This window comes from Allobosea sp. 67-29 (assembly GCF_001898115.1).
GTDB lineage: Bacteria > Pseudomonadota > Alphaproteobacteria > Rhizobiales > Beijerinckiaceae > Allobosea.
The window spans coordinates 1-55,939 of the sequence record NZ_MKSQ01000007.1; the positions used below are offsets into that span (position 1 = coordinate 1).

Below are 55,939 nucleotides of genomic sequence, written 5' to 3' on the forward strand. Positions count from 1 at the left end.
AGCCGCCGCCGGCGAGCTTCTTGAACTTCACCAGCGCGAAATCGGGCTCGATGCCGGTGGTGTCGCAATCCATGACGAGGCCGATCGTGCCTGTCGGCGCGATCACGGTCGCCTGGGCGTTGCGGTAGCCGTAGCGCTTGCCCTGCTCCAGCGCCTCGTCCCAGACGATGCGCGAGCGCTCCGCCATGGTGACGGCCGAGCCGCCGAGACGGGCGAGGGTGGCGTGGTCGAGCGGGACCGGGGTGACGCTCAGGCCCTCATAGCCGTCGGCAAGGCCATGGGCCGCCGTGCGGTGGTTGCGGATGACGCGCAGCATGTGGCTGGCGTTCTTCTTGTAGCCGGGGAAGGGGCCGAGTTCGCCCGCCATCTCGGCCGAGGTCGCATAGGCGACGCCGGTCATGATCGCGGTGAGGGCGCCGGCCAGCGCACGGCCCTCGTCGGAGTCGTAGCCGAGGCCCATGGTCATCAGCAGGCCGCCGATATTGGCGTAGCCGAGGCCGAGCGTGCGGTACTCGTAGGAGAGCTCGGCGATCTCGCGGCTCGGGAACTGCGCCATCGTCACCGAGATCTCGAGCACGACGGTCCAGAGCCGGCAGAGATGCTCATAGGCCGCAACGTCGAAGCTCTTGGTCTGCGTATCGTAGAACTGCAGCAGATTGGCCGAGGCCAGGTTGCAGGCGGTGTCGTCGAGGAACATGTACTCGGAGCACGGATTGGACGCCCGGATCCGGCCGGAAGCCGGGCAGGTGTGCCAGTCGTTCATCGTCGAGTTGAAGTGCAGGCCGGGATCGGCCGAGGCCCAGGCGGCGTAGCCGATCTTCTCCCAGAGGTCGCGGGCCTTCAGCGTCTTGTGGACCTTGCCGGTGGTGCGGGCGGTCAGGTTCCAGTCGGCATCCGTTTCCACCGCGCGCAGGAAATCGTCGGTCAGCGAGACCGAGTTGTTCGAATTCTGGCCGGAGACGGTGAGATAGGCGTCGGAATCCCAGTCGGTGTCATAGGTGTCGAAGGAGATGTCCTTGTAGCCCTGCTTGGCGAACTGGATGACGCGCTTGATGTAGTTGTCCGGCACCAGCGCCTTGCGGGCGAGCTTGATCTCGCGCTTCAGGGCCGGGTTCTTCTCGGGGTCGAAGCAGGAATCGGCGTCGCCCTCGCAGTTCACGCAGGCCTTGAGTACGGCCTTCATGTGCTTCTTGACGGTCTTGGAGCCGGTGACGAGGGCGGCGACCTTCTGCTCTTCCTTCACCTTCCAGTCGATATAGGCCTCGATATCCGGATGGTCGGCATCGACCACGACCATCTTGGCGGCGCGGCGGGTGGTGCCGCCCGACTTGATCGCGCCGGCGGCACGGTCGCCGATCTTGAGGAAGGACATCAGGCCGGACGACTTGCCGCCGCCGGCGAGCTTCTCGCCTTCGCCGCGCAGCATCGAGAAGTTCGAGCCGGTGCCGGAGCCATACTTGAACAGGCGGGCCTCACGGACCCAGAGGTCCATGATGCCGCCCTCGTTGACGAGGTCGTCCTGCACGCCCTGGATGAAGCAGGCATGCGGCTGCGGGTGCTCGTAGCTCGACTTCGACTTCACCAGCTTGCCGGTCTTGAAGTCGACGTAGAAATGGCCCTGGCTCGGGCCGTCGATGCCATAGGCCCAGTGCAGGCCGGTGTTGAACCATTGCGGCGAATTCGGCGCGACGCGCTGGGTGGCGAGCATGAAGCGCAGCTCGTCATGGAAGGCCGCGGCATCCTCCTCGGAGGAGAAATAGCCGCCCTTCCAGCCCCAATAGGTCCAGCAGCCGGCGAGGCGGTCGAAGACCTGCTTGGAGGAGATTTCCGATCCGTAGCGCTCGCCCTCGGGCAACTCGGCGAGAGCGGCCTCGTCGGCGACGGAGCGCCAGAGGAAGGAGGGGACGTCGTTCTCCTCAAACTTCTTCAGGCGCGCCGGCACGCCGGCCTTGCGGAAGTACTTCTGCGCGAGCACGTCGCTGGCGACCTGCGACCAGGCCTCGGGAACCTCGATGCCTTCCAACCGGAAGACGACGGAGCCGTCCGGGTTCTTGATCTCGCTGACGGCCGATCGGAACGGGATCGCAGCATAGGGCGACTGTCCGGCGGTGGTGTAGCGGCGCTCGATGCGCATGATCTTCGTCCCTTGATCTGCCGCGGGCCTGCTTCGCAAGCCACGCGCGGCCGGTTGATCACCGGCTCCTGATGTCAGCCCAAACTCGGTTCGATGCCCTGTGGGTCCCGGCGATGTAGCCTCGCCGATGGTCCCGGACGCGCCCAAAATGTCCGCGCAAATCCGTTCGCTTCCGCTGTCGATGGCGGATGCGGCGGTAGGCCCGGGACACACTGGAAAACTAGGGTTTCGCAGTCATCCAGAGGGGGTGCCGCCGGCCGTCATGCGATGGTCAAAATCTAGCGCCCCAAAGCCGTCTTCGTCAAGGAATAGTGCGGGGTCGAACTTGTGGATACGACATCTGGTAGGAACATGTGAGTTGTGGGGATAAGGTTCAAGGCTCGGGCTAAGCCTTGGGAATCCCGCGCAGAATCGCCGCTGCGCGGCAAGATTGCCACAGGGCCGGCCGATGCGCAGTCCCTAAAATCCCCGCTATTCATGGTTGACGGATGCTGAATCCATGCCGTCCCGGCATCCGCTTGAAGGTCCCGGTTGTGGGCTCGGCGGCAAGTGCTTGAAGCGGCGTCGATTGTGGCTGTCACGAAGCCGAATCGCGGCAGGAATCGGGCGGGGCGTCGCGACAGAATCAGGTTGTGTCGCGATGTGACCCGGTGTTCCGGCTCCGGGCTGGACAGGGCGGGGCGCTGGCGCCATAAGTCGGCCCCGATCCGGCGCGCGGGCGGCGCGCGGACGAGTGCATCGGCGCAAGGCGGGAAGGGCTGGGCGATGAAGAACTGGCTGCTGCAGATCTTCACCTGGTGGAACGGCCAGACCATGGGCACCCGCTTCCACACCTGGCGCTTCGGCGAACGGGTCGGCGAGGATGAGTTCGGCAATGTCTATTACCGCACCAAGGGCGGCGTGAAGGACAAGGCGCTCGGCTTCCAGCGCCGCTGGGTGGTCTATAATGGACCGATCGAGGCCTCGAACATTCCGGCGGGCTGGAACGGCTGGCTGCATCACACCGTCGATGTCGCGCCCTCCGAGGAAAGCTACCAGCCGCGCGAGTGGCAGCAGCCGCACCAGCAGAACTGGACCGGCACGGCGCTGGCCTATCGTCCGCAGGGCTCGACCCTGGCCGAGGGCGAGCGACCCGCCGCCACGGGCGACTATCAGGCCTGGACGCCGGGCCGCTGAGCCGACTGGCGGCGCGCAGATCCGGGCCGAGGACGGTCTGGCCGTCGCCATCGACCATATCGAGACCTGCATGAGAGGTTGAGAAGGCAACGCGCCCTTTTTCCGCTGCCTTTGCCGTGTTACTGCGCCCCGTCGCGCTCTTGTCCGCGATGCCGGAGAGATTCGCGCCAGCATGCCGTCCCTGTTCCGTTTCCCGATCCTGGCGGGTCTCGCCGCGAGCGCTCTGACGATGACGGTCGCCGCCGGGCCGGCTTTGGCCGACCGCATCAAGAATCCGACGGCGGTTTTCGCCGGGCTCGACAAGATCACCGGCCGGATCATCTCCTTCGAGGTGGCGATCGACGAGACCGTGCAGTTCGGCGCGCTGCAGATCACGCCGCGCGTCTGCTGGACGCGCCCGCCCACCGAGGCGCCGCGCACCGATGCCTTCGTCGAGGTCGACGAGGTCACCTTCAACAACGAATATCGCCGCATCTTCACCGGCTGGATGTTCGCCGACAGCCCAGGTCTGCACGGCGTCGAACACGCGATCTACGATGTCTGGCTGACCGACTGCAAAGGCGGCACCGAGATCATCGTCGATCCGAAGGAGCCCGAGCCGCCTCCGCCGCCGGAGGAGCCGCGCAGGCCGCGCACCACCCCGCCGCGCGACGTGAATCAGCCGCCTCCGGGCGGAGGGCGGATCGATGTCGAGCCGCCGCGCGGCGTGCCGGTGCAGCCGCAGCGTCCGAGCCAGCGCTTCTTCCCGACCAATCCCGTCCCCGGCCGCGATCCCGCCGGCAGCGGCGGCTGAGGCCGGGAACCGGTCCGTACGCCGGATGCGGGGCCAAGAGGCGTTTACAGCGTGCGCTTTCGCCCCTATCTGAGCGCAACGGACAGGACGATCACGGAAAACCAAAGCAGAATCATGCGCCCCGAAATCCAGACGCAACTCGATAACGCCAAGCAGTCGATCGGACTGCTGAGGAGGCATCTTTGACTGGGATCAAGCCCAGCGCCGCCTCGCTGAACTGAACGCGCTCTCCGAGGGCCCGGATTTTTGGAACGATGCTGACGCCGCGCAGAAGCTGATGCGCGAGCGCACCTCGCTCGAGACGCAGATCGACGGCATCGGCAAGCTCGAACGCGACCTCGACGACGCCCTGACGCTGATCGAGCTCGGCGAGATGGAAGACGACGAGGCCACGGTCAGCGAGGGCGAGCAGGCGATCAAGGCCGTCCAGGATGAGGCCGCCCGGCTGCAGGTCGAAACCTTGCTGTCGGGCGAGGCCGACATGCTCGACACCTATGTCGAAATCCATCCCGGCGCGGGCGGCACCGAGAGCCAGGACTGGGCCGAAATGCTGCTGCGCATGTACCGGCGCTGGGGCGAACGGCGGAAGTTCAAGGTCGAGACGCTCGAATATCAGGACGGCGACACGGCCGGCATCAAGTCGGCGACGCTGCAGTTCAAGGGCCACAACGCCTATGGCTGGCTGAAGACCGAATCCGGTGTGCACCGTCTCGTGCGTATCTCGCCCTTCGACTCCAACGCCAGAAGGCAGACCTCCTTCGCGTCGGTCTGGGTCTACCCGGTGGTCGACGACCGCATCGTCATCGACGTCAAGGAATCGGACTGCCGGATCGACACCTATCGCGCCCAGGGCGCGGGCGGCCAGCACATCAACACGACCGATTCGGCGGTGCGCATCACGCATATCCCGACCGGTATTGCGGTGGCCTGCCAGCAGGAGCGCTCGCAGCACAAGAACCGGGCCAAGGCCTGGGAAATGCTGCGCGCGCGGCTCTACGAGGTCGAGCTGAAGAAGCGTGAGGAAAAGGCCAATGCCGAGGCGGCCTCCAAGACCGATATCGGCTGGGGTCACCAGATCCGCTCCTATGTGCTGCAGCCCTATCAGCTCGTGAAGGATCTGCGTACCGGCGTCAGCTCGACAGCGCCGTCCGACGTGCTCGACGGCGATCTCGACCCATTCATGGAAGCCTCGCTGGCGCAGCGCGTCTACGGCACCGAGGTCGAGGTCGAGGACATCGACTGATCCGGCACAGCGCAAGGAAACGGCCCGGGAGCGGATGGCGCTTCCGGGCCGTCTTTCCGTCGGATGTCGCTATAGCGATGCTTGCAGAATTCCAGCCAATTTGCTGCCGGCATTGAGGAATCTGGTCGGGTCGACCGGCTCCTCGTTGATCCGCGTTTCGTAATGCAGATGCGGGCCGGTCGAACGGCCGGTGGTGCCGACCCGGCCGAGCACGGTTCCGGTCTTGACGATCTGGCCGACCGAAACGGAAATCGCCGACATATGAGCGTAGCGCGTGCTCAGCCCGTTGGCGTGCTCGACTTCCACCATGTTGCCGTAGCCGCCATTGTACTCTGCCGCGACGACCTTGCCCGGCGCGGTGGCGAGGATAGCCGAGCCCGCGGCGGCGCGGAAGTCGACGCCGGTATGCATCGCCAGACCCCGGGTGAAAGGGTCGGTGCGGTAGCCGAAATTCGAGGTGAACTCGTGGTCGCCGCTCATCGGGCGGGCCAGCGGCATCTGCTCGACGAGCCCGCGCAGGCGTACCAGCGCGGTCAGGCGCGGCTGCAGATCCATCAGGGTGGCGGCGAACGGGCCGGTGGAGGCATCGAGCTTCACCGGCACGAGCGGGCCGCCCATGCCGCCCTCGGCGGCGCCCGGAACGGCCATCCGACTGATGTCGAGGCCGGTCTCCGCAAGCGCGCTGCGCAGCTTCTTCTGGGTTTCGGCGACCTTCTGGTCCATGTCCTTGAGAGCATCGAGCTGCGCTGCGGATGTCTGGTCCATCGCGGCACCCAGCTTTTCCAGGCTGGCTTCGACGCGCTTGGCCGGAGGCTGCTCGGCCTGCGCTTCCCCTGATTGCCAACCACCGGCGTTCGCCTCCGCGCCGCGTAGCGGCGGCGCCTCCGGCGCCGGAGTCGGCTTGCTCGGCACGATCGGCGCGAAACTGGTCACGCCCGAGGCGCGAACCGGCTCCTCCGGCTTGGCGACGCGGGGGCGCAGCGGCAGCTTGCCGGTCGGCAGGAGTCCGTTCGACTGCAGCGTGTCGGTAAGCGCCGTCACCAAGGACTGCCGTGATTCGAGTTCGGCCTGCCGGGTCGCCAGCTCGTCGACGCGCGACTCGACGCTGTCCTGGTCGAGCAGCGCGCGGCTGGCATAGCGATCGATGTCGGCGCGCAGCGCGGCGATGCGGTCCTCATAGGCATATTGACGGGTCGTCTCGCGAGCGATCAGCCGCGCCGCGAGGTCGTCCTTGCTGAGGATGTACCAACCGGCGGTGCCGCTGCAGGCCGTCATCAGGGCGAGCCAGCCGAGGCCGATGAGCATGGTCGAGCGGCGGACCGTGTAGGTCCTGTGGACGATCAGCCCGCTGGCGGGAAGGGTTGGAGCGGTCTGTGGCTGAGGATGCATACGCGGTACCGGGAAAACGCTGCCGATACCGCCATTAGGAATTGTTAGGGTTAATCTTTCGCAAAGGCCGGCGGCGAAACTCCGGCTACAGTGCGCGCGCCGCGGCAAGTACCTCTTCGGCATGGCCGGCGACCTTCACCTTCCGCCAGATCCGCGCGATGCGGCCTTCGGCGTCGATCAGGAACGTCGAGCGCTCGATGCCCATGAACTTGCGGCCATACATGCTCTTCTCGGTCCAGATGCCGTAGGCTTGCGCCAGGGTCTGGCTCTCATCGGCGAGAAGCGTCAGATCGAGCTGGTGCTTCAGCTTGAAGCGATCATGTCGTTGGGCGGAATCGGGAGAGACTCCGACGATCTCCGTCGCGCAGGCGGCAAATTCCGGGCGCAACCGGTTGAAGTCGATCGCCTCGCGAGTGCAGCCGGTCGTGTCGTCCTTCGGGTAGGCGTAGAGCACGAGCTTGCGCCCACGGAAGCTCTCCAGCGAGACTTCCTCACCACCATCGCGCGGCAGCCGAAAATCCGGCGCCCTGTCACCTTCCTTCAGAACCATGGTCGTCTGCCTTCCTTTTGTCGCCTTCGGCGGGCATGGACCGCCCTGCACCGCTGCATTTTCGATCGGATGACCGCGGTGATCTACGCTTGTGTTATCGCACCGGATCTCTCCGAGAAGTCGACTTCCTTCCGGTCCGATGCGAGAGCCGCATAGCAGGCCGGGGGCGGCAATCTGGCGAAAGATGCGGCAGGCGGCGGTTGCGGCTTGCCGAATCGCATCGTCGGACGACATCGACATCCATGCCGTCTCCCGAGATTGCGGCAAGGGGCGCTTCTGCGTCACCTTGTCCAACCCGGTACCGGCGCCCGAGAGGACCACGCGGATTTGGCCGACGAGGATGCAAAGGTTGCGGGTGGCGAGCCCGTCGCGCCGGTACCCCCCGAGGGCGCCTGCGACGCCGCGGTGGTGAAGAGGCGCGCCAAGGCGGGCCTCACCCTGATCTGCGTTGCCATCTTCCTCGGCGTGCTGGCGCTGGCGGGCTCGGCGGTGACCTTGCTCGTCACCGGGATCATTCCGCTTTCCGGCCTCGAGGGGCGGATTTCGTCGGCAATGGAGGAGAGGCTGGGCCCGGGCTGGACGGTCGAGGCGGCCTCCGCCGAGCTTGGCCGCATCGACGGCCATTCCCAGCTCCGGGTCCGTCAGGTGTCCTTCCGTCATTCCAGCGGTGCCGTGATCCGGGCTCCGGAAGCGATTCTCGGTTATGAACCGCTGGCGCTGCTCAGAGGCGACATCCGCCTCGTCTCGATCGATCTGCGCGGCGTGAATGTCCGGCTCGGCGTCGATAGGAACGGTGCCCTGGTCGTCAACGCCGATTCGGCCCCGGCCGAGGCGCAGCCACCGGCGGCGATACCCGATGCCGCGCAGTGGAATGCTTTCACCGGCATCATGGGCGCGATTTCGACCCTGGCCCGCGGCGACGGGTTGCTCGGCGCCCTCGAAACGGCCGGCATCAACGGAGCGCGGCTGTCGCTGGTCGATCCGGAAGGACGGCAGAAGGCGGGCTTTGAGGATGTCGAGATCCGGCTGACGCGGCTCGGCCAGCACGGAACCCGGCTCTTGATGAAGGGCAGAACCGGGCAGCGGTGGAAGGAGATGTCGGTCGACCTTTCGACCGAGGCGGACGGGACGCAGCGGGCCGACATCGACATCCTGCGGTTCGAGCCGGCCGAGGCCGTGGCGCTCGCCTTCGGGACGGGCGGTGTCGTGCTGGACGGCTTGCCGCTCAAGGGCAAGGCGACGCTGCGGCAGACGCCGGACGGCAAGCAGTCGCTGACCGCCAGCCTCGACGTTCAGGCCGGTTCCGTCCGGTTCCCCGATGGGCCGATGCCGACGCTGAAGCTCGACTCCGCGCATCTGGAAGTGGCGAGCGGCGCGGATCTGTCGGACCTGCGGATCGTGCGCGGTGAGCTCAATGCCGGAGCGACGCATTTCACGGCCTCCGGCGCCCTGCGTGAAGAGAATGGCGGTTGGCGCCTGGAGCTCGCCGCCAACGGGCAGCTCGTCGGCCTCGACGCCGACCCGGCGGTGCAGATCGACAACCTCAAGGCCAATCTGAAGATAGATCCGGCCAACGGTGCCGTTTCCGTCGATGAACTCGGCATCGAAGGGCCGAAGGCGCATGTCGGGCTGACCGCCTTCGTCCAGCGCGTCGGCAGCTCGCCGCTGCAGCGCTTCCACATCAAGGCGACCGATTCGGACCCGCGGGCGCTGCTCGCGATCTGGCCGCGCTTCACCTCGCCGGAGGTGCACGACACGTTGCGGCGCCAGCTGGCCGCGGGGCACATGAAGCTGCTGACCGTCGATCTCGACCTGCCGGCCGAAGACCATGCCAAGCTGGTTCACGGGCACGGCATGCCGGACGATGCCCTGCTGGTGACGATCGACGCCGACCAGGTGCGTTACCTCCCGGATCCGGGGCTGCCGCCCCTGACGGATGCGGCCGTCACTGGCAAGGTCACCGGGCGGACCGTGCAGCTGGCGATCGGGCAGGCCACAGCCGACCTCGGCGGTGGCCGAAGCATGAAGCTGAGCGAGGCGAGCTTCGCCATGCCCGAGTTCTGGATGCAACGGGCGCCGGCGAACATCGGCTTCCGGATCATGGGCCCGGCCGATGCGCTGGTCGCCTTGCTCGCCTTTCCGGCCTTGAAGGATTTTTCGCCTGGCCGGATCGATCCGGCCACGATGAAGGGCACGGCCGATCTCAAGGTCGCGCTCACCCTGCCGCTCGCCGGTGACCTGAGGACGGACGAGATCGCGGTCAGCGGCAGCGGCACCCTGTCCGGCCTGGCTTCGGACACGCTGCTCGGTACCGAGAAGCTCGAAGCCGGCTCGCTTGCGGTGAATTTCGACCGCGCTGGCCTGTCCCTGCGCGGCGATGCGCGGGTCGGAGGCGACAAGGCCCAGGTCGATGTCAGGCAGAATGCCAAGGGGCAGGGCGAGGCGACGCTGCTGCTCTCGCTCGATGCCGCGGCGCGGCAGAGACGAGGCTTCGGTCCGGAAGCCGGGATTTCCGGCACCCTTCCGGTCAAGGTCGTCAAGGCTTTCGGAAAGGGAGGTGACGCACCGCCCCATGTCGAGATCGATCTGACCAAGGTCGGCCTCGACGGCACCGTGCCGGGGCTGAGCAAGCCGGCGGGGCGGCCCGGCAAGGTCAGCTTCAACTACGTCGTCGACCCCGAGGGGCCCGACCTCGACGATTTCAGCCTCGATGCCGGCTCCGCGCAGATCAAGGGGCGGATCGAGCTCAACAAGCAGAACGCCCTCGAGAGTGCCAGCCTCTCCCAGTTTCGTCTGTCGCCGGGAGACAATTTGAAGCTCGACGTCAAGCGCGACGGCAACGTGACGAAGCTTCTCATCCGTGGCGCGGTGGCCGATATGCGCCCGTTCATCAAGGATTTGCAGGCACCGGCGCCAACAGCCCGCGGCGATCGCGCGGGCCATCAGAAGGCCGCCGATTACGACATCGACCTCGATGTCCCGATCCTGACCGGCTTCAACAACGAGGCGATCACCAGCGGGACGCTCAAGGCCTCGAAGCGCGGCGGCGATCTGAAGATGGTCAACTTCCAGGGCCGCATCGGCAAAGCCGATGTCACGGCCAGGCAGCGCCAGGGCGAGGGCGGCCGGCTGGTCGTCCAGACTCAGAACGGCGGTTCGCTGCTGCGCTTTCTCGATCTGTACAACAAGGCCTATGGCGGCAATCTGGTGCTGACGATGGGAGCGGGCGAGAGCCAGAGCGGGGACCTGCTCTTCCGCGACTTCCTCGTCCGCAACGAGCCGGCGCTGAAGCGGGTCGTCGGCAGCCAGTCGGCCAACGCCTTCTCCAGCGACCGCCCGGGAGGCGGGGGGCCGGAAGCGCGCGTCGATGTCAGCGAGGTCGAATTCACCAAGCTTCGGGCGGAATTCACCCGCTCCGCCAGCCGGCTCGACGTCTCGGACATGGTGATCTGGGGCCAGCAGGTCGGTTTCACCCTGCAGGGCCATGTCGATTATGGCCGCGACCGGGTGGATATCGGCGGGACCTTCGTGCCGGGCTATGCCTTCAACAACGCTTTCGCGCAGGTTCCGGTGGTGGGCGCGCTGCTAGGCGGCGGTAGCCAGTATGGCGGGCTTTTCGCCGTGAACTTCCGCATCTCGGGGCCGGCCAGCGCCCCGACCATGACGATCAACCCGCTCTCGGCCATCGCGCCCGGCATCCTCAGACGCTTTGTCGATCCGCTGGGCGGGGCCCCGGCGCAGCGGCCGGTTCAGCCCGGCGAATCAGCACCGCGCCCCTGAAGGCAAAGCCGCCGCCGAGCGGCGATGGCGCTATTCCGCCCGCAGCAGGATGTGCTTCTTCTTGCCGAATGAGAGCTTGATGACGCCTTCCGAGGTCAGGTCGGCGAGGCCGAGCGTCGCCCGCTCGTCGGTCACGGCCGCATCGTTGACGCGCAGGCCGCCGGCCTTGACTTGCCGGCGAGCTTCCCCCGTCGAGGGCACCAGCCCGGCCTTGACGAAGGCGGTGAGTACGCCGATGCCGGGCTCGATTTCGGCCCGCGCGATCGCGACGCTCGGCAGGTCGGCGGCGAGCCCGCCTTCCTCGAAGGTCTTGCGCGCGGTTTCGGCGGCGGCCTCCGCGGCCTCGCGGCCATGGACGATCGCGGTGATCTCGGTGGCGAGGATCTTCTTCGCCTCGTTCAGTTCGGCGCCGCCGAGCGCGGCGAGCCGGGCGATCTCGTCGAGCGGCAGGCGCGTGAACACCTTGAGGAAGCGGCCGACATCGGCGTCCTCGGTGTTGCGGAAATACTGCCAGAAGTCGTAGGGGCTGAAGACATCGGCATTGAGCCAGACCGCGCCATTGGCAGTCTTGCCCATCTTCGCGCCCGATGCGGTCGTCAGCAGCGGCGTCGTCAGGCAGTAGAGCTGCGGGCCGCCCATCCGGTGGGAGAGGTCGACGCCGTTGATGATGTTGCCCCACTGATCCGAGCCGCCCATCTGCAGGCGGCAGCCATAGCGGCGGTTGAGCTCGACGAAGTCGTAGCCCTGCATGATCATGTAGTTGAATTCGAGGAAGGACAGCGACTGCTCGCGGTCGAGCCTCAGCTTCACTGAATCGAAGGAGAGCATGCGGTTGACCGAGAAATGCCGGCCGACATCGCGCAGGAACTCGACATAGTTCAGCTTCAAGAGCCAGTCGGCGTTGTTGGCCATCATCGCGTCGGTTGGCCCGTCGCCATAGCGCAGGATGCGGCCGAAGACCCGCTTGATGCTCTCGATATTGGTCGCGATCTCCTCGACGGTGAGCAGCTTGCGCTGGTCGTCGCGGAAGGACGGGTCGCCGACCATGGAGGTGCCGCCGCCCATCAGCGTGATCGGGCGGTGACCGGTCTCCTGGAACCAGTAGAGCATGGTCAGCGAGATCAGGTTGCCGATATGGATCGAGGTCGCCGTCGCGTCATAGCCGACATAGGCGGTCTGGGTTCCCTGCCGGCACAGAGCATCGAGGCCTTCCGCGTCGGAGACCTGATGGATGAGGCCGCGCTCGTCGAGCACGCGCAGGAAATCGGACTTGTAGGTGGTCATGGCGAGGCTCGATGATGTGATGATTGTCTCGTCATGGTAGGGATTGTCCCGACCCTCGACGTTTTCGCGGGCTTCAGACCGCATTCGAGCAGTCGATGCTCGCCCGGAAGGCGAGCATGACGGCCCGGTTCCGGCTCAGGGCTGCTCCTGTTCCGATTTGATGATCTCTGGCCCGACCTTGGCGTCGAGATAGGCGCCGACCTGCTCCATGAGTTGTTCGACCCGGCCGTCGAAGAAGTGATTGGCGCCCTCGACGACGGCATGCTCGATCTGGATGCCCTTCTGGGTCTTCACCTTCTCGATCACCGCCATGACCTCCTTGACCGGCGCGACGCGGTCTTCCGAGCCGTGCACGAACAGGCCAGACGAGGGGCAGGGCGCCAGGAAGGAGAAGTCGTAGCGGTTCGCCATCGCCGCGATCGAGAGAAAGCCCTCGATTTCCGGGCGTCGCATCAGAAGCTGCATACCGATCCAGGCGCCGAAGGAGACGCCCGCGATCCAGCAATTCTTGGCCTCGGGGTTGAGGGCCTGCATCCAGTCGAGCGCCGCGGCCGCGTCCGAGAGCTCCCCTGCGCCGTGGTCGAAATGACCCTGGCTGCGGCCGACACCGCGGAAATTGAAGCGTAGCGCGGAGAAGCCGCGGTTCACGAAGGTGTAGAACAGATTGTAGACGATCTGGTTGTTCATCGTCCCGCCGAATTGCGGGTGCGGGTGCAGGATGATCGCGAGAGGCGCACCACGCTTCTTGGCGGGCTGGTAACGGCCCTCGATCCGGCCCGCGGGCCCGTTGAAGATAACCTCTGGCATCGTCTCACCGCTTCTTGCAGCAGCGCCGGCGCGGACGGGCAAAAAGCGGGCGCATGCCCGCCGGAAGCCCGGCCACCTTGACGGCGCCGCCTTGCGCGCCCTAGATGAAGAGCGCTTAGAATAGTTCTAACGGCCGTGAACAAGTCGAGAACAAAACGATGGATCGCAAGAGCGGACCGCGTTTCGACCCTTCCGGCCGGTTCGGATGGGCGGCTATAGCACGGCGCACAGGTGCAATTTCAAGCATTTCGTATCGGTGACCCGGGCGGTGACGAGGATGGAGCAGGCAAGATCGTGACGGCGGGACGCGCCTATCTCGACCATAATGCCACGACCCCGGTCCGGCCGGAGGTCGCGCATGCGGTCGCGCATGCGCTGACGCTGCCGGGCAATCCGTCCTCCGTCCATGGCGAGGGACGCGCCGCGCGGGCCGCCATGGAGCGGGCGCGCGAGCAGGTCGCCAGGCTCGTCGGGGCCAAGGCCTCGAACGTGGTCTTCACCAGCGGCGGCACGGAAGCGAATGTCGCCGTGCTCTCGCCCGGCCTGATGGATTGCGATGGCGGCCGCGATTGCGTGCGGACGCCCGCGACGCTTCTGCTTCATAGCGCGACGGAACATGCCTGCGTCCGTGAAGGACATCGTTTCTCGGCCGGTGCGGTCGAAGCCATCCCGGTCGATGCAAACGGCTTGGTCGACCTCTCCTGGCTGGATGCACGGCTGACGCGTTTCGTCACTGACAACCCCGGCGCGCGGGCGCTCGTCTCGATCCATCTCGCCAATAACGAGACCGGGGTGATCCAGCCGATCGCTGAAGCGGCTGCAATCGTGCATCGCCATGGCGGCCTCATGCATAGCGACGCCGTGCAGGCGGCCGGCAAGATCGCCATCGATATCATGGCTGTTGGCGCCGATGTGCTGACCCTCTCGGCGCACAAGATCGGCGGGCCGAAGGGCATCGGCGCGATCGTCTTCAGGACGGGCGCGCTCGAACTCTCCGACAAGCCGATGCGTGGCGGCGGGCAGGAGCGCGGCTGGCGGGCCGGGACCGAAAACCTGCCCGGAATCATCGGCTTCGGCGCGGCGGCTGAGATCGCCGGCAAGCTTCTGGCCGAAGAGGCGAAGCGACTCGCGGGGCTCCGTGATCGCCTGGAAGCGGGTCTCGCCGCGCTGTCGTCGGAGACGGCGATCTTCGCCCAGTCCGCGCCGCGCCTGCCCAATACCAGCGCCTTCGCGACGCCGGGCCTCAAGGCGGAGACCATGCTGATCAAGCTCGATCTGGCCGGTGCCGCGTTGTCCTCGGGCTCGGCCTGCTCTTCGGGCAAGGTCAAGCGTTCGCATGTGCTCGATGCGATGAAAATCGACCCCGCCATGAGCGCAGGGGCCTTGCGAGCCTCGCTCGGATGGACCACCTCCGGGGCGGATATCGATCTGTTTCTCGCGGCCTACGAAAAGCTCGTGGCCACGCAACCCGATCGGAGCGCCAAGGCTGCCGCCTGAAGCGCCCCGCAACACGAAGACCAAACCGGCGGGCCTTGAACCCGCACTGGAGACTGAGAAATGGCAGCGGTCCAGGAGACCATCGATCAGGTCAAGTCTATCGACGTGACCGAGTATAAATACGGCTTCGTCACGGATCTGGAGGTCGAGAAGCCGGCCAAGGGCCTCACCGAGGACACGGTCCGCTACATCTCGGCGCGCAAGAACGAGCCGGAATGGATGCTGGAATGGCGGCTCGACGCCTTCCGCCGCTGGAAGACCATGACCGAGCCGACCTGGTCGCGGGTACACTACCCGCCGATCGATTATCAGGACATCTACTATTATGCGGCGCCGAAGAAGGGCGCGGCTCCGAAATCGCTCGACGAGGTCGATCCGGCGATTCTCGAGACCTACAAGAAGCTCGGCATCCCGCTGCGCGAGCAGGAGATCCTGGCCGGCGTCGCCCCGGAGAACCGCGTTGCGGTCGATGCGGTCTTCGACTCGGTCTCGGTGGTGACGACCTTCAAGGAAGAGCTCGCCAAGGCCGGCGTGATCTTCTGCTCGATCTCCGAGGCGATCCAGGAGCACCCCGAGCTGGTGAAGAAGTACCTCGCGACGGTCGTTCCGGTGACGGACAACTATTTCGCGACGCTGAACAGTGCGGTCTTCACCGATGGCTCCTTCGTCTACATCCCCAAGGGCGTACGCTGCCCGATGGAGCTGTCGACCTATTTCCGCATCAACGAGCAGAATACCGGCCAGTTCGAGCGCACGCTGATCATCGCCGACGAGGGCGCTTATGTCAGCTATCTCGAAGGCTGCACGGCGCCCAAGCGCGACGAGAACCAGCTCCATGCCGCCGTGGTCGAGCTGATCGCGCTGGATGATGCCGAAATCAAGTACTCGACCGTCCAGAATTGGTATCCGGGCGATGCGGAGGGCAAGGGCGGCATCTACAACTTCGTGACCAAGCGCGGCGACTGCCGCGGCAGGAACTCGAAGATCTCATGGACGCAGGTCGAAACCGGCTCGGCGATCACCTGGAAGTATCCGTCCTGCATCCTGCGCGGCGACGGCTCGCGCGGCGAGTTCTACTCGATCGCGGTTTCGAACGGCGCCCAGCAGGTCGATAGCGGCACCAAGATGCTGCATCTCGGCAAGAACACGACCTCGAAGATCATCGCCAAGGGCATTGCGGCCGGCAAGTCGGACTCGACCTATCGCGGCATCGTCTCGGCCCATCGCAAGGCGACGGGCGCGCGCAACTTCACCAACTGCGACTCGCTCCTGATCGGCGACCAGTGCGGCGCGCACACGATCCCCTACATCGAGGCCAAGACCGCGACCGCGATCTTCGAGCACGAAGCGACCACGTCGAAGATCGGCGAGGACCAGATGTTCTACTGCCAGCAGCGCGGCCTCTCCGAGGAGGAGGCGGTGGCGCTCATCGTCAACGGCTTCGTCAAGGAGGTGCTGCAGCAGCTCCCGATGGAGTTCGCCGTCGAGGCGCAGAAGCTGATCACGATCTCGCTCGAAGGCTCGGTCGGCTGACCTTTCGCGGCCGGGTTCGCCCCGGCCATCAAGTCTTTCCTTCACACGCCCGAGCCGCAGGCGCCTGGCATATGGCCAAGGCCGGTGGCGGCAAGAACACTGGACACGAACGATGCTCGAAATTCGCAATCTGGTCGTCAAGATCGCCGACGAGGACAAGCAGATCCTGAACGGCCTGAACCTCACCGTGAACGACGGCGAGGTCGCTGCCATCATGGGGCCGAACGGCTCCGGCAAGTCGACGCTGAGCTATGTCATCGCCGGCAAGGAGGACTATGAGGTCCTCGACGGCGAGATCCTGCTCAACGGCGAGAACGTGCTGGAGATGGAGGCCGATGCCCGCGCCGCCGCCGGCATCTTCCTCGCTTTCCAATATCCGCTGGAGATCCCCGGCGTAGCCACGATGACCTTCCTCAAGGCCGCCATGAACGCGCAGCGCAAGGCGCGTGGGCAGGACGAATTGCTGACCCCGGATTTCATCAAGCAGGTCAACGCCGCCGCCGACAAGCTCGGCATCGCCAAGGACATGCTGCGCCGCCCGCTCAATGTCGGCTTCTCCGGCGGTGAGAAGAAGCGCATGGAAATCCTTCAGATGGCTCTGCTTTCGCCGTCCATGTGCATTCTCGACGAGACCGATTCCGGCCTCGATATCGACGCGCTGCGCATCGTCGCCGAGGGCGTGAACGCGCTCCGCGACAAGAACCGCGGCTTCCTCGTCATCACCCACTATCAACGCCTGCTCGACCATATCGTGCCGGACACCGTCCACGTCATGTCGAAGGGCAAGATCGTGAAGACCGGCGGCAAGGAGCTGGCGCTCGAACTCGAGAAGTCGGGCTACGCGGCCTATGGGGAGGCGGCGTAATGGCCATCGTCACCCCGCTGAAGACGGCTGCCGAACAGCAGCTCGTCCAGCAATACGCCGACAGCAAGGCCGAGCTGCCGGGCGGCCCGGCCGTACGCAAGCTGCGCGAGGACGCCTTCGCCGGCTTCGAGGCCAAGGGCCTGCCGCATCGCCGGCTCGAATCCTGGCGCTATACCGACCTGCGCACGCTGCTGCGCGAGGCGCGCCCGCTTGCCGGTGGCGCCGCCGTCACCTCAGCGGTCAAGGCTCGCCTTGCCGCTCTGAAGCTCGACGGCCTGCGCCTCGTGCTGGTGGACGGCATTTTCGCGCCGGAGCTTTCCACGCTCGACGCGATCCCCGAGGGCGTCTCGGTGCAGTCGCTCGCCGAGGCGCTGGTGTCGCCGCGCGAGGATCTGACCCGCATCCTGGCCGGGCCTTCGGTTGGCCATGACGACATGGGCCTCGCGCTCAACACCGCGCTGATGCGCGACGGCGTCTTCGTCGAGATCGCCGATGGCGTCGAACTGGAACAGCGGATCGTCATCGTTGCGCTCGCCTCGGGTGAGGAGGAGCGGGCGGTGTTTCATCGCTCGGTCGTGCTGGCCGGCAAGGGCGTCAAGGGCACGATCGTCGAGGTCAGCGAAGCCGCCGGCGATGCCGCGCAGCAGATCAACGGCGCGATCGTCTTCGAGACCGGCGACGAGAGCGAAGTCCAGCATGTCCGCATCGTCACCCGCCAGCATGCGGCGACGGTCGAGGTACAGAGCCTGCTCGCCACGGTCGGTGCTCACGCCAAGTTCGATTCCTTCGCGCTGATCTGCAATGCCGGTACGGTGCGCCAGCAGCATTTCGTCCGCTATGCCGGCGAGAACACCGAGATCGGCCTGCGCGGCGTCAACCTGATCAACAAGGCGCAGCATTCCGACGTCACCCTGGTTGTCGATCATGAGGTGCCGCATGGCACCAGCCGCGAGCTGTTCAAGACGATCGCGGGCGGCGAGGCGACCGGCGTGTTCCAGGGCAAGGTCATCGTGCGCAAATACGCGCAGAAGACCGATGGCGGCATGAAGAGCAACGCGCTGCTGCTGAACGACGGCGCCTCGATGTACAACAAGCCCGAGCTTGAGATCTTCGCCGACGACGTCGTCTGCGGCCATGGCGCGACGGTCGCGCAGATCGATGGCGACCAGCTCTTCTATTTGATGGCGCGCGGCCTGCCGCGGCCGCAGGCTGAGGCGCTGGTGCTGCAGGCCTTCGCCGGCGAAGCGGTCGAGTTCATCACTGATGAGGATGTGCGCGATCTCGTGATCGGCGAGGTCGAATCGTGGCTCAAGGCCCGCGAGGCCGCTTCCGAGGTGAGCACCGTCTGATGCCCTATATCAATCTCCAGATCACCAAGGGCGCCTCGCGCCAGCAGAAGGCGCAGATCGTGAAGGAATTCACGGAAACGCTGGTCAAGGTGCTCGGCAAGAACCCGCAGAACACCCATATCGTGATCCAGGAGATCGAGCGCGAGGATTGGGGCCATGGCGGCGAACTCGTCGCCGACAAGGCCCCGGCCAAGCCCGGAAAGGCCTGAACCGATGAACGCGCTGGCGAAGCCCTATGACGTCCAGGCCATCCGCAAGGATTTCGCGATCCTGAGCCGGGAGGTCTATGGCAAGCCGCTGGTCTATCTCGACAACGCCGCCTCGGCCCAGAAGCCGGAAGCGGTGATCGAGGCGATGACGCGGCTGATGCGGGAGGACTATGCCAATGTCCATCGCGGCCTGCACTATCTCGCCAACGCATCGACGGAAGCCTATGAAGCGGCTCGCGAAAGTGCGCGCCGCTTCCTGAACGCGGCGCATCTGGAGGAGATCGTGTTCACGCGCTCCTCGACCGGCGCGCTCAATACCGTGGCGTCCTCGCTCGGGCGCCATCTGAAGATCCAGGAAGGCGACGAGATCATCCTCTCGATCCTGGAGCACCATTCCAACATCGTGCCCTGGCACTATTGGCGCGAGCGCCATGGCGCCGTGATCAAATGGGCGCCGGTCGACGAGGACGGCAACTTCCTCATCGAAGAATTCGAGAAGCTGATCTCGCCGCGCACCAAGGTGGTGTCGCTGACCCAGATGTCGAACGCGATCGGCACGATCATCCCGGTCGCCGAGGTCGCCGCGATCTGCCGCTCCTATGGCATCCCGCTGGTGGTCGACGGCAGCCAGGGCGCGGTGCATCTGCCGGTCGACGTCCAGGCGTTGGGCTGCGATTTCTATGCCTTCACCGGCCACAAGACCTATGGGCCGACCGGCTCCGGCATTCTCTGGGGCAAGAAGGAATGGCTCGACAAGCTGCCGCCTTACGAGGGGGGCGGCGAGATGATCGTCACCGTCAGTGAAGACACTGTCACCTATAACGACCCGCCGCATCGCTTCGAATCCGGCACGCCGGCGATCGTTGAGGCCGTTGGACTGGGCGCCGCGCTCGACTACATGATGGCGCTCGGCCGCGAGAACATCGCAGCCCACGAGGCCAAGCTCGGCGCCTATGCGATGGAGCGGCTCGGCGAGATGAACTCGATCCGCATCTTCGGCAAAGCCAAGGAGAAGGGCGCGATCGTCGCCTTCGAGATGAAGGGCGCCCATGCCCATGATGTCGCGACGGTGATCGACCGCGCCGGTGTCGCAGTCAGGGCCGGCACCCATTGCGCCATGCCGCTTTTGGCACGATATGGGGTGACATCGACCTGCCGTGCCTCCTTCGGGCTCTACAACACGCTCGAAGAGGTGGACAAGCTGGTCGATGCCCTGCGGAAGGCCGAGAGCCTGTTCGCCTGACCGGGATTTGAAGAGATGACCGACAGCGTCGCTGACGACCTGAAGCCGAACGCCCCCGCCATGGGCAAGGGCACTGCGCTGCCGCCGGAAGAGATCGACCGTCTGACGGACGATATCGTGGCCGCCCTCAAGACGGTCTACGACCCCGAGATTCCCTCCGACATCTACGAACTCGGCCTGATCTACCGCGTCGACATCGCCGACGACCGGCAGGTGACGATCGACATGACCCTGACGGCGCCGGGCTGCCCCGTGGCGGGCGAGATGCCGGGCTGGGTCGAGAATGCCGTGAGCACGGTCAACGGCATTGCCGGGGTGACGGTCAACATGACCTTCGACCCACCCTGGGACCAGTCGCGGATGTCCGATGAGGCACGTGTCGCTCTCGACATGTGGTGAGACGGCGCCGCTTTCGTCATCGCCATCACCGTGACGACCGCCGTCCCTGAAGGGGAAGGTCGGTCTTTGCACGCCCCCGGGGCCGTCGCCGGGTATTCGCGATGGTGGCTCAGCCGTGCGAGATCACCAGCCGAAGCGAGCCGTGATAGCTTGGCTGGCGACGCAGTGAGCCGTAGCGCGCATCCCATGCGCCGGAGGCAAGGTCGCTTCGCAGTCGCTCGATCGAGGCGGCGTTCTCCGCAGCATCGACGAAGCTCCAGGCCGAACAGGCCAAACGTGCGCCTTCGTCGAGAAAACGCTCGGGACGACCGTAATACGCCTCGTTGAAACCGTCGCGGCACGCGAGCGGAATGGCGACCGGCACCGTCTCGACGCTGCCGCCGAGCATCCGGCCGATCTGGTCGAGCCGGGGATAACGCTTGGCCTCGGTCGCCAGCACCTTCGGCGCATAGTCTGCAAGCCAGAAGGCCTCCACCAGTTCCGGGTCGCAGGACAGGATCACGACGGGCCCGCGTGTCACGCGCCGCATCTCGCGCAGGCCGGCGCCGAGGTCCTGCCATTGGTGGACGGTAAAGGTCGCCATGGCTGCGTCGAAAGCCTTATCCGGAAAAGGCAGATGCTCCGCCGTCGCATCGATTGCGGCCGCGATCCCGGCGGGGCGTTGCGCGCGCATCGAAGCGGAAGGCTCGACGGCCGTGACAGCGCGCTCGCGCGGCTCGTAGGAGCCGGCGCCTGCGCCGACGTTCAGGACCGCCGCGGCCGGGCCGAGCGCAGCCGCGATCTGCGCAGCAATCGCAGGCTCCGGCTGGCGATAGGAGGCGTAGCGATGCCCGATCCGGCCGTAATCGGCGTCACCCGCGCTACCGTCCGCATGCCGCGTCGCGTGACCGTGGCTGCCGTCCATTCCGCCCTCGCGCTCGCTCGACCGCAAACAGCCGCAAGCCATGCCCGCATCTCGATGGCACGATTGTGACAAAGACTCCCCGGCCTGCCCCGCGCATGGCGAAGCCGAGCCGAAGGTGTTAGGAAACGGCGACGTTTCCGAGGACGCAAGATCATGTTCGAAGCGCGCCACATCGAGACCGGCGACAAGGCGGAGTTCTACCGCGAGCTTGCCCAGCAGCTCGAGGCGCTGCTGCATGGCGAGACCGACCCGATCGCCAACGCCGCGAACACAGCGGCTCTGCTGTTCCAGATGATGCCGGACCTGAACTGGGCCGGATTCTACATGATGCGCGAGGGGGAGCTGGTGCTCGGTCCGTTCCAGGGGCGGCCGGCATGCGTGCGCATCGCGGTCGGCGCGGGGGTCTGCGGCACCGCGGTCGCGCGGCGCAGTGCGATCCTCGTCGAGGATGTTCATGCCTTTCCCGGACATATCGCCTGCGATGCGGCGTCGCGATCCGAACTGGTCGTCCCGCTGATCGGCTCCGAAGGGGTCATCGGCGTGATCGATCTCGACAGTCCATCGGTGGCGCGTTTCGACGAGGCCGATCAGGCCGGCATCGAGCGTGTCGCGGCGATCTACCTCGCAGCATGGGCGCAGGTGCCGGCGCTGGCCAGGGCCTCGTAGAGGCCGGCCTGTGCCTTCGCTCACCCTGCGTATTCAGCTCGATCCCGAAGGCCGCATCGGCCCGGGCAAGATCGAATTGCTCGAGAATATCGCGGCTCTGGGTTCGATTTCGGCGGCGGGACGGGCGATGGAGATGTCTTATCGGCGCGCCTGGGACCTGGTCGAGGAACTCAACGCGCTCTTCGGGCAGCCGGTAGTGCAGCGGCAGGTGGGTGGCCGGAATGGTGGGGGAGCCAGCCTGACGCGTCTCGGCGAGGCTCTGGTCAGCCGCTTTCGCGCCGTCGAGAAGGTCGCGGCCGATGCCGCGGCCGAGCATCTGGCGGCGCTTCAGGCGGAAATCGCGCCGCCTGGCGGCGATTGATGTCGAAGCCGCCGATGGTTTGCCGCGCACCTCATTGACCGCATGGCCTTCCCCGTCGGACGATCGTCCGCTGCGCGAGCGCGCACGACGATGCCGTTGGAGGTCTTCGATGGAAAGCTTTGCCGCCACCATGGCCCAGCCGGGCTACGGCTTCTTCATGACCCTGCTGATCGGCCTGATCGCCGGCTGGATCGCCGAAAGACTGACCTCGTCCGACCATGGGCTGTTCACCAACATGCTGGTCGGCGTAGCCGGGTCCTTCGTCGGGGCCAAGATCGCGGAATTGCTCGATGTTCCGGTTTTCGGCTTCTGGCGCACGTTGACGGCCGCGGTGGCCGGGGCCGTCGTCATCATCGTGATCTGGAACGCGGCGCGCGGGCGCGGCTGACGGGTGCGGCGGCCTTGCAGTTGCGGGACCGGACTTTGGGGATTAGCTAAGGGGGGCCGGCCGAGCCGGCTCCTGCTGTCGAAGCCCGGACCCTGATATGGCGCTTGTTCTCGACCTGCTGAACCGCGATCCGCGGCCCAATGCCGGCAATCCGAAGTCCGCATCGGGCCAGCCCGCGGCGGAGCTGCGCCATCCCGAGAAGCAGAAGCGGCCGGAAAACCCGATCCTGCGCAAGCCGGACTGGATTCGCGTCAAGGCACCAGGCTCGCCGAAATGGGCCGAGACGCAGAAGATCGTGAAGGCCGAGAAGCTGGTGACGGTCTGCGAGGAGGCCGGTTGCCCGAACATCGGCGAGTGCTGGGAAAAGAAGCACGCCACCTTCATGATCATGGGCGACACCTGCACGCGCGCCTGCGCCTTCTGCAACGTCAAGACCGGGGTGCCGCAGCCGCTCGATCTGGAAGAGCCGCGGAAGGTGGCCGACGCCGTCGCCAAGCTCGGGCTCGAGCATGTCGTCATCACCTCGGTCGACCGCGACGACCTGAAGGACGGCGGCGCTGAGCATTTCGCCAACGTCATCCGTGCGATCCGCAAGGCGTCGCCGGGCACGACCATCGAGATCCTGACGCCCGATTTCCTGCGCAAGCCGGGCGCGCTCGAGGTGGTCGTGGCGGCCAAGCCGGACGTTTTCAACCACAATCTCGAAACCGTTCCGGGCAAGTACCTCAAGGTGCGGCCAGGCGCGCGTTATTTCCATTCGCTCAGGCTGCTGCAGCGGGTGAAGGAGCTCGACCCGACCATCTTCACCAAGTCCGGCATCATGGTTGGCCTAGGCGAGGAGCGGAACGAGGTGCTCCAGCTGATGGACGACCTGCGCTCGGCGGAGGTCGACTTCATGACCATCGGCCAGTACCTGGCGCCCTCGCGCAAGCATCACGCGGTCATCCGCTTCGTTACGCCCGACGAGTTCAAGAGCTTCGAGACCATCGCCTACGCCAAGGGCTTTCTGATGGTGTCCTCGACGCCGCTGACCCGCTCCTCGCACCATGCCGGCGAAGATTTCGCCCGGCTGCGTGCCGCGCGCGATGCCCAGATCGGGATCGGCCACAATAGCCGCGGCTGAGGCGCATCCGCGATGCCGATGTTCAACAGCACGCGCCGGGTGAAGCATTCACCCGAGCAGATGTTCGCGCTGGTAGCGGATGTCGAGAAATACCCGCAGTTCCTGCCGCTGTGCGAGGGCCTGGTCGTGCGGCGACGCACGCGGCGCGAGGGCGGCGGCGAGGTGCTCGTCGCCGATATGACGGTCGGCTACAAGGCGATCCGCGAAACCTTCACCAGCCGCGTCACACTCGATCCCGCGAATCTGAAGATCCTCGTGGAATATGTCGACGGACCGTTCCGTCACCTGGAGAATCGTTGGACCTTCAGGCCGCATGAGGCGGGCTGCGAGGTCGGCTTTTTCATCTCCTACGATTTCGCCAGCCGCATGCTCGGCATGCTGATGGGTGCGATGTTCGACAAGGCCTTTCGCAAGTTCTCGGAGGCCTTCGAGCGCCGGGCGGATCTGGTCTATGGGCGCGGTGGTGCGCCGGCGCTGGGCATCTGAGGCATCACGGGCCGGTCAGCACGGTCTCGCGCAGCAGGTCGAGCGCTTCGAGCACGCTGAGCCGGCGGATCTCGTCGCGGGAGCGTTCGCCGAAGCGGCGCTCGCGATGACGGGTGCCGGAGGGGCCGGCGCAGGCGAAATGCACGAGGCCGACGGGCTTCTCGACACTGCCCCCGCCCGGTCCGGCGACCCCGGTGATCGAGACCGCGAAGGTCGCATTGAGGCGCCCGCGGCCGCCCTCCGCCATGGCGCGAGCGACGGGCTCGCTGACGGCGCCGTGGCGCGCGATCATCTCGACGGGCACGCCGGCGAGGGCGGCCTTGGCCTCGTTGGCATAGGTTATCAGGCCACCCTGGACCATGGACGAGGAGCCGGCGACGGTCGTCAGGGCTCCGCAGACGAGGCCGCCTGTGCAGGATTCGACGGTGGCGACCGTGAAGCCGCGCTCCTTGCTCATGTTGAGCAACTCGGCGGCCAGCGAGCGGATGTCGAGGTCGAACATCGTCATTCCTCCTCGGGCAGGCGGATCGTCGCGGTGGCCAGGGCAGCAAGCCCTTCGCGCCGCCCGGTAAAGCCCATGCGCTCCGACGTCGTGGCCTTGATCGCCACGCGCTGCGGAGCGATGGCGGCGGCGGCGGCAATGGCGGCCCGCATGGCTTCGCGATGCGGGCCCACCTTCGGCGCTTCGCAGACGATGGTGAGATCGAGATGGTCGATGCGCCCGCCGCGCACGCGCACGCGTTCGGCCGCGAAGGCGAGGAACTGTGCCGAGCGCGCCCCGCGCCATTGCGGGTCGCTCGGCGGAAAATGGCTGCCGATGTCGCCGTCGGCGAGCGCGCCGAGCAGCGCGTCTGTCAGGGCATGCAGGGCGACGTCGCCGTCCGAATGGGCCGTGACGCCGCGCTCGTGCTCGATCCGCACGCCGCCCAGCCAGACATGATCGCCGGGGCCGAAGGCGTGGACATCGTAGCCCGTGCCGACCCGCGTGACGAGTTGCACGGCAGGCTGCCGGCCCGTCCGGAGAAAATCCTCCGGGTGGGTCAGCTTGGTATTGGCGGGGTCGCCGGGAAAGGTCGCGACGGCGTGACCGGCCCATTCCATGATCGCGGCGTCATCGGTGAAGCCATCCAGCGCGGCGGCCTCCGCGGCGTCGTGGGCGGCAAGCAGGGGGGCGAGCCGGAAGGCTTGCGGCGTCTGTACGCTGACGAGCCGGTCGCGCGGCGGCGTCTCGATAATATGCCCGCTGTCATCTGTTCGCTTGATCGTGTCGGTGACGGGAAGTGCCGGGACGGCGGCGACCTCGCCCGCTGCCAGCGCCTGCACGGCGCCGCCGATCTGGGCCGGCGAGACGAACGGGCGTGCTGCGTCATGGACCAGAACGATGCCCCTGAAGCCGTCCCGCGCCAGCGCGCGCAGGCCGAGCCGCACCGATGCCTGCCGTGTCGCGCCGCCCGTGACGGGGCGCGCGAGGCGGGTCGCGTCGAGGCCCTCGACCGCATCGGCGTAGCGCTGCTCGTCGCCCTCGCCGATGACGACGGCGACCCTGTCGATCGCGGCATCCGCCAGGAACGGCATCAGCGCACGGGCCAGGACGGGCCGCCCTTCCACCAGCCGATACTGCTTCGGCCGGTCTCCGCCGGCGCGCAGGCCGCGTCCCGCGGCGACGATGAGGGCGGCAACGGCGGAGGTTTCGATCGAGCCCGACACGATCCCTGATCCTGGCTGGAAGAACGGCAATCGGCAAAAGCCATAGCCAATTCCGCTCCGCTCGGGCAGGGGGTGCGTCGATGTTGCATTGCGGTATCAACCTGAAGGTACTTGCGCACTCGCAGCATTGTCCAATAAATATGCATCCCAGAGATTGCCTCAAAAGCAGGCTGTGAGTTTGTTGCAGATCGCCGGTATTCCGATTCAGTCCCGCGCGTTCCTCGCGCCGATGTCGGGGGTGACCGATATCGTCATGCGCCGCATTGCCGGGCGTTTCCGCGCCGGCGTCGTCGTCTCCGAGATGGTGGCGTCGGACGAGTTCGTGCGTGGCAGCGAGGAGGCCCGGATTCGCGCCGAGGGGGAGGGCGTATCCCCTCATGTCGTGCAACTGGCCGGTTGCGATCCGCACTGGCTCGGCGAGGCCGCAAGGCTGGCAGAGGCCAACGGCGCGGCCATCGTCGACATCAATATGGGGTGCCCCGCCAAGAAGGTGACCGGCGGCTGGGCCGGTTCGGCGCTGATGCGGGATCTCGACCATGCGGTCGGCCTGGTCGAAGCCGCGGTCGCGGCCGTGACCATCCCGGTGACGGTGAAGATGCGCCTCGGCTGGGACGATGCCACGAGAAACGCGCCCGAGCTGGCGCGCCGCGCCGTCGCCGCGGGTGCGCGGCTGATCACCGTGCATGGCCGCACCCGGCAGCAGTTCTACAAGGGCACCGCGGACTGGCGCGCAATCGCCCAGGTGAGGGCGGCGGGCGATTTCCCGCTTGTGGCCAACGGCGACATCCACGACGTCGCGGACGCGCGAGCCTGCCTTGCGCAGTCGGGCGCCGATTTCGTCATGATCGGCCGTGCCGCGCTCGGGCGCCCCTGGCTGGTCGGCGCCATCGGTGCGGGAATCGAGGAGGCGCCGCAGATGCCGGTGACGCTCGCCGACAAGCTGGCGATGGCGCGCGAGCACTACGAAGGGCTTCTGGCCTTGATGGGCGTGGCCCATGGCGTCCGCCACGCCCGCAAGCATCTGGCTGCCTATGCGGACGATGCTCTGGCGGATGGCTGCGAGGCGGATCCGGAGCGGCGACGCATTCTTCTGACATCGGAGAACCCACGGCAGGTCGTGGAAGCCCTGACGGGCCTTTTCTCCACGCAGCGTCGCGAAGCGGCCTGAACGGCTCGAAGGGGAAGACAGTGACCCTCGTCGAAAAGCGCATCCGGGAACAGGCCCGCTACATGCTGGACCCCCTCGAATTGCAGGCGCTCAACGTCCTGCCCATGCCTGTGCTCGTCGTCGGCGACGAGCACGGCATTCTCTACGCCAACATGGCCGCCGAGGATTTCTTCCAGTCCAGCGTGGCGCTTCTCAAGCGCCAGAGCCTCGACGACCTGATCCCTTTCGGTTCCCCGGTGCTGGCGCTGGTCGAGGAGGTCAATCGCCGCGGCGCCAGCGTCAGCGAGTATCGGCTCGATCTCAGCTCGCCCCGTCTCGGCGTCGAGCGCATCGTCGATGTCTTTGCCTCGCCCTTGCCCGGACAGCACGATGCCGTCGTCCTGATGCTGCAAGAACGAACAATTGCTGAAAAAATGGACAGGCAACTGACGCATCGTGGGGCAGCGCGGTCGATCACGGCGCTGGGCGCGATGCTCGCCCACGAGATCAAGAATCCGCTCTCGGGGATCAGGGGCGCAGCCCAATTGCTCGAGGGCTCGATCTCGGACGCCGACAGGATGCTGACCCAGCTGATCTGCGACGAGACCGACCGGATCGTGAAACTCGTCGAGCGCGTCGAGCTGTTCGGCGATGAGCGCCCGAGCGAGCGCGACGCGGTCAATGTTCACGACGTGCTTGATCACGTGAAGCGCCTGGCGCAATCCGGCTTCGCCCGGCACATTCGCTTCAGCGAGATCTATGATCCGTCGCTGCCACCGGTTGCGGGCAACCGCGACCAGCTCGTCCAGGTTCTGCTCAATCTGGTGAAGAACGCCGCCGAAGCGGTTGGCGAACAAGCGATCGACGGCGAGATCACCTTGTCGACGGCCTATCGCCCGGGCATCCGCATGCAGGTCCCGGGTTCGCAGGACCGCATCGCGCTGCCGCTGGAAATCGTCGTGCGCGACAACGGGCCCGGCGTGCCGCCGGACCTGCTTCAGCACCTCTTCGATCCCTTTGTCACGACCAAGGCCCAGGGAAGTGGCCTTGGACTTGCACTCGTCGCCAAGGTGATCGGGGATCACGGCGGCATCGTCGAATGCGAGTCCGTTCCTCGCCGCACCAGTTTCAGAATCCTCCTGCCCCTGCACCAGCGCCAGGGACAGGCAACGTAAGGCCGACGCGAAGACATGCCGACCGGGAACATTCTCGTAGCCGATGACGACGCCGCGATTCGCACGGTCCTTAACCAGGCTCTGGCGAGGGCGGGCTACGAGGTCCGCACCACGGGGCAGGCTGCGACGCTCTGGACCTGGGCGGCACAGGGCTTGGGCGACCTGATCATCACCGACGTCGTCATGCCCGATGGCAACGCTTTCGACCTGCTGCCGCGGATCAAGCGGGTGCGGCCGGAATTGCCGATCATCGTGATGAGCGCCCAGAACACGTTCATGACCGCGATCAAGGCCTCGGAGCGCGGCGCCTACGAATACCTGCCCAAGCCTTTCGACCTGAAGGAACTCGTCGCCATCGTCGGCCGGGCCATGTCGCGGCCACGCGGCGATGCGGCGCGCAGCCAGATGAACGAGGCCGAGGATATCCCGCTGATCGGGCGCTCGCCTGCGATGCAGGACGTCTACCGCGCGCTCGCCCGCCTGATGCCGATCGATCTGACGGTGATGATCAACGGCGAGTCGGGCACCGGCAAGGAGCTCGTGGCGCGTGCGCTGCACGATTACGGCAAGCGCAAGAACGGGCCGTTCGTCGCGATCAACATGGCGGCGATCCCGAAGGACCTGATCGAATCGGAATTGTTCGGCCACGAGAAAGGCGCCTTCACCGGCGCGCTGACCCGTTCTTCCGGCCGCTTCGAGCAGGCGGAAGGCGGCACGCTCTTCCTCGACGAGATCGGCGACATGCCGATGGAGGCGCAGACGAGGCTGCTGCGCGTGCTCCAGCAGGGCGAGTACACCACGGTCGGCGGCAGAACCCCGATCAAGACCAATGTCCGTATCGTCGCCGCGACCAACAAGGACCTGCGCATCTCGATCGCACAGGGTCTGTTCCGGGAGGATCTGTTCTTCCGGCTGAACGTGGTGCCGATCCGCCTGCCGCCCTTGCGCGAGCGCGTCGAGGACATCCCGGACCTCGTCCGTCACTTCTTCTCGCTGGTCGAGAAGGAGGGCCTGCCGCGAAAGCAGGTCGATTCGGAAGCGATGGACGCGATGCGGCGCTATCGTTGGCCCGGCAACGTTCGCGAGCTTGAGAATCTCGTGCGGCGGCTGGCCGCGCTCTATCCACAGGAAACCATCACGGCGCCGATCGTCGAGGCCGAGCTGCAGCCCGCGACCGCTGCGCCTGGCTTCGCTGGCCCCGGCGCCGCGCCGGAGCGAGCCGAGACGCTCTCCGGTTCCGTCGAGCGCCATCTGACGCACTATTTCGGCGGCTTTGGTGATAATATTCCGCCGCCGGGTCTCTATCATCGCATTTTGCGGGAGATCGAGCCGCCGCTGATCGCTGCCGCCCTCGCCGCCACGCGAGGCAATCAGATTCGGGCGGCCGAGCTGCTCGGACTCAACCGCAACACGCTGCGCAAGAAGATCCGCGAGCTCGACATGCAGGTGGTCCGCACGCCGCGCTGACGGCGATTTCCATCTTTTCAGCCTGGCAGCTCGCCTTGAGAATGGCTGCCTTGCCCATGTCATATTTTGACAACACCGTTGCCCCGGCGCATCAGTGACGCCCGCGAGCGATGCCGTTCGCGTGGCCCGCGCCATCGGAGTTGTCAAATATCGTGTCGGTATCCGTGAGTGACACCAGGATCGTGCCGCGCGCGGAGGAGAAGACGCGCCACGTCTCGGGTTGGATCGGCGGAATCATCGTCGTTCTGGCGCTCGTCTCGGCGCTCCTGACCTTCCTCGTGCTTTCCGGCTCGACGCCGATCGCGCCGGTGCACGAAGTCGTCATCGGCGTGTTCGTGTTGAATGCGCTGCTGATTCTGGCCCTGATGGTGATCGTCGTCTTCGAGGCGGCGGTGCTGATCCGCGCCCGCAAGGCCGGCGCGGCGGCGGCCGGTCTGCATGTCCGCATCGTCGGCCTGTTCAGCTTCATCGCCGCCTTGCCCGCCATTCTCGTCGCGGTCATCGCAACGGTGACGATCGAGCGAGGGCTTGAGCCATGGTTCTCTGACCGGATGCGTGACGCCATCTTCAAGTCGGTCGAGGTGGCCGACGCCTATGCCGCCAGCCAGTGCAAGTCGCTGGGGCGTGAAATTCGCATACTCGCGGATGACCTGACGCGCGCCAAGCCGGCCTTCGAGGTCGATCGCAAATGGTTCGACAATTTCCTGACGGCCCGGGCGACGGCGCTGGGCGTCCCCGTGGCGGCGATCATGCAGCCGCCGGACAAGACCATCGCGCGCGCCAATATCGACGTGCTGAAGGACCCGCCCAAGCCTGACAAGGCAGCCTTCGACGACGCGCAGGCGGCGCCGGACCCGATCTGCGTCATCCCGCGAACCAGCCGGGTCTTCGGCGCCTTGCTGAAACTGCCGGTCTATGACGGCTTCCTCTACATCGCCCGCGAGGTCGACCCGCTGGCCGTCGAGTTCCCCGCAGTCGCCCGCGGCGCGGCGGTCGAATACCTCTCGATCGACGCCCGCCGGAAGGGCGTCCAGATCGCCTTCGCCTCGATGTACGGCTTGATCGCCCTGATCCTGCTGCTTTCGGCCATCTGGCTCGGTCTCAGCTTCGCGAACCGGCTGGTGGCGCCGATCCGGAGGATGATCCACGCGACCGATCAGGTCTCGAGCGGGAATTTCTACGTCCAGGTGCCGATCAAGCGGTCGGAAGGCGATCTCGCCCATCTCGGGGAAACCTTCAACAAGATGACCGCAGAGTTGCGGCGGCAGCGCGACGGGCTGGTCACGGCCAGCGAGGTCATCGATCGCCGCCGCCGCTTTACCGAGACCGTGCTGGCCGGCGTTTCTTCCGGCGTGCTGAGCCTCGACGGCGAGGGCCATATCACCATCATCAACCGCTCGGCCGAGAGCCTGCTCGGCACCGGCGGCCGGCTGCTGGGCAAGCCGATCGCGGAGATCGCACCAGAGGTGGCGAGCTTTGTCGCGGACGCGCTGCACGGCCGTCAGCGTCATAGCTCGGGCCAGGTGACCATCTCGCGTGCGGGGCAGGAGCGGGTGGTCAACGTCCGTGCCGTTCACGAAGGCGAGGGCGTCAATGCCGGGCTCGTGGTGACGCTCGACGACATCACCGACCTCGTCTCGGCGCAGCGCACCGCGGCCTGGGCGGATGTCGCGCGGCGCATCGCCCACGAGATCAAAAATCCGCTGACGCCGATCCAGCTCTCCGCCGAGCGCATCAAGCGGCGTTTCGGCAAGGTGATCGTCGAAGGCAAGGATGTCTTCGACCAATGCACCGAAACCATCGTCAGGCAGGTCGAGGACATCCGGCGCATGGTCGACGAGTTCTCGTCCTTCGCACGGATGCCGAAGCCGGCGCTCTTGCGCGAGGACATCGTCGAGACGGTCCGCCAGATCGTCTTTCTCTGGCGGGTCGGCAACCCGGAGACGAGGATCGAGGAGAACCTGCCCGCCGAGGTGGTGCCGGCGCGTTTCGACCGTCGCCTGATCTCGCAGGCCTTGACCAACGTCATCAAGAACGCGACGGAGGCGATCGAGGCGGTGCCGCCCGAGGGGCGTGGGCAGGGCCTGATCGATGTCCAGTTCGCGCGCTGGAGCGACGGCCGGATCGTCATCGACGTGACCGACAACGGCAAGGGCTTGCCGGCCGACCAGCGCCAGAAGCTGCTGGAGCCCTACATGACGACGCGCGAGGGCGGGACCGGGCTCGGCCTTGCCATCGTCGGCAAGATTCTCGAGGACCATGGCGGCGGCATCGAGTTGCTCGATCGCGCCGACGGTTTGCGCGGTGCGCGGATCAGGCTGTGGTTCCCCGAAAATGGCCCGGAGCAGGAGGCCGACAGCGGCGCGGAGGCCGCCCGTCAGGGCGGCGGCGCCCCCGATGAAGAGATGCAGAATGGGACACGCCTATGAGTGCTGACATCCTGGTGGTGGACGACGAGGTCGATATCCGCGATCTGGTCGCCGGCCTTCTCGAAGACGAGGGCTATCGGACCCGCAAGGCCGGCTCGGCCGATGAGGCGCTGGCCGCGATCGCCGCGCGCCGCCCGAATCTCGTCTTCCTCGACATCTGGCTGCAGGGGAGCCGTCTCGACGGGCTGCAGGTGCTCGAGCTGATCAAGGAGAGTCATCCCGATCTCGCCGTGGTGATGATCTCGGGCCACGGCAACATCGAGACGGCTGTTTCCGCGATCAAGAGCGGCGCCTACGACTTCATCGAAAAGCCGTTCAAGGCGGACCGACTGGTTCTGGTGGCGGAACGGGCACTGGAGGCCTCGCGCTTGCGGCGCGAGGTGCGGGAGCTCAAGACCCGGTCGGTCCAGGCCAATCGCATCGTCGGCCGCTCGACCGTCGTCAACCAGCTTCGCCAGACGATCGAACGTGTCGCGCCGACCAATGCGCGCGTCCTGATCACGGGCGAGCCGGGCTGCGGAAAGGAGCTCGCGGCGCGCACGCTGCACGAGGCGTCCAGCCGTTCGTCGGGGCCCTTCGTCGTCATCAACGCGGCGACGATCACGCCCGAGACGATGGAGGAGGAGCTCTTCGGCATCGAGGGTGGCGATGGCCGCACGCGCCGCATCGGCGCACTCGAGGAGGCCCATGGCGGCTCGCTCTATATCGACGAGATCGGCGACATGCCGCGCGAGACGCAGAATCGCATCCTTCGCGTCCTCGTCGACCAGAACTTCCAGCGCCTCGGCGGCGCGACGCGCGTCCATGTCGACGTGCGGATCATCTCGTCGTCGAGCCGCGACCTCGCGCAGCTCATCGCCGACGGGCGCTTTCGCGAGGACCTCTACCACCGTCTCGGCGTCGTGCCGATCAAGGTGCCGCCGCTCTCGGAGCGACGCGAGGACGTGCCCGAGCTGATCGAGTTCTTCATGGACCAGATCTCGGTCGCGAGTGGACTGCCGAAGCGTCGGATCGGATCGGATGCGATGGCGGTGCTGCAATCCCACGAATGGCCGGGCAATGTTCGCGAATTGCGCAACAACGTCGAGCGGCTGATGATCCTGACCAAGGGTGATCCCTCTGCCGAGATCACGGTCGAGATGCTGCCGGCCGAGGTTGGCGCGATGGTGCCGACCACGCCCTCCGGCTCGGGTGGCGAGCGGCTGATGAGCCTGCCGCTGCGCGATGCCCGCGAGATCTTCGAGCGCGAATATCTCATCGCGCAGATCGCGCGGTTCTCGGGCAATATCTCGCGCACCGCGGAATTCATCGGCATGGAGCGCTCCGCCTTGCACCGCAAGCTCAAGTCGCTCGGGGTCGGCTGAGGCGTCAGGCGTCGAATGCATGCGCATTTGCGCGAAACGCAGGTTCGATGCTCAAAAACACGGCTTTGCTGCACTTGCGTTGCGTGGCAAGTCAACGATCTAATGTGATGTCGGTGTCCTGGGGCCGATGGGATGACCCATCGGCCAGAACGGGACGAATTGGATCGCGGGTACAATCCGATCGGCGATCCCAACAATAGGGACTACCCATGGCCGCTGAGCGCGCGCAAAACCTCCAGGACACTTTCCTCAACCATGTGCGCAAGCAGAAGATTCCGCTGACGATCTTCCTCGTCAACGGCGTCAAGCTGCAGGGCGTCGTCACCTGGTTCGACAATTTCTGTGTGCTGCTGCGGCGTGACGGCCACTCGCAGCTGGTTTACAAGCACGCCATCTCGACCATCATGCCCGGCCATCCGGTGCAGCTGTTCGAGCCCGAGGACACGGACAAGAACTGATTTGGCGGCAGGTCGCGACAGCGACAAGGAGCGGGCGGCCACGCGCGTCACAGGCGCGAAGCCGCTCGACGAGATCGAACGCGAGATCGCGGCGAATACGCGCGCCTATGTCGTGGGCCCGTATCTCCAGAAGCGTGGCGCTGCACAGGACGGCAACCAGCGTTCCTTCGTCGCGCGCCTGGACGAAGCGGTCGGCCTGGCCGCCGCGATCGACCTCACGGTGGTCGAGGCGGTGCAGGTCATGCTTACGGCCCTGCGGCCGGCGACCTATCTCGGCAAGGGCAAGGTCGAAGAACTGGCAGAGCGCGTCAAGATCGACGAGATCGGCCTCGTCGTCATGGATTGCGCGCTTTCGCCGGTGCAGCAGCGCAATCTCGAGAAGGTCTTCGGCTGCAAGGTCATCGACCGGACGGGCCTGATTCTCGAGATCTTCGGTCGGCGCGCACGCACAAAGGAAGGCGCGCTCCAGGTCGAGCTCGCCCATCTGAACTACCAGAAGAGCCGGCTTGTCAGATCCTGGACCCACCTCGAACGGCAGCGCGGCGGCTTCGGCTTCCTCGGCGGCCCCGGCGAGACGCAGATCGAGGCGGACCGGCGCATCATCCAGGAGCGGATGAGCAAGATCGAGCGCGATCTGGAGCAGGTGAAACGTACCCGTTCTCTGCATCGCGCCAGCCGGAAACGCGTGCCTTATCCGATCGTTGCGCTCGTCGGCTATACCAATGCCGGAAAATCGACCTTGTTCAATCGGTTGACCTCGGCCGAGGTGCTGGCGCAGGACATGCTGTTTGCCACGCTGGATCCCACGGCCCGCGCGATCAAGCTGCCCCATGGCGCCCGCATCATGCTGTCCGATACCGTCGGCTTCATCTCCGACCTGCCGACCCAACTCGTCGCCGCCTTCCGCGCCACGCTCGAAGACGCGATCGAGGCCGACGTGCTGTTGCACGTCCGCGACGTCTCGCATGAGGATACGCAGGCGCAGGCAGCCGACGTCCAGGCGATCCTGCGCGATCTCGGCATCAATCCCGATGACGGCCAGCGGGTCGTCGAGGTCTGGAACAAGGCTGACCTTCTCGATGGCGAGGAGCGCGCGCGCCAGCTCGAGGTGGCGGCACATCGGCCCGAGGAGAGCCGGCCCGTGCTGGTCTCGGCCCTCACGGGCGAGGGCATGGATCGTCTGACCGCCGCTGTCGAAGCCCGCATCGCCCGCAGCCGGCCGGTCTACGCGCTGACGCTGGAAGCCGGCGACGGCAGGTCGCTGGCGTGGCTCCATGCCAATGGCGAGATCCTTGGCCGGGAGGATGGTGCCGAGGGCGCACTGGCGCTGACGGTGCGGCTGCCGCTCGAGCGGGAAGGCGCGTTTGGTGCTCGCTTCCCTGAAGCCCGCCGGCTGTCCTGATCAGGAGTCGGCGGCTTTTTCGGCCTTCTTCACTGCCTGCCAGAGCGCTTCCATCTCCTCGAGAGACGCATCCGCCGCCGTTCGCCCCTGCATCTCAAGGGCCGCCTCGATGCTCTTGAATCGCCGCTCGAACTTGGTGTTCGCTGCGGCGAGGCATCCTTCCGGGTCGGCATCGACGTGCCGGGCGAGATTGGCGATCACGAAGAGCAGATCGCCGATCTCCTCCCGGATTGCGGCCTTGTCTCCGTCGGCGAGGGCCTCGTCGATTTCCTGGGTTTCCTCGCGGATCTTGTCGAGCACGAGCCGGGCATCGTTCCAGTCGAACCCCACCGTGGAGGCGCGGGCCTGCAGCTTCCAGGCGCGGGTGAGCGCCGGCAGGCTCGGCGGAACGCCGGCGAGGACGCCGCGCTCCTCCTCTTGGGGCGGCAGATCGGCCGCCGCGCGCGCTGCGGCCTTGTCGGCCTTTTCCTGCGCCTTGATCCGGTGCCAGAGAGCCTTGACCTCGGCCGGCGACAGGTCGCGCGCGTCGCCGAACACGTGCGGGTGGCGTCGGATCAGCTTGCCGGTGATCGCCTCGACGACATCGGGAAAGGCGAAAGCGCCTTCCTCCTCGGCCATCCGGGCATGGAAGACGACCTGGAGAAGCAGGTCGCCCAGCTCGTCCTTGAGATCGAGCTTGTCGCCGCGCGCGATGGCGTCGGCAACCTCATAGGCTTCCTCGACCGTATAGGGCGCCACCGAGGCGAAATCCTGTTCCAGATCCCAGGGACAGCCGGTTCCCGGCGTGCGCAGGGCCGCCATGATCTCGATCAGCCGGGCGATATCGCGGGAAGGCTTCAAGGCTCACTCGTCTCCGCTGCAACTTGTGCCGAACTGCAGTAGCCTCGTTCCATGATTCAGGTCACCCCGTCCATCGCCATCGACGAGAGCGAGATCGAGGAAAGCTTCGTGCGCGCCTCCGGTCCCGGCGGCCAGAATGTCAACAAGGTGTCCAGCGCGGTGCAGATCCGCTTCGATGCGCGCCGCTCGCCCTCGCTGCCGAACGACGTCGCGCTCCGGCTGATGAAGCTCGCAGGCAGCCGGCTGACGCAGGATGGGGTCATCGTCATCGTCGCGCAGGCGCAACGCAGCCAGAAGCGCAATCGCGAGGAGGCCGTCGAGAGACTGCTGGAACTGATCAGGGCCGCCGCCATCCGTCCTCAGGTCCGGCGCGCGACGAAGCCGACCAAGGCCTCGAAGGAACGCCGCCTCGCTTCGAAGGAGCGGCGCTCCGGCGTCAAGGCCGGCCGGTCGAAGCCGGTCGCGGATTAGGATGCGCGGCAGCGAATCCAAACCAGGCGAGCAGGGCGCGCGCAGGGCCCGTGCGCCGCGACGGATCACGGCGCTCTATCTGCGCCGGGCTGCGCTGCACTATCTCGAACGTTATGCCGCGCCGGCCGCGCAACTGCGCAGGGTCCTAGCCAGAAAGATCGCGGTCAGTTGCCGCCATCACGGAGAAGATCCTGCGATCCACGGACCGCTGCTCGATGAAGTGGTCGCGCATTGCGTGGCGCTGCAGCTTGTCGATGACCGGCGCTTTGCCGAGGCGCGCGCCGCCAGCCTGCGCCGCAAGGGGCTTTCCAGCCGGGCCGTGGCCGGGCGACTGGCGGCGAAAGGAATCGGGCGCGAATTGGTTGCCGAGCTGGCGACGGGCGGCGAGGGTTCCGAGCACGCCGCCGCACGGGTCGCTGTCCGTCGCAAGCGCCTGGGGCGCTGGCGTCGACCGGGAGAGGGACAGGACGAGCGCGCCCTGCGGCAGCGCGATCTCGCGGCGTTGGCGAGGCTCGGATTCGGATTTGCCGTGGCCCAGGCCGTGCTCGACGAGGAGGCCGATCCGGAAGAGCTGGATTGAAATGTCTTCGGAGTTCGCAGGCTTTCGCGCGGGCGGTCAAACGGGGCAAAAGAAAAAGGGCCGCGCGAAGCGCAGCCCAAGTCTAGGGAGGAAACGCCCAAGGAGGGCGACGCAACATCTCTGCTGCGCTGCACTGTAGATAGGGCGGCAATCGATTGCCCGCAAGGGCAAAAGGTTAGCAAGGCTGACTTAATTTCCACCTGAGAAATATCACTGCAGAATCAAGTGCTTGATACCGTTTTTCAAGCGTTCTGCCTGTTTTGTGAGCGACCGTTGCGGTCACCTCAAAATCGCGATCTTCGGCGTTTGCGCCGCCGCCGCCGAAAGCGATAGCAAAAATCGCGGCGTCAGCACGGCCGCAGCAGCACGCCGCGGCCGTGACGTCCGAGCGATCAGCCCAGCGACATCGTCAACGGCGGCTTGACCTCGGGCGGCAGCGGCGAAGTGTAGCCCTCCTTGCCGAGCCTTGCCTTGTGGTCGGCCTTCGCCGCTTCCATCAGGGCGGGATCGCTCAACACGGCCGCGCCGGTTGCGGCCATCGCTTTGGCGACATGCACCATGGCCTTGTGAGCGGCCGGCGCCTTGCCCTGCGCCACGACCTGCCAGGTGTGGAAGGGGGTGCCGAGCGCGACCGTCGGCGCATGGGCTTGCACGGTCGGAACGGCCCAGCTCACATCGCCGATATCGGTGGAGCCGATCGCCGGGTTGCGCTTGGCATCGCGCGGCACCAGGAAATCGGCCAGCGGCGTGCCGCTGTCCTGCATCCCGACGGTGCGCCAGATCGCGGCGATATCCTGCGGCGAGAGCGTCTTGCGGATCTCCTCGGCGAAGGCCTTGTCGGCATCGTCGAAATGTGGCGGGCCGAGCTCTTCCATCACCTTGTGCATGGCTTCTTCGAGCGGCGTGTTGGCGACGAGGTCGGAGACGGCGCTGACAATGCGCATCTCCATCTTGGTTTCCGTCATCAGCGCTGCGCCTTCGGCGATCTTCTTCACGCGCTGCACGAGCTCGAGCATGCCGCGCAGGTCGCGGGCGCGGATCGAGTAGCGGACGCGGGCATGGGCCTGGACGACGTTGGGCGCGATGCCGCCGGTGTCGAGCAAGGCATAGTGCACGCGCGCATCGCTCGGCATGTGCTCGCGCATGTAATTGACGCCGACATTCATCAGCTCGACGGCGTCGAGCGCCGAGCGGCCGAGATGCGGCGCGGCGGCAGCATGCGAGGCCCGGCCGGTGAAGACGAAATCGGCCCGGGTATTGGCCAGCGCCAGCGCCGGGGCGACTTCCCAGAAGCTCGACGGGTGCCAGGAAATCGCGACGTCGGCGTCGTCGAAGGCGCCGGCGCGGACCATGAAGGCCTTTGCCGCGCCGCCTTCCTCGGCCGGGCAGCCATAATAGCGCACGCGGCCCGGAATCTTGTTCTCGGCCAGCCAGTCCTTCATCGCGACGGCGGCGAGCATGGCGGCGGAGCCGAGCAGGTTGTGGCCGCAGCCATGGCCGTGTCCTCCGGCCTCGATCTCCTTGTGCTCGGCGACGCCGGCTTCCTGCGACAGGCCGGGCAGGGCGTCATATTCGCCGAGGAAGGCGATCACCGGGCCACCTTCGCCCGCTTCGCCGACCACTGCGGTCGGGATGTCAGCGACGTTCTCGGTGACGCGGAAGCCCTGGTGCTTCAGCTCGGCAATATGCTCGGCGACGGAGCGCTTCTCGGTGTAGCAGACCTCGGGCATGCCCCAGACCCGGTCGCTGAGGGCGATCAGGCGGTCCTTGTTCGCGTCGACATGCCGCCAGAGGTCGTTTCGATTGTCCATGATCTATTGCCTTGTCGGATCGCGGCACGGCTTGCGCCATGGCGATCTATCCCCTTGGGAGGCATCGGTCCGTCGAAGAGCGGTCTTGCTCCCGACCCGATGCCACGCCACGGCATATGAGCAAGCCGCATGGCTCCCGTCCAGAAGCGCCGCGCATGACAGAGCGGCGTCTCAAGCCTTTTCGGCGAGCAGCGGCTGCGCTGCGAAATCGCTCAGGATCGGGCAGTCCGGCCGGTGGTCGCCATGGCAATGGGCCGCGAGGTGCCGAAGCGTATCGGCCATGGCCTGCAGCTCCGCCGCCTTGGCCTCCAGGTCGCGGATATGCGCCATGGCCAGCGTCTTCACGTCGGCGCTCGCCCGGCTCCGGTCGCGCCAGAGCGCCAGCAGGGCCCGCGTTTCCTCCAGCGAGAAGCCGAGGTCCCGCGCGCGCCGGATAAAGCGCAGCGTGTGGATGTCATCCTCCGCATAGACGCGATACTGCGCCGCCGTCCGCGAAGCCGGCGCGATCAGGCCGATGCTTTCGTAATAGCGGATCATCTTGGCGCTGACGCCGGTCCGGGCCGAGGCTTCGCCGATATTCATCTCACGCCTCCACCTTGAATCGCCGGAGCCGCAGCGCATTGGCCAGGACGCTGATGCTCGAAAGCGCCATGGCGAGCCCGGCGAAGACCGGCGACAGCAGGATACCCCAAACGGGGTAGAGCACCCCCGCCGCGACGGGGACCAGGATGGCGTTGTAGCCGAAAGCCCAGGCGAGATTCTGGCGGATATTGGCGATCGTCGCCTTGGACAGCGCGATCGCGCGCGGCACGCCCATGACGTCCCCGGACATCAGCACGACATCCGCACTTTCGATGGCGATGTCGGTGCCGGTCCCGATGGCGATGCCGACATCGGCCTGGGCGAGGGCGGGGGCGTCGTTGATGCCGTCGCCGACGAAGGCGACCGTTACGCCACCCTTCTGGAGGTCCTTCACGACGTCTGCCTTGTCGGTCGGCAGCACCTCCGCCCGGACCTCGTCGATGCCGAGCTGGCGCGCGACGGCCGCGGCGGTGCGCTTGTCGTCACCCGTCACCATCGCGACCTTGAGGCCGAGCTGGTGCAGCGTGGCGATCGCGGCCGGCGTCGTCTCCTTGATCGCATCGGCGATGGCGACGACGGCGGCAAGCCTGCCATCGATGGCGGCGTAGAGCGGGGTCTTGCCGGCCTCGGCCAGCGCCTGAGCGCGACCGGCAAGGGTCGAAATGTCGATGCCGATCTGCTGGAGCAGCCGATGGCCGCCGACCGCGACACGCCGGCCTTCGACGGTGGCGGTGACGCCGCGACCGGCGTCGCTGACGAAATCAGCCGGTTCGGCCAGCCCGAGCGCCTTTTCCTTTGCCGCGGCGACGATGGCCAGCGCCAGCGGGTGCTCGGAGCGATTCTCGGCCGAGGCGATCAGGCGCAACACCTCATTGGGGTCGAAGCCCTCGACCGGCTCGATATCGGTCAGTTCCGGCTTGCCCTTGGTCAGCGTGCCGGTCTTGTCGAGCGCCACGACCTGCACATCCCGCAACGCCTGCAAGGCATCGCCTTGCCGGAACAGGATGCCGAGCTCGGCGCCACGGCCAGTGCCGACCATGATCGAGGTCGGCGTGGCGAGACCCATCGCGCAAGGGCAGGCGATGATCAGCACGGCGACCGCATTGACCAGCGCATAGGACAGCGCAGGGCTGGGGCCAAAGGCGAGCCAGGCGAGGAAGGTCAGAAGGGCGACGCCCATCACCGCCGGCACGAACCAGAGAGTGATGCGGTCGACCGCGGCCTGGATCGGCAGCTTCGCGCCCTGCGCCGTTTGTACAGTGCGGACGATCTGCGCCAGCAGCGTATCCGAGCCGACCTTGCGGGCAGTGAAGCCCAGCGCGCCCGAGCCGTTGACCGTGCCGCCGGTGACATGGCTGCCGGCCTCCTTGCGGACCGGGGCGGGCTCGCCGGTGATCATCGATTCGTCGACGAAGGAGGAGCCCTCCGTGACCTCGCCATCGACCGGCACGCGCTCGCCCGGCCGCAGGATGACGTGGTCGCCAGGGCGAACCTCCTCGACCGGGATATCGGCTTCGGCGCCGTCGCGCAGGACACGCGCCGTCTTCGGCTGAAGCGCGATCAGGCTGCGGATTGCGGCACCGGTGCGGCCTTTGGCGCGCGCCTCGAACCAGCGTCCAAGCAGGATCAGCGTCACGATCACGGCGCCCGACTCGAAATAGGTCAGCGCCGTCCCCGCCGGCAGCAGGCCGGGCAGGAAGGTCGCGGTACTCGAATAGAGCCAGGCCGCGCCGGCGCCGAGCATGACCAGAGTGTTCATGTCGGGAGCGCCCCGCAACAGGGCCGGAAAGCCCTTGCGCAGGAACACGAGACCCGGCCCGAACATCACGACCGTGGCGAGCGCGAAGGAGAACGCGCGGAGGTTCCATTCGCCGAAGGTGCCGGCGAGGCCATGGTGCAGGGCAGGGACGAGATGGCCGCCCATCTCGATCACCAGCAGCGGCAGGGTCAGCACGCCGGCGAGGACGACCGAGCGCAGCAGGCGGCGCTGCTCCTCTTCCTTCACCATCGCCATGTGATCGTGCCGGCCCGCCGCCTGCACCTCCTCCGGCTTCACCGGACTTGCCTCGTAGCCGGCCTTCTCGACGGCCTTCACGAGCCCGGCGGCGAGATCGCCACCGGCCAGGGCTTTCACGCTGGCGCGTTCGGTAGCGAGATTCACCGTGGCCTCGATCACGCCGGGCACGCCGCGCAACGCCTTTTCGACATGGCCCACGCAGGAGGCGCAGGTCATTCCCGAGACGGAGAGGTCGATCGTCTGCTCAACCGGTTGGTAGCCGGTCTGGCGCACGGCCTCCTCGATCCGCTTCGCGACGTCGCCGCCCTTGGCGAAGGTTACTCGCGCGCGCTCCGTCGCGAGGTTCACCGCAACCGTTTCGACGCCCGGCACGGCCGCGATGGCGCGCTCGACCCGGCCGACGCAGCTCGCGCAGGACATGCCTTCCACGCCCATGTCGAGCGTTGCCAGTTCGTCCTTCGTCCTGTCGATGACCGTCATCGCCGCCTCCTTCTTGGTGATGACATCTCATATGGGGTTTCCCATGATGGGAAGGTCAAGGCCGGGTGCTTGGGCATTTTGCCCAATGCCGTGCGCCCGGCCTCATGGCGTCTCGACAGAGACGCTCTTGATGATGGCATAGACGGGCTTGCCGGCCGCCAGAGCCAGGTTGGCGACGGACCGTGCGGTCAGTCGGACAGCGAGCGGCTCGCCGCTGCAGTCGAGGCGCAGATGGACGGTACTGCCGCCCTCGCCGGTGCGCGCGCCGATCTCGGCGACGGTCCCGGGCAGGACGTTCAGCGCGCTGGTGCCTGCCGGCGGCGCGAGGCTGAGCATCACGTCGCTCGCCATTATCCTGACGCGCAGGCGCTGCCTCGGCTGCAGCGATCCGCGGGCGATGGTGAGCTCGCCTGCGGGCGTCGACAGGCGCGCCAGCCCAAAGGCCTCATCGAAGCCGATGACGTCGGCGGCCAGCATGGAGCTGGCTTCCGGCGCGCCCGGGCGCGAGGCGAGGTCGATCCGCGACAGGATATCCGCAGTGGGGCCGCAGGCGGCGATCCGTCCGGATTCGACGATCGCGACCGTTGTCGCGAGCCGTGCGACCTCCGCCAGCGAATGCGAGACATAGACGATCGGGATGCCGGTTTCGTCGCGCAGCCGCTCCAGATGCGGCAGGATCTCGGCCTTGCGCGCATCGTCCAGCGCGGCGAGCGGCTCGTCCATCAACAGCAGCCGGGGCTGGGCCAGCAGCGCACGCCCGATCGCAACCCGCTGCTTTTCCCCTCCGGAAAGCGCTCCCGGCCGGCGGGCCAGGAGATGGCCGATGCCCAGCAGGTCCAGCACCATCTCGAGCTCGGCCGGCCTGCGCACCGTTCGGGGCACGAACCAATGCCCGAAGAGCAGGTTCTGTCGCACGGTCAGATGCGGAAACAGCCGCGCCTCCTGGAAGACGTAGCCGAGCCGGCGCCGATGTGGCGGCAGCATGATGCCCTTGTCCGTGTCGACCAGGGTCTCGCCCTCCACCCGCACATGTCCGGATTCGGGGCGGATCAGCCCGCCGATGATGTTGACGAGCGAAGTCTTGCCTGATCCGGACGCGCCGAACAGGGCTGTCAGCCGCCCCTGCGACCGCAGGTCGGCGTCGAGCCGAAACGCGCCGAGCCGGTGCCGGACGGCGATGTCGAGCACGGGCGCCCTCATTCGACAGCGATCCGTCGGCCAACCAGCCGCGCCAGCCATTCGGAGAGCATGAGGGCCGCGACGGAGATGGCGATCGAGATCAGCGTCAGCCGCATGGCGCCGGTGTCTCCGCCCGGAACCTGCGTAAAAGTGTAGATCGCCGATGGAAGGGTCTGGGTCTCGCCCGGGATGTTGGAGACGAAGGTGATGGTCGCCCCGAATTCGCCCATGGCCTTGGCGAAGCAGAGGATCATGCCGGCGAGAATGCCGGGCAGGCAAAGCGGCAGCGTCACCGTCAGGAAAACCCAGGCGGTGTTGGCGCCCAGCGTCGCGGCGGCAGCCTCGAGCTTGCGATCGACCGCCTCGATCGAGAGCCGGATTGCCCGGACCATCAACGGAAAGCCCATCACCGCGCAGGCGAGCGCCGCCCCGGTCCACCGGAACGAGAAGACGATGCCGAACCAGTCGTCGAGGAACTGGCCGATCGGTCCGCGCCGGCCGAAGCCGATCAGCAGCAGATAACCCGTCACCACCGGCGGCAGGATCAACGGCAGATGTACCGCCGCATCGAGGATGGATTTCCCCCAGAAGCGCGCCCGCGCCAGCACGAGCGCGACCGCAACCGCCAGCGGCAGGCTCGCCACCATTGCGGTGCCGGCGACGATCAGGCTCAGCCTGACCGCCGTCCATTCCTCCGGTGAAAGCCAGTGGCCCAAGCGATACCGCTTACGACGAGGAGGCGGGCTTGTTGAGCACGGTGAAGCCCTGCTTCTCGAAGACGGGCTTGGCGGCTGGACTGCGCAGATAGGTCAGAAGGGCCTGAGCATCGGCGCCGGACGAATCCTTCGTCACCGCGACCGGATAGACGATCGGCGGATGCGAATCCTCGGGGAAGGTCGCGATGACCTTGACCTGGGGATCGGCGGCCGCGTCGGTCGCATAGACGATGCCGAGCGGAGCCTCGCCGCGCGAGACCAGCAACAGCGCGGCGCGGACATTGTCCGCCTGCGCGATCTTGTCCCGGACCTTGTCCCAGGCGCCGAGCTTCTCCAGCGCCGCCTTGCCGTACTTGCCGGCGGGGACGGAATCGACATTGCCCATCGCCAGACGACCGGAGCCGAGTAGGGCTGCCAGGTCCACGCCCGGCTTCAACGCGACATTGGTGGTCGAATCCTTGGCGCCGACGAGCACGATGCGGTTGCCGAGCAGGCTGACGCGGGTGTCGGACCGGATCAGGCCCTTCTTCGCCAGGTAATCCATCCAGTCGAGGTCGGCCGAGATGAAGAGGTCGGCGGGTGCTCCGCTCTCGATCTGTTTGGCCAGCGCGCTGCTGGCCGCATATGAGATTCTGGGGGCCGGCTTGCCGCTGGCCTTCGCCCAGTTCGCCGCCGCCTCGTCGAGCGCATTCTTCATGCTGGCGGCGGCGAAGACCACGACGCCCTGAGCCTGAGCTTGCGCAGCGCCCGGGTTCGAAGCGAGGCCCAGCGCCAGCGCCATGCCTGTCAGCAGGCCCATTCCCAGCATTCCCCGACGCATCATCGTGCTGCTCCTCGCCACGGCCATCGCTGTATATGAATGGATATAGCGATGGTTGCCGTGCGGCGGCGGGCGAGTCAAGAAGGCGGGGTGCCGTTTTGCCCGGGCGCGGGCTCGCATCCCGCGATGGGACGCTGCCGCCCCGATCACACCGCTGCAGCCGGATGATTTCGAGAAGGGGTGCGCGGGCGTCGGCGCCTGCTCAGCGATGCGGGTGCTTGTGGATAGGGTCGACCCAGTAGACCTCTTCCGGCTTCTCGACCGGGTCGACATCAGTGATGTTGACCACGACCGCCTCGTTGTCGGAGCGCACCAGGACGCATTGCAGGGGATTTTCAGGGTCGGCGTTGATCTCCTGATGCGGCACGAAGGGCGGCACGTAGATGAAGTCGCCAGGGCCGGCCTCGGCGACGAACTCCAGCCGCTCGCCCCAGCGCATGCGTGCCTTGCCGCTGACCACATAGATCACGCTCTCGAGCTCGCCGTGATGGTGCACGCCGGTCTTGGCGTTCGGCTCGATTGCGACCGTGCCGGCCCAGATCTTCTGTGCGCCGACGCGGGCATGGTTGATCGCCGCCTGCCGGAACATGCCCGGTGTCTGCGCCGTGTTGGCGTCCAGCTGGTCGCCTTTGATCACGCGGACGCCGTCGTGTTTCCAGCGCCGCTCGTCATGGGAATGATCGTGATCGTGCGGATGCTCGTGGCTCATGGCCGCCTCCTGGGATTTCGAGCCCCCGACGCTCGTGCCGCCCGCTCGACGGAACGGCGCCACGGCTCCGGGGAATGGTCGCGGTCAGCCCTGCTGGGCCGGGCCGGTTGCCACGGGGCGTTCGCCTGCGCCCCATTCGGACCACGACCCGTCGTAGATGGCCCTGGCCGGCTTGCCGATCATTTCCAGCGCCGTCGAGAGGATGACCGCCGAGACACCTGAGCCGCAGCTCATGATCGACGGCTTGTCCAGGTCGACGCCGGCCTCATTGAACAGGCGTGCGATGTCCTCCGGCTCCTTCAACCTCCCGGCGGAAACGAGCTCGGAGGAGGGCAGGTTGAGCGAACCGGGAATATGTCCCGAGCGCAGTCCCGGCCGCGGCTCCGGGGCCTCGCCGCGAAAGCGGTCTGCCGCGCGGGCATCGACGACCTGGATGGTGTTCGAGGCCGTTGCGCGAGCGACATCGTCCGCATCGGCGACCGCGGCGTTGTCGAGCCGCGCCGTGAAGCTGCGCGGCTGGCGCGGCTGTGGGGCATCCTCCTCGACCGGGCGGCCCTCGGCGAGCCATTTGGGAAAGCCACCGTCGAGGATGACCACGTCGCGCGCACCGAACACCTTGAAAGTCCAGCGCACGCGCGGCGCGGCGAAGAAGCCGAGGCCGTCATAGACGACGATGCGCATGCCGTCGCCAATGCCGAGCGCACCGACGGCTGCCGCGAACTCGCGCGCGGACGGCAGCATATGCGGCAGCGGAGAGTTCGTATCCTTGATCGCGTCGAGGTCGAAATGGACCGCGCCGGGAATACGCCGCACGGCGTATTCCGCCGCTCCGTCGCGCCCTTGTGCGGGCAGGTACCAGGATGCGTCGACCACGACGATATCCGGCGCGCCGAGCCGTTCGGCCAGCCACTCGGTGGAAACGAAAATGTCTTCGCGGGCCATGCTGCTGTCCTTGCGGTATCCGATATTGTCGAGCCGGTATTGTCGAGAGCGTCAGGCCAGCGCGATGCGAACGCGCCGGTTCTGCTTGCCCTTCTTCTCGATGTCGGTGACGGCGACAAGGCCGATCTCCGCCGTGTTGCGCACATGCGTGCCACCGCAGGGCTGAAGGTCGATATCCCCGATGGAGACCAGGCGGACGCGGCCGGAGCCGCGCGGCGGCTTCACCGACATGGTCTTGACCAGGCCGGGATTGGCGTCGAGCTCGGCGTCCGTGATCCAACGCTCCGTGACCTCGGCATTGCGCGCGACGAGCGCGTTGAGCTTCTCGGACACCTCGGTCTTGTCGAGCCCGCCCTCCGGAATGTCGAAATCGAGCCGCCCGTCGCCGTCGCCGATGGAGCCTCCGGTCACGGGAAAGGGCAGCACGACGCTGAGAAGATGCAGGGCCGTGTGGACGCGCATGCGCTTCAGGCGTTTCTCCCAGTCGAGGACGGCCGTCACCGATTCGCCGGGCGCGATGGCCGGCTGACCTTCGAGCGGAACATGGATCAGGCAGCTCCTGTCCTCCGGATCGTAGATCGTCGTCCCGATGGCGATGATGCCGCCGTCGGCGCGGCGCAGATGGCCGGCATCGCCGGGTTGGCCACCGCCCGTGGCATAGAAGACCGAGCGGTCGAGGATGACGCCGCCGCGCTCGTTGACGGCGATGATGGTCGCCGGCGTCTCCTGCAGATAGGCGTCCTGGCGGAACAGCAATTCGGTCGGCATGGTCTCATCGTCCGCTGGCGGCGCCGGGGCGCCTTCGCGCGGCAGACTGCACCGATTGGCGAAAGCTTGCCACCTCATTGGTAGGATAGCGGGGATGACGGCACCGGCCGGCTTCCGGCTTTGCGAGCGAGCGTCTAGATCACGGTCTCGACCTTCGGAGCCGCCATGTCCTTGCCACGCATGAAACCGCAGGACGGCGTAGCCTGGGTCACCGGAGCGAGCTCCGGCATCGGCGCCGCGGTCGCGATCGCACTGGCGCGACGCGGTTGGACGGTCGCGATCACCGCCCGCAGGGCAGAGGCGCTCGAGGCGATCGCGCGTGAGGCGGAAGGCTTGCCGGGCCGGATCGTGGCCCATGCCGGCGACGTCACCGATGCCCGGGCGATGAACGACGTCGTCGAAACCATCGAAAGCATTCACGGACCTGTGGCGCTGGCCTTCCTCAATGCCGGCATTGCCTCCGCACACGATCGACCGATCGATGCGGAAGCCGTGGAGACGATCGTCGGCGTCAATCTGCTCGGGCTCGCGAAGAGCTTCTTCGCGCTCGAGCCGCGGATGCGCGCGCGGCACCGCGGTCAGATCGCGGTGAACGCTTCGCTGGTCGGCTATCGCGGCCTGCCGGGCGCTGCTGCCTATGGCGCGGCCAAGGCGGGCGCGATCCATTTCTGCGAGGCGATGCAGTTCGACTGCGCTGTCGCCGGCATCCGCCTGCAACTCGTCAATCCCGGCTTCGTCGAGACGCCGATGACGAGGGGAAGGAGCGTCCCGATGCCGTTCCTGATGACGGATCGGGAGAGTGCGGAACGCATTCTGCGTGGCTTTGAGCGAGGCGGCTTCGAGATCGCCTTTCCGCGCCGGCTGGCCTGGCTGATGAAGGTGCTGCGACTGTTGCCTTATCCGGCCTATTTCGCGCTCCTGTCCCGCTTCGCCAAGGCGGGTCGCTGAGGTCGTTCAGCCGCGAATCATCGCGAAGGCGTCGAGCGCGCGCTGGCGCCCGAAGCCGATATCGACCAGCGGGGCCGGATAGGTCTCGCCGATTCGGATGCCCGCGGCTTTCAGCGCATCGTCCGGAGCCTTCCACGGCGCATGGATATTCTTGTCCGGAAGCCCTGCGAGCTCGGGGATCCAGCGGCGGACATAGGCGCCCGCGGGATCATGCGTCTCTCCCTGGGTGACCGGGTTGAATATCCGGAAATAGGGCGCGGCGTCGGCGCCCGATCCGGCGACCCATTGCCAGCTTGCGGCGTTGTTGGCCGGGTCGGCATCGACCAGCGTGTCCCAGAACCAGGCCTCGCCCGTCCGCCAGTCCTGCAGCAGATGTTTGATCAGGAAGGAGGCGGCGACCATCCGGACGCGGTTATGCATCCAGCCGGTGGTCCAGAGCTGTCGCATTCCCGCGTCCACCAGCGGAACGCCGGTGAGGCCGCGCTGCCACCGGCGCAGCGCTTCCCCATCGTGCTTCCACGGAAAGTCGTCGAAGCGTTGATCGTAGTTCCGGGTCGCGAGATCCGGGTTGTGGAACAGCAGGTGGTAGGAAAACTCGCGCCAGCCGAGCTCGGACAGGAATTTTTCGGCATCGGCCGCCGAACCTTTCGCCTCGCCGCTTTTCCGTGCCGTTCCGAGCGCGTGCCAGATCTGGCGCGGGCTGATCTCGCCGAAGCGCAGATGCGGCGAGAGTCGCGATGTCGAATCGCGATCGGGCCGGTCGCGCCCGTCGGCGTAGCCCCCGAGGCCATCCTCGATGAAATCGACCAGGCTTTGGGCTGCGCCGTCCTCGCCGGGAGTCCAGGCCTCGCGCAGGCCACCGGCCCAGTCCGGCCGCGTCGGCCGCAGCGCGAGCTCCGGCAGGCTTCGCACCCTGTGGCCGAGCGAATCGGGCAGTACCGGTGCCTGGAGCCGTGTGGGGGCAGGAAGCGGCGCCTCCGGCTCGCCGCGTTCGCGGGCGGCGCGCCAGTAAGGCGTGAAGACCTTCATGGGCTGGCCGGTCCGCGTCGTCACTTCCCAAGGTTCGTTCAGCAGGCTGCCGTTGAAGGTGCGAACCGCCGTTCCGTTGCCTGAAAGCCTCTCCTTGAGGGCTGCGTCGAGATCGACCGAAGGCGCATCGTAACGACGATTCCAGGTGATGAGGTCGACGGCCGCCGCTTCGGCGAAAGCCGGCAGCAGCTCGGCCGGGTCGCCGCACAGGATATCCAGCCGGCCACCCCTGCGCTCCAGCGCTGCCGCAAGGGCTTCCAGCGAGTGCGACAGCCACCAGCGCGTCGCCCCGCCGAGCGCACGCCGTTCGGCGCGATCGTCGAGCACGTAGATGCAGTAGGTCGCGCCCGTCCCGGCAGCGCAGACCAGGGCCGGGTTGTCGGCGAGCCGCAGATCATCGCGGAACCAGTGGAGAGCGCGTTTCGTCATTGGATCTCGCCAGCGCGTCGTTGGGACGCAGGATCTTTCGCGGGAAGGGCTCACACCGCCCGTTCCGAGCCTATACGCCTCAGCCCGGCCATCGGTTTGGCCAAAAATCGTGGAGGTCTCGCCCGAAGCGCATGAAGGCCGATTTTCGAGGGGTTTGCCCGTCGCCAGCGTCGGGCGCGCCGCGCCGTCTCAGCCACAATCGCTGACTGACCAATCAAATGACATAGACAGGACACTTCAGGCAGCTATGACGAAACCGCAGTTGTCTCCATGCCGCTTTTGGAAACGACCGCTGGCGGCGCGCAGTGACGCCGCCCAGGCGGAGAGCTGTGATGCATACTGGCAAGGGCTGTCTGATTCTGCGCGATGGGCGCAGATTGCCTCTCGATTTTCGGTTCGGCAGCTCATTCGACGATGCCCGCTCGGGCTATTTGCACCTGGACACGTCCGGCATCGATCCAGCCTGCTATGGCAGCGAACTGGACCTGGACTGTGAGGATGGAACCCGGCTGCGCCTCGTCGTCAGTCATTTCAGCGACCGCTATCTGGCTGTTTCCGGGCGATCTGTCCGCGCAACCGCCGAGCCGCTCTGAAAGCCCGACCGAGCGATATCCGAAGCCTCGCTTCCGACCGATCGCGGCCGGGCACCGTGCCTCGTTTCGACGGATTGGAGCAGATGGCTCTCGCGAAAGGTGAAACCGCGAACGACGTTGTCCCGCCGGAAAATTCGGGGGCTGAAAAGCGGGACAAGTGAGCGAAAAACCGTGGTAAAATCAGCACCTGAAAAATGCTGTTGGAGGCCTCGCCCGGAATCGAACCGGGGTGCAAGGATTTGCAGTCCTCTGCGTAACCACTCCGCCACGAGGCCTTCCGTCGAGGGCGGCCAGCCGCTCTCGCGACAGGGCCTATAGCGACAAGCCGGACGCGCTGCAAGCGGGTGGGGGATGTTTCGCTCGCGCGGCAAGAAGATGTGTTTTGCCGTCACTAGGGGGCTTGCGCAGTGCGGACCGCGCCGCTATTACGCCGCCACCGTTCCCGGATAGCTCAGCGGTAGAGCAATCGACTGTTAATCGATTGGTCGCAGGTTCGAATCCTGCTCCGGGAGCCAGCGAATTCAAGGGCTTAGGTGAGAAATCGCCTGAGCCCTTTTCCTTTTCAGGTACGCGATAGGTACGCAGAGCCCATCAGGTACGGCGCTAGGTACGCATTCCCCCCGGTTCTTGGAGTGCCGCACAGCCCCGAATTGGATCGCCTGAAGGCCGACTCGCTGTTGCTGCGTCGAATCGATCGTGATTCCCTGCGCCATGCTCATCCGTCTTCACCCGCCTAAGCCGAGCCATGCCGCCGTCAATCTAGCGCGAGCCGGCTTCCTGCGCGCGCATCGCCTATGCGCGGAGTGCGCTGCGGAGGGGCTCATCGTGCAGGCAGTAGCGGTCGACCATGCCGAACCGGATCCGGCCGGGTGGCAGGCGACCTGCGGCCAGCACCATCCCAGACGGCGGCACTAGCCGTAGCTGCCGGGGAGGGCGGGTAAGAAGTCAACGCAGCGCGGGGCCGGACCGGCTGGGTTCCCGCCCGCAGAATTAGTTTCCAGCGCAATGTCCACATCAAAGCGGACCGGCCTGCATTGCGAATTTGCCACCGCGAATCGGTGGTGATTCAATGCGGCATGTCGATGCCGTCGCGCAGATATGAGGAGCAAATCGATCTCGATCCGCTGGAGATCGAGGTGATGTTGCGTGATGCCCTCACGCGGTGGGGGATCGAAACGACCGGCGACCAGCGAGTCTTCGAAGACGCGGCTGCTCGGCTGCTTCAGTACTCGCCCCTGTACTTGCGCAACCTGCGCATGGAAGGCCGGGCGCCCCGTCATGTGAAGGTTGCCGGCAGGGTCGGCTATCGCGTCCGCGATATCGCGTTGTGGATCGTGGAGAAGACCGAAGTAGGCTGAAAACCGCGCGGAACAGAATCTTTCATCATCTTCCGCAATCGACCGCGCACGCTCCTCCGCGGGACATCTTGGCCTCATTCTTCGGAGGCCACATGCTCAAAGCCAAATCCACCGATCTCTCAGCCGTGGCGCGATTTCTGGCCATCGCTGGCGGTAGTCCAGTTCAAGCTTCCGTTTTGGCAGAAAGCACGAAAGCTCCGGAGGCTGTTCGTATCGTGCTGCGCGCCGCGGTCGACGCAGGCAGCCTCGCCGATCCGGCCTTTGCCGCTGCGCTCGCCGACAATGACATTGTCGGGGCGTTCGTCGAGGCGATCCGTCCGGAATCGGTCTTCGCCCGCATGTTGCTCGACGGTGGTCTTGCGCGGATGCCGCTGAGGACCAGCGCAGCAGTCGTCGCGGCTGATGCAACCGCGTATGTCGTCGGCGAGGGCATGCCGATTCCGATTTCCGCGATGGCGCTGTCCGGCCGGATGCTGGAGCAACAGAAAGCGGCCGGCATGGTGGTGGTCACTAACGAGCTGGTGCGATCCGTCAGCCCCGCTGCTCGCTCGCTTCTCGACGGCTCCCTCAAGGCTGCTGTCAGCTTCGCATTGGACGCGAAGTTCATCGACCTCATCACGGACGGGATCACTCCGCTCCCGGCCTCCGGCGTGACCGCTGCCGCAGCCTTGTCCGATCTGCGCGAGCTGCTGGACATCGTCAACATCAATGCAGGCGGCTCGCTCTACTGGGTTATGCCAGCCGGCGTCGCCAACGCGGCCGCCACCCTCGCCAGCCCTTACGGTGAGTTGGCTTTCCCAGCGATGTCGCCGGTCGGCGGCGAGATCCTCAACTTGCCAGCGCTCGTCTCCGACGCTGTTCCCAGCGATCGGGTGTTGCTGATCGACGCATCTGGCATTGGCGGTGAGATCGAAGCCGTAACGGTCGAAGCCAGCGGCGAGGCATCAATCCAAATGGACTCTGCTCCCAACTCGCCGCCGAACGCCGCGACGGTGATGCGGTCGTTGTGGCAGGAAAACAAGATCGCGATTTTGGGCCGCGCTGCCTTCGGCGCCGAGCCCCTTCGCGACAACGCTGTCGCCATCCTCTCCGACATCGCATGGAGCGCGTGATGTCCTATGCCGACACTCTGCCCGACGCCGTCGCCGACGCGATTGCCACCGTCATCCGTGAGGCCAGAGCTGGCTGGGAGCGGGAGTTAGAAGTGCTTCGGGCGGAACGGCGCGCGCTCGTCGCCGAACTCCGCTTGGCCGCGCTCGGCCAGCCCGGCACACAGCCGGAGCCCACGCCGGCCGCCCCGACCGCCGCCAAGCCGAAGGCGTCCCGCTCATGAGGACGCCGACGATTGAAGAAGCCGAGCGCCGGCTCGACGAGATGGCGGCGGAAGCGATTCGCCGAGCTGGCGAGCGGATCGAGCGCAATGGTGTGACCGGCCCGGAGCGAGCGCGGCAGATGGCAACGGCACGATCCGTCATTAAGGCATGGCGCGCTCGCGCTACGGCCGCCGCACTGCGCGATGCGGTGTCGGTCGGAGGTTCCGGTCGATGACGGAGCGCATCAGCCTTGGCCCCGTCCGGCACCGCGGCGACCTTCGGCGCGCCCTCGATGTCGCCGTCGAGATCGCGGTCGACCGACAGCGCCAGCAACTGGCGGCAGCAGGCTTCGAAGGGCTCGACCTTCATGAGCTTGTCGCTGCCGAACGCCGGCGCTTCACCGCGTGGGCAGCTCAGGTCGAAAGCGAGATCAGCGCTGAGCTACCCGAGCCCCCGATGCCAACACCTGCGGCAGCGTGACTGGGGGGGGAGGGTCGGAAATCCGGCCGTAGGGGGCCACCACCGCAAGGGATCGCCTGCGGAGGTTTATTTTCTGCCGGGGGTGAATTTTGTCCGCGAATTTACGGCCGCGTGACGTGTTCTCACACTTTCTAGAAAGCCCCACGATGTCGAAACCGCAGCAATCTTCGGCACTTTCACCGCCGGGCGAAGCCGATCCGTCGCCGCCGAGAGGTCTGAATCGGTCAGAAAAAGTTCAGTTTCAGCGCATTTGCCGCATGCGGCGCGATGCTGGAAAGCCGGTTTCCGCGCTCGAGGTGGACATAATCCGCGATTACCTCGACGCCAGAGCGCGGCTCGAGGAATTGCAGCGCGTCGAGTGGACCGAGCAAGCCCGTCCTCACTTCTTCCTGAGCGAACGAATAAAGCTCGCATCGGCCATCGATCGCGCCGCCTCCAGCGTTCGGCGCTTGGCTAAGGATCTCGGTCTGGTCGGGAGCTGATGAGCCGACTCGAATTCAGCCCTGGCACTCTTGAGATCGCTGGATATCACGTGCACAAAGCTTTCGGGCACATCAGCAGATGCGCCTGGGGCGTAGGAACCCCACCGCTAGGCGGCTTGTGTGCTGCCGAGAAAGCACTCCTCGACTGAGGTCGGGGAGGCATGTGCGTATGTCCAGGGCGAGAGCCTAAAGGCATGTGCGGCTCTCCTAGCGGGGGCTTCCTAACTCCCCGACCGCCAAGTCTGGGGATCTGATCATGACGCAGTCTAATCTCGTGCGCTTTCTGAGGAGTTCATCTGCGATCCTCGCCCATAGCGCGATAAATCGAACACTATGGGTTTCCGGCTCGATTGCAGCCTGTCTGAGCATCGCACATCCAGCATCCGCTCAGCAGCCTTCGCCGGAGGTCGTCAGTTCCTGCTTGTTGCTGGCCAGCAGACAACTCCCTCCCGCTGTCGCGGGCATTACCCTTCGCTCGACAGAAGTGGCGCTTATCAGCACACGGCCTGACAGAGTGGCATTTTACAACGTGCGGATGATGCTCGATTTCGCTGGGCAGCCGGTGAGTATGGAGCGTCGGTGCGCTGCCACTCCTGAAGGCGAATTCCAGCTCGTCAGGTAGTCTTTCGGGGCGCGCATTTGGTTGCGAGAAAAAGCACCGCAAGTTGCGTTCGTACACCCTCCGCGCGCCCGTCTGCTCCCATGGATATCGAGATCCGCGTCACGCTCAACGGAGAGCTGCTTCGCGAAGAGCTCGACACCCATGCCCGCCAGCTGCGCGAGGCCCGCCGGTCGCCGATAGCCGATCGATAGATTTCGGATGCTGGGTAGGATCGCCGGCAGAGACGCGGGAGCCTCGCCAGCGGCTTCAACTTCCTGACCGGACCCAGAACGCCGATAGGCTCGGTTGCAAAAAACCGGGCCATTTTAGAATCAAGCGGCCTTGGCTTTCGCCTTTTCCTTGGCCTGCTCGGTGCGGATCGCCTTCATATCTCGGCTTCGCATCGTCCATTCCCGCCCATCTGCCGTAGTCACGATGAGTTGGCCGATATCGGGTAGCTGTTCGGGCGTATGGGCATAAAGGATATCGATGCGATCTTTAGCGGCGACGGTGAAAGGGAGGTCTCCGTTTAAGGTCCGATGAGGCAGGAGCCATGCCTTTAGCTTCTTTCGACGCATGACCTTCGTAAGAAATAGCCTCTTCCACCAATTATACTGATAGCCGGAAACGGCAGTTACCCGGAGCGGCTTGTCAGTGTGATTGACGACGGAGATCATGAAGCAGTTTTCAACCGGCCCGCCCTGTCCGTCGAATATCAGCCGGAAGCCGCCCGAAACCCCAACACGCTCTCGCTTGAGGAAATCGCGGTAGATATTCCAGCCGGCGACGCCTGTCGCAACGAAGGCGCCCCATAACGCTAGATAGTCGGTAACTTTCCAGTCCATCGGCTCGCCAATCTGCGCACTTGAAGCCGAAGATAGGCTTGCGGGGCGCGAAATCGCCAGATTGGCCCAGAGCCGCCGACCAGGTTGTCCACGCTCATTCCTCGTTGCGGCGGGCCGTGTTTTGCTTGCCCAGCGAGCTCGCTGATGCAACGCTCGCGTTATGATAATCGGCCGGGGGGCTGACAGTTGGAACAAGCGGACCGTAAGCGCGCTCATTTGGAGCGAATTTTACTGGTTTGTGGCAATCAGAATGCCGGCAAGAGCCGTCTCCTGAGGCATATGCTGACTGATCCTAGGTTGGGCGGCCAGCTTCCGCCAGGCCCAAGAATCGCTCCTCGCAGGCTGTCGCGCGAGAGTTGTCTCGCTGTTCGGATCACCTCTCCGCACGAAATGGATGAGAGCCTGGACGAGTTCATTCAAAAGATTGATCGCGCGACCGAAGTCGCGTGGGGTGACTTTTGGCGTATAAACTACGCGTCCGCAATTCAACCTCGGCCGTTCAAACAGATGCCCGGCATTGTAGATGTCTGCGCCAGGCTAAAGCGAGAGTTCTCGCCAGAGCGCATTCGAGTCGTTCAGCTTGCTCCTGACCAATCGGAGCAACTCACGAGCCAGCTT

At 66.2% G+C, this 55,939-nt stretch carries 53 protein-coding genes and 2 tRNA genes; 34 read left to right on the forward strand and 21 right to left on the reverse strand.

Annotation, left to right across the window (positions count from 1 at the left end):
• The coding region (locus BGO20_RS03680) for an adenosylcobalamin-dependent ribonucleoside-diphosphate reductase (protein WP_299856653.1) at positions 1-2,134 on the reverse strand (2,134 nt) is incomplete at its 3' end.
• Positions 2,135-2,899: 765 nt separating this feature from the next.
• Here BGO20_RS03680 and BGO20_RS03685 point away from each other — a divergent pair.
• From BGO20_RS03685 to prfB, 3 genes are all read left to right on the forward strand, one after another.
• Positions 2,900-3,310 (forward strand): NADH:ubiquinone oxidoreductase subunit NDUFA12, encoded by a 411-nt coding sequence (locus BGO20_RS03685; RefSeq protein ID WP_291662570.1) that lies wholly within the window; start codon positions 2,900-2,902, stop codon positions 3,308-3,310.
• Positions 3,311-3,482: 172 nt separating this feature from the next.
• Positions 3,483-4,103: a DUF2155 domain-containing protein gene (locus tag BGO20_RS03690; RefSeq protein WP_465245991.1), complete on the forward strand. Its 621-nt coding sequence runs from the start codon at positions 3,483-3,485 to the stop codon at positions 4,101-4,103.
• 114 nt (positions 4,104-4,217) lie between these two features.
• Positions 4,218-5,346 (forward strand): peptide chain release factor 2 gene (gene prfB / locus BGO20_RS03695; protein WP_291662569.1). Its coding sequence is split into 2 segments (ribosomal slippage): positions 4,218-4,286 and positions 4,288-5,346, totalling 1,128 coding nucleotides; the frame shifts between segments, so codons are not numbered across the junction.
• Between the two features lie 69 nt (positions 5,347-5,415).
• Here the strand turns inward: prfB and BGO20_RS03700 are convergent.
• Entirely contained in the window at positions 5,416-6,735 is a 1,320-nt protein-coding gene (locus BGO20_RS03700) for a M23 family metallopeptidase (RefSeq protein ID WP_291662567.1), read from the reverse strand.
• 85 nt (positions 6,736-6,820) lie between these two features.
• Positions 6,821-7,525 (reverse strand): peroxiredoxin, encoded by a 705-nt coding sequence (locus tag BGO20_RS03705; RefSeq protein ID WP_362888831.1) that lies wholly within the window; start codon positions 7,523-7,525, stop codon positions 6,821-6,823.
• Between the two features lie 87 nt (positions 7,526-7,612).
• Between BGO20_RS03705 and BGO20_RS03710 the strand changes: the two genes are divergently transcribed.
• Positions 7,613-11,065, forward strand: coding sequence for a YhdP family protein (locus tag BGO20_RS03710; RefSeq protein ID WP_291662566.1), 3,453 nt, complete (start codon positions 7,613-7,615; stop codon positions 11,063-11,065).
• A 30-nt stretch (positions 11,066-11,095) separates the two neighbouring features.
• Here the strand turns inward: BGO20_RS03710 and tyrS are convergent, their stop codons facing one another.
• Positions 11,096-12,349 (reverse strand): tyrosine--tRNA ligase, encoded by a 1,254-nt coding sequence (gene tyrS / locus BGO20_RS03715; protein ID WP_291662620.1) that lies wholly within the window; start codon positions 12,347-12,349, stop codon positions 11,096-11,098.
• Positions 12,350-12,484: 135 nt separating this feature from the next.
• Positions 12,485-13,156: an alpha/beta hydrolase gene (locus BGO20_RS03720; protein ID WP_291662564.1), complete on the reverse strand. Its 672-nt coding sequence runs from the start codon at positions 13,154-13,156 to the stop codon at positions 12,485-12,487.
• 291 nt (positions 13,157-13,447) lie between these two features.
• Between BGO20_RS03720 and BGO20_RS03725 the strand changes: the two genes are divergently transcribed.
• From BGO20_RS03725 to BGO20_RS03755, 7 genes are all read left to right on the forward strand, one after another.
• A complete protein-coding gene (locus tag BGO20_RS03725; protein ID WP_291662619.1) occupies positions 13,448-14,653 on the forward strand; it encodes a cysteine desulfurase family protein in 1,206 nt (401 codons plus the stop codon).
• Between the two features lie 60 nt (positions 14,654-14,713).
• Positions 14,714-16,186, forward strand: coding sequence for a Fe-S cluster assembly protein SufB (gene sufB / locus BGO20_RS03730; protein WP_291662562.1), 1,473 nt, complete (start codon positions 14,714-14,716; stop codon positions 16,184-16,186).
• Between the two features lie 112 nt (positions 16,187-16,298).
• Positions 16,299-17,051 carry a Fe-S cluster assembly ATPase SufC gene (gene sufC / locus BGO20_RS03735; protein ID WP_291662560.1) on the forward strand — a complete coding sequence of 251 codons (753 nt, stop codon included), beginning with the start codon at positions 16,299-16,301 and terminating at the stop codon, positions 17,049-17,051.
• Complete coding sequence (gene sufD / locus BGO20_RS03740; RefSeq protein ID WP_291662559.1) at positions 17,051-18,400, forward strand: Fe-S cluster assembly protein SufD; 1,350 nt, start codon at positions 17,051-17,053, stop codon at positions 18,398-18,400. Before sufC ends, sufD begins: the two co-directional genes overlap by 1 nt.
• Positions 18,400-18,609 (forward strand): tautomerase family protein, encoded by a 210-nt coding sequence (locus BGO20_RS03745; RefSeq protein WP_291662557.1) that lies wholly within the window; start codon positions 18,400-18,402, stop codon positions 18,607-18,609. The genes sufD and BGO20_RS03745 overlap by 1 nt, the downstream gene beginning before the upstream one ends.
• A 4-nt stretch (positions 18,610-18,613) precedes the next feature.
• Complete coding sequence (locus tag BGO20_RS03750) at positions 18,614-19,852, forward strand: cysteine desulfurase (protein ID WP_291662556.1); 1,239 nt, start codon at positions 18,614-18,616, stop codon at positions 19,850-19,852.
• 15 nt (positions 19,853-19,867) lie between these two features.
• Positions 19,868-20,251 carry an SUF system Fe-S cluster assembly protein gene (locus BGO20_RS03755; protein ID WP_291662555.1) on the forward strand — a complete coding sequence of 128 codons (384 nt, stop codon included), beginning with the start codon at positions 19,868-19,870 and terminating at the stop codon, positions 20,249-20,251.
• 109 nt (positions 20,252-20,360) lie between these two features.
• On the opposite strand, the gene BGO20_RS03760 is transcribed toward BGO20_RS03755, so the two are convergent.
• The gene (locus BGO20_RS03760; protein ID WP_291662554.1) at positions 20,361-21,326 is read right to left on the reverse strand and encodes a class I SAM-dependent methyltransferase; all 966 of its coding nucleotides are present in this window, start codon (positions 21,324-21,326) and stop codon (positions 20,361-20,363) included.
• On the opposite strand from BGO20_RS03760, the gene BGO20_RS03765 reads away from it, so the two are divergent.
• From BGO20_RS03765 to BGO20_RS03785, 5 genes are all read left to right on the forward strand, one after another.
• On the forward strand, positions 21,309-21,821 hold the full coding sequence (locus tag BGO20_RS03765) for a GAF domain-containing protein (RefSeq protein WP_291662553.1): 513 nt from the start codon (positions 21,309-21,311) through the stop codon (positions 21,819-21,821). The genes BGO20_RS03760 and BGO20_RS03765 overlap by 18 nt on opposite strands.
• Before the next feature lie 10 nt (positions 21,822-21,831).
• Positions 21,832-22,182, forward strand: a complete 351-nt coding sequence (locus BGO20_RS03770) for a winged helix-turn-helix domain-containing protein (protein WP_291662551.1) — start codon at positions 21,832-21,834, stop codon at positions 22,180-22,182.
• Between the two features lie 109 nt (positions 22,183-22,291).
• Positions 22,292-22,570 carry a GlsB/YeaQ/YmgE family stress response membrane protein gene (locus tag BGO20_RS03775; protein ID WP_291662550.1) on the forward strand — a complete coding sequence of 93 codons (279 nt, stop codon included), beginning with the start codon at positions 22,292-22,294 and terminating at the stop codon, positions 22,568-22,570.
• 97 nt (positions 22,571-22,667) lie between these two features.
• Positions 22,668-23,693, forward strand: coding sequence for a lipoyl synthase (gene lipA, locus BGO20_RS03780; RefSeq protein WP_291662549.1), 1,026 nt, complete (start codon positions 22,668-22,670; stop codon positions 23,691-23,693).
• A gap of 12 nt (positions 23,694-23,705) precedes the next feature.
• A complete protein-coding gene (locus tag BGO20_RS03785) occupies positions 23,706-24,179 on the forward strand; it encodes a type II toxin-antitoxin system RatA family toxin (protein ID WP_291662547.1) in 474 nt (157 codons plus the stop codon).
• A 4-nt stretch (positions 24,180-24,183) separates the two neighbouring features.
• Here the strand turns inward: BGO20_RS03785 and BGO20_RS03790 are convergent, their stop codons facing one another.
• Both BGO20_RS03790 and BGO20_RS03795 read right to left on the reverse strand, forming a co-directional pair.
• Positions 24,184-24,681: a CinA family protein gene (locus tag BGO20_RS03790; RefSeq protein WP_291662546.1), complete on the reverse strand. Its 498-nt coding sequence runs from the start codon at positions 24,679-24,681 to the stop codon at positions 24,184-24,186.
• 2 nt (positions 24,682-24,683) lie between these two features.
• Positions 24,684-25,886 (reverse strand): bifunctional 2-C-methyl-D-erythritol 4-phosphate cytidylyltransferase/2-C-methyl-D-erythritol 2,4-cyclodiphosphate synthase, encoded by a 1,203-nt coding sequence (locus tag BGO20_RS03795; protein ID WP_291662545.1) that lies wholly within the window; start codon positions 25,884-25,886, stop codon positions 24,684-24,686.
• Positions 25,887-26,067: 181 nt separating this feature from the next.
• Here BGO20_RS03795 and dusB point away from each other — a divergent pair, with 181 nt between their 5' ends.
• From dusB to hflX, 7 genes are all read left to right on the forward strand, one after another.
• Entirely contained in the window at positions 26,068-27,054 is a 987-nt protein-coding gene (gene dusB / locus BGO20_RS03800; protein WP_291662617.1) for a tRNA dihydrouridine synthase DusB, read from the forward strand.
• Between the two features lie 62 nt (positions 27,055-27,116).
• On the forward strand, positions 27,117-28,208 hold the full coding sequence (locus BGO20_RS03805; RefSeq protein ID WP_291662615.1) for a two-component system sensor histidine kinase NtrB: 1,092 nt from the start codon (positions 27,117-27,119) through the stop codon (positions 28,206-28,208).
• Positions 28,209-28,223: 15 nt separating this feature from the next.
• The gene (gene ntrC / locus BGO20_RS03810; RefSeq protein ID WP_291662543.1) at positions 28,224-29,675 is read left to right on the forward strand and encodes a nitrogen regulation protein NR(I); all 1,452 of its coding nucleotides are present in this window, start codon (positions 28,224-28,226) and stop codon (positions 29,673-29,675) included.
• Positions 29,676-29,827: 152 nt separating this feature from the next.
• Positions 29,828-32,104 carry a sensor histidine kinase NtrY-like gene (locus BGO20_RS03815; protein WP_291662542.1) on the forward strand — a complete coding sequence of 759 codons (2,277 nt, stop codon included), beginning with the start codon at positions 29,828-29,830 and terminating at the stop codon, positions 32,102-32,104.
• On the forward strand, positions 32,101-33,468 hold the full coding sequence (ntrX, locus tag BGO20_RS03820; RefSeq protein WP_291662541.1) for a nitrogen assimilation response regulator NtrX: 1,368 nt from the start codon (positions 32,101-32,103) through the stop codon (positions 33,466-33,468). The genes BGO20_RS03815 and ntrX overlap by 4 nt, the downstream gene beginning before the upstream one ends.
• Positions 33,469-33,677: 209 nt before the next feature.
• Positions 33,678-33,926, forward strand: a complete 249-nt coding sequence (hfq, locus tag BGO20_RS03825; RefSeq protein ID WP_055726983.1) for an RNA chaperone Hfq — start codon at positions 33,678-33,680, stop codon at positions 33,924-33,926.
• A 73-nt stretch (positions 33,927-33,999) separates the two neighbouring features.
• Entirely contained in the window at positions 34,000-35,328 is a 1,329-nt protein-coding gene (gene hflX / locus BGO20_RS03830; RefSeq protein ID WP_291662613.1) for a GTPase HflX, read from the forward strand.
• Here the strand turns inward: hflX and mazG are convergent, their stop codons facing one another.
• Positions 35,329-36,168: a nucleoside triphosphate pyrophosphohydrolase gene (gene mazG / locus BGO20_RS03835; protein WP_291662537.1), complete on the reverse strand. Its 840-nt coding sequence runs from the start codon at positions 36,166-36,168 to the stop codon at positions 35,329-35,331.
• 51 nt (positions 36,169-36,219) lie between these two features.
• Between mazG and arfB the strand changes: the two genes are divergently transcribed.
• Both arfB and BGO20_RS03845 read left to right on the forward strand, forming a co-directional pair.
• Positions 36,220-36,639: an alternative ribosome rescue aminoacyl-tRNA hydrolase ArfB gene (gene arfB / locus BGO20_RS03840; protein ID WP_291662536.1), complete on the forward strand. Its 420-nt coding sequence runs from the start codon at positions 36,220-36,222 to the stop codon at positions 36,637-36,639.
• Between the two features lies 1 nt (position 36,640).
• Positions 36,641-37,219 (forward strand): regulatory protein RecX, encoded by a 579-nt coding sequence (locus BGO20_RS03845; protein ID WP_291662534.1) that lies wholly within the window; start codon positions 36,641-36,643, stop codon positions 37,217-37,219.
• 392 nt (positions 37,220-37,611) lie between these two features.
• Here BGO20_RS03845 and BGO20_RS03850 read toward each other — a convergent pair whose 3' ends face one another.
• From BGO20_RS03850 to BGO20_RS03890, 9 genes are all read right to left on the reverse strand, one after another.
• Entirely contained in the window at positions 37,612-39,030 is a 1,419-nt protein-coding gene (locus BGO20_RS03850) for a M20 family metallopeptidase (protein WP_291662533.1), read from the reverse strand.
• 171 nt (positions 39,031-39,201) lie between these two features.
• Complete coding sequence (gene cueR / locus BGO20_RS03855; protein WP_291662532.1) at positions 39,202-39,612, reverse strand: Cu(I)-responsive transcriptional regulator; 411 nt, start codon at positions 39,610-39,612, stop codon at positions 39,202-39,204.
• A gap of 1 nt (position 39,613) precedes the next feature.
• Positions 39,614-42,109, reverse strand: coding sequence for a heavy metal translocating P-type ATPase (locus BGO20_RS03860; protein WP_291662531.1), 2,496 nt, complete (start codon positions 42,107-42,109; stop codon positions 39,614-39,616).
• Positions 42,110-42,211: 102 nt separating this feature from the next.
• Positions 42,212-43,309: a molybdenum ABC transporter ATP-binding protein gene (gene modC / locus BGO20_RS03865; protein ID WP_291662529.1), complete on the reverse strand. Its 1,098-nt coding sequence runs from the start codon at positions 43,307-43,309 to the stop codon at positions 42,212-42,214.
• Entirely contained in the window at positions 43,306-44,004 is a 699-nt protein-coding gene (gene modB / locus BGO20_RS03870) for a molybdate ABC transporter permease subunit (protein WP_291662528.1), read from the reverse strand. The genes modC and modB overlap by 4 nt, the downstream gene beginning before the upstream one ends.
• 10 nt (positions 44,005-44,014) lie before the next feature.
• On the reverse strand, positions 44,015-44,827 hold the full coding sequence (modA, locus tag BGO20_RS03875; RefSeq protein ID WP_465245992.1) for a molybdate ABC transporter substrate-binding protein: 813 nt from the start codon (positions 44,825-44,827) through the stop codon (positions 44,015-44,017).
• A 199-nt stretch (positions 44,828-45,026) separates the two neighbouring features.
• Positions 45,027-45,533 (reverse strand): cupin domain-containing protein, encoded by a 507-nt coding sequence (locus BGO20_RS03880; RefSeq protein WP_291662527.1) that lies wholly within the window; start codon positions 45,531-45,533, stop codon positions 45,027-45,029.
• Positions 45,534-45,617: 84 nt separating this feature from the next.
• Positions 45,618-46,475: a 3-mercaptopyruvate sulfurtransferase gene (gene sseA, locus BGO20_RS03885; protein WP_291662526.1), complete on the reverse strand. Its 858-nt coding sequence runs from the start codon at positions 46,473-46,475 to the stop codon at positions 45,618-45,620.
• A 51-nt stretch (positions 46,476-46,526) separates the two neighbouring features.
• A complete protein-coding gene (locus tag BGO20_RS03890; protein ID WP_291662525.1) occupies positions 46,527-47,243 on the reverse strand; it encodes an alanyl-tRNA editing protein in 717 nt (238 codons plus the stop codon).
• Positions 47,244-47,408: 165 nt separating this feature from the next.
• On the opposite strand from BGO20_RS03890, the gene BGO20_RS03895 reads away from it, so the two are divergent.
• Complete coding sequence (locus BGO20_RS03895; RefSeq protein WP_291662524.1) at positions 47,409-48,191, forward strand: SDR family NAD(P)-dependent oxidoreductase; 783 nt, start codon at positions 47,409-47,411, stop codon at positions 48,189-48,191.
• A gap of 6 nt (positions 48,192-48,197) precedes the next feature.
• On the opposite strand, the gene BGO20_RS03900 is transcribed toward BGO20_RS03895, so the two are convergent.
• Positions 48,198-49,649, reverse strand: a complete 1,452-nt coding sequence (locus tag BGO20_RS03900; protein WP_291662523.1) for a cryptochrome/photolyase family protein — start codon at positions 49,647-49,649, stop codon at positions 48,198-48,200.
• A 332-nt stretch (positions 49,650-49,981) separates the two neighbouring features.
• Between BGO20_RS03900 and BGO20_RS03905 the strand changes: the two genes are divergently transcribed.
• On the forward strand, positions 49,982-50,242 hold the full coding sequence (locus BGO20_RS03905) for a hypothetical protein (protein WP_291662521.1): 261 nt from the start codon (positions 49,982-49,984) through the stop codon (positions 50,240-50,242).
• 201 nt (positions 50,243-50,443) lie between these two features.
• Here BGO20_RS03905 and BGO20_RS03910 read toward each other — a convergent pair.
• A tRNA-Cys gene (locus tag BGO20_RS03910) sits at positions 50,444-50,517 on the reverse strand.
• 165 nt (positions 50,518-50,682) lie between these two features.
• On the opposite strand from BGO20_RS03910, the gene BGO20_RS03915 reads away from it, so the two are divergent.
• From BGO20_RS03915 to BGO20_RS03945, 7 genes are all read left to right on the forward strand, one after another.
• Positions 50,683-50,757, forward strand: a tRNA-Asn gene (locus BGO20_RS03915).
• Positions 50,758-51,318: 561 nt separating this feature from the next.
• Positions 51,319-51,600: a hypothetical protein gene (locus BGO20_RS03920; protein WP_291662519.1), complete on the forward strand. Its 282-nt coding sequence runs from the start codon at positions 51,319-51,321 to the stop codon at positions 51,598-51,600.
• A gap of 92 nt (positions 51,601-51,692) precedes the next feature.
• On the forward strand, positions 51,693-52,712 hold the full coding sequence (locus BGO20_RS03925; protein WP_291662518.1) for a phage major capsid protein: 1,020 nt from the start codon (positions 51,693-51,695) through the stop codon (positions 52,710-52,712).
• Complete coding sequence (locus tag BGO20_RS03930; protein ID WP_291662516.1) at positions 52,712-52,933, forward strand: hypothetical protein; 222 nt, start codon at positions 52,712-52,714, stop codon at positions 52,931-52,933. The genes BGO20_RS03925 and BGO20_RS03930 overlap by 1 nt, the downstream gene beginning before the upstream one ends.
• The gene (locus tag BGO20_RS03935; protein ID WP_291662515.1) at positions 52,930-53,148 is read left to right on the forward strand and encodes a hypothetical protein; all 219 of its coding nucleotides are present in this window, start codon (positions 52,930-52,932) and stop codon (positions 53,146-53,148) included. The genes BGO20_RS03930 and BGO20_RS03935 overlap by 4 nt, the downstream gene beginning before the upstream one ends.
• The gene (locus tag BGO20_RS03940; RefSeq protein ID WP_291662513.1) at positions 53,145-53,393 is read left to right on the forward strand and encodes a hypothetical protein; all 249 of its coding nucleotides are present in this window, start codon (positions 53,145-53,147) and stop codon (positions 53,391-53,393) included. The genes BGO20_RS03935 and BGO20_RS03940 overlap by 4 nt, the downstream gene beginning before the upstream one ends.
• A gap of 146 nt (positions 53,394-53,539) precedes the next feature.
• Positions 53,540-53,875 (forward strand): hypothetical protein, encoded by a 336-nt coding sequence (locus BGO20_RS03945; RefSeq protein WP_291662512.1) that lies wholly within the window; start codon positions 53,540-53,542, stop codon positions 53,873-53,875.
• Positions 53,876-54,808: 933 nt separating this feature from the next.
• Here the strand turns inward: BGO20_RS03945 and BGO20_RS03950 are convergent.
• Positions 54,809-55,321, reverse strand: a complete 513-nt coding sequence (locus tag BGO20_RS03950) for a hypothetical protein (RefSeq protein ID WP_291662510.1) — start codon at positions 55,319-55,321, stop codon at positions 54,809-54,811.
• Positions 55,322-55,939 lie beyond the last annotated feature (618 nt).

What these genes read in the sequence shown, in the direction of transcription:
- BGO20_RS03685 (WP_291662570.1), top strand. Translation starts at nt 2,900, where the DNA reads ATGAAGAACTGGCTGCTGCAGATCTTCACCTGGTGGAACGGCCAGACC.
- BGO20_RS03690 (WP_465245991.1), top strand. Translation starts at nt 3,483, where the DNA reads ATGCCGTCCCTGTTCCGTTTCCCGATCCTGGCGGGTCTCGCCGCGAGC.
- BGO20_RS03700 (WP_291662567.1), bottom strand. Translation starts at nt 6,735, where the DNA reads ATGCATCCTCAGCCACAGACCGCTCCAACCCTTCCCGCCAGCGGGCTG.
- BGO20_RS03705 (WP_362888831.1), bottom strand. Translation starts at nt 7,525, where the DNA reads ATGTCGATGTCGTCCGACGATGCGATTCGGCAAGCCGCAACCGCCGCC.
- tyrS (WP_291662620.1), bottom strand. Translation starts at nt 12,349, where the DNA reads ATGACCACCTACAAGTCCGATTTCCTGCGCGTGCTCGACGAGCGCGGC.
- BGO20_RS03720 (WP_291662564.1), bottom strand. Translation starts at nt 13,156, where the DNA reads ATGCCAGAGGTTATCTTCAACGGGCCCGCGGGCCGGATCGAGGGCCGT.
- sufB (WP_291662562.1), top strand. Translation starts at nt 14,714, where the DNA reads ATGGCAGCGGTCCAGGAGACCATCGATCAGGTCAAGTCTATCGACGTG.
- sufC (WP_291662560.1), top strand. Translation starts at nt 16,299, where the DNA reads ATGCTCGAAATTCGCAATCTGGTCGTCAAGATCGCCGACGAGGACAAG.
- sufD (WP_291662559.1), top strand. Translation starts at nt 17,051, where the DNA reads ATGGCCATCGTCACCCCGCTGAAGACGGCTGCCGAACAGCAGCTCGTC.
- BGO20_RS03745 (WP_291662557.1), top strand. Translation starts at nt 18,400, where the DNA reads ATGCCCTATATCAATCTCCAGATCACCAAGGGCGCCTCGCGCCAGCAG.
- BGO20_RS03750 (WP_291662556.1), top strand. Translation starts at nt 18,614, where the DNA reads ATGAACGCGCTGGCGAAGCCCTATGACGTCCAGGCCATCCGCAAGGAT.
- BGO20_RS03755 (WP_291662555.1), top strand. Translation starts at nt 19,868, where the DNA reads ATGACCGACAGCGTCGCTGACGACCTGAAGCCGAACGCCCCCGCCATG.
- BGO20_RS03765 (WP_291662553.1), top strand. Translation starts at nt 21,309, where the DNA reads ATGTTCGAAGCGCGCCACATCGAGACCGGCGACAAGGCGGAGTTCTAC.
- BGO20_RS03775 (WP_291662550.1), top strand. Translation starts at nt 22,292, where the DNA reads ATGGAAAGCTTTGCCGCCACCATGGCCCAGCCGGGCTACGGCTTCTTC.
- lipA (WP_291662549.1), top strand. Translation starts at nt 22,668, where the DNA reads ATGGCGCTTGTTCTCGACCTGCTGAACCGCGATCCGCGGCCCAATGCC.
- BGO20_RS03785 (WP_291662547.1), top strand. Translation starts at nt 23,706, where the DNA reads ATGCCGATGTTCAACAGCACGCGCCGGGTGAAGCATTCACCCGAGCAG.
- BGO20_RS03790 (WP_291662546.1), bottom strand. Translation starts at nt 24,681, where the DNA reads ATGTTCGACCTCGACATCCGCTCGCTGGCCGCCGAGTTGCTCAACATG.
- BGO20_RS03805 (WP_291662615.1), top strand. Translation starts at nt 27,117, where the DNA reads ATGCTGGACCCCCTCGAATTGCAGGCGCTCAACGTCCTGCCCATGCCT.
- ntrC (WP_291662543.1), top strand. Translation starts at nt 28,224, where the DNA reads ATGCCGACCGGGAACATTCTCGTAGCCGATGACGACGCCGCGATTCGC.
- ntrX (WP_291662541.1), top strand. Translation starts at nt 32,101, where the DNA reads ATGAGTGCTGACATCCTGGTGGTGGACGACGAGGTCGATATCCGCGAT.
- hfq (WP_055726983.1), top strand. Translation starts at nt 33,678, where the DNA reads ATGGCCGCTGAGCGCGCGCAAAACCTCCAGGACACTTTCCTCAACCAT.
- arfB (WP_291662536.1), top strand. Translation starts at nt 36,220, where the DNA reads ATGATTCAGGTCACCCCGTCCATCGCCATCGACGAGAGCGAGATCGAG.
- BGO20_RS03845 (WP_291662534.1), top strand. Translation starts at nt 36,641, where the DNA reads ATGCGCGGCAGCGAATCCAAACCAGGCGAGCAGGGCGCGCGCAGGGCC.
- BGO20_RS03850 (WP_291662533.1), bottom strand. Translation starts at nt 39,030, where the DNA reads ATGGACAATCGAAACGACCTCTGGCGGCATGTCGACGCGAACAAGGAC.
- cueR (WP_291662532.1), bottom strand. Translation starts at nt 39,612, where the DNA reads ATGAATATCGGCGAAGCCTCGGCCCGGACCGGCGTCAGCGCCAAGATG.
- BGO20_RS03860 (WP_291662531.1), bottom strand. Translation starts at nt 42,109, where the DNA reads ATGACGGTCATCGACAGGACGAAGGACGAACTGGCAACGCTCGACATG.
- modC (WP_291662529.1), bottom strand. Translation starts at nt 43,309, where the DNA reads ATGAGGGCGCCCGTGCTCGACATCGCCGTCCGGCACCGGCTCGGCGCG.
- modA (WP_465245992.1), bottom strand. Translation starts at nt 44,827, where the DNA reads ATGATGCGTCGGGGAATGCTGGGAATGGGCCTGCTGACAGGCATGGCG.
- BGO20_RS03880 (WP_291662527.1), bottom strand. Translation starts at nt 45,533, where the DNA reads ATGAGCCACGAGCATCCGCACGATCACGATCATTCCCATGACGAGCGG.
- sseA (WP_291662526.1), bottom strand. Translation starts at nt 46,475, where the DNA reads ATGGCCCGCGAAGACATTTTCGTTTCCACCGAGTGGCTGGCCGAACGG.
- BGO20_RS03890 (WP_291662525.1), bottom strand. Translation starts at nt 47,243, where the DNA reads ATGCCGACCGAATTGCTGTTCCGCCAGGACGCCTATCTGCAGGAGACG.
- BGO20_RS03895 (WP_291662524.1), top strand. Translation starts at nt 47,409, where the DNA reads ATGTCCTTGCCACGCATGAAACCGCAGGACGGCGTAGCCTGGGTCACC.
- BGO20_RS03900 (WP_291662523.1), bottom strand. Translation starts at nt 49,649, where the DNA reads ATGACGAAACGCGCTCTCCACTGGTTCCGCGATGATCTGCGGCTCGCC.
- BGO20_RS03905 (WP_291662521.1), top strand. Translation starts at nt 49,982, where the DNA reads ATGCATACTGGCAAGGGCTGTCTGATTCTGCGCGATGGGCGCAGATTG.
- BGO20_RS03920 (WP_291662519.1), top strand. Translation starts at nt 51,319, where the DNA reads ATGTCGATGCCGTCGCGCAGATATGAGGAGCAAATCGATCTCGATCCG.
- BGO20_RS03925 (WP_291662518.1), top strand. Translation starts at nt 51,693, where the DNA reads ATGCTCAAAGCCAAATCCACCGATCTCTCAGCCGTGGCGCGATTTCTG.
- BGO20_RS03930 (WP_291662516.1), top strand. Translation starts at nt 52,712, where the DNA reads ATGTCCTATGCCGACACTCTGCCCGACGCCGTCGCCGACGCGATTGCC.
- BGO20_RS03935 (WP_291662515.1), top strand. Translation starts at nt 52,930, where the DNA reads ATGAGGACGCCGACGATTGAAGAAGCCGAGCGCCGGCTCGACGAGATG.
- BGO20_RS03940 (WP_291662513.1), top strand. Translation starts at nt 53,145, where the DNA reads ATGACGGAGCGCATCAGCCTTGGCCCCGTCCGGCACCGCGGCGACCTT.
- BGO20_RS03945 (WP_291662512.1), top strand. Translation starts at nt 53,540, where the DNA reads ATGTCGAAACCGCAGCAATCTTCGGCACTTTCACCGCCGGGCGAAGCC.
- BGO20_RS03950 (WP_291662510.1), bottom strand. Translation starts at nt 55,321, where the DNA reads ATGGACTGGAAAGTTACCGACTATCTAGCGTTATGGGGCGCCTTCGTT.